The following is a 54,438-nucleotide window of genomic DNA, read 5'->3' on the forward strand; positions in this document are numbered from 1 at the left end:
TCAAAACCACGACCATTAAGGGCTGATCCAGCCTGGTTCGTCGTGCGCCCTCCCCGGCCAGACGAGCCGGGCAAGTCGGTCTGGTCTGGACCTGTTTATCTACTTGAAAGGGCGTTTGAAATGAGCAAGTTGGTTGGTTTGGTCGGCTGGCGCGGCATGGTCGGCTCGGTGTTGATGGATCGCATGGTCGAGGAAAAAGACTTCGACCTGATCGAGCCGCTGTTCTTCTCCACCTCCAACGCCGGCGGCAAAGCCCCCGCGATGGCCAAGAACGAGACCACGCTGCAGGACGCGCACGACATCGCCGCCCTTCAGCGCTGCGACATCATCATCACGGCCCAGGGCGGTGACTACACCTCCGAGGTGTTCCCCAAGCTGCGCGCCGCCGGCTGGAACGGCCACTGGATCGATGCTGCCTCCACCCTGCGCATGGAACAAGACGCCGTCATCATCCTGGACCCGGTCAACATGCCGGTGATCAAGGACGCCTTGGCCAAGGGTGGCAAGAACTGGGTCGGCGGCAACTGCACCGTGAGCTGCATGCTCATGGGCGTGGGCGCACTCTACAAGGCAGGTCTCGTCGAATGGATGAGCACCCAGACCTACCAGGCCGCTTCGGGCGGTGGCGCCCAACACATGCGCGAACTGCTAACGCAGTACGGCACGCTGAACGCCGAAGTCAAAGCACTGCTGGACGACCCCAAGAGCGCCATCCTTGAGATCGACCGCAAGGTGATCGCCAAGCAGCGCGCGCTGACCGGCGCCGAGACCGCCAACTTTGGCGTGCCGTTGGGCGGCTCGTTGATCCCCTGGATCGACAAGGACCTGGGCAACGGCATGTCCAAGGAAGAGTGGAAAGGCATGGCCGAAACCAACAAGATCCTCGGTATGGGCGAAGGCTTCGGCTCGGCCGCCATTCCGGTGGACGGCTTCTGCGTGCGAGTGGGCGCCATGCGCTGCCACAGCCAGGCCCTGACCTTCAAGCTGAAGAAAGACGTTCCGGTCGCCGACATCGAGGCCATGATCGCCGCCGACAACCCCTGGGCCAAAGTGGTGCCCAACACCCGCGAAGCGACCGTCAAGGACCTGACGCCCGTGGCGGTGACCGGCACCATGACCATCCCGGTCGGTCGCATCCGCAAGCTGGCGATGGGACCGGAATACGTGGGGGCCTTCACCATCGGCGACCAACTGCTGTGGGGCGCCGCCGAGCCGCTGCGCCGCATGCTGCGCATTCTGCTCGACGCCAAATAACTCTTAAGTGTTGCTTTTCAAAAAAGCCGGCCTTGGGCCGGCTTTGTCGTTGTGAAGCCGCAACGCGAAGGTGCCCGACAGGTCAACCAACGGCCGGCCTTGAAACTCAAGCGGATTCTCAGCTTGTCACCGTAATGCGTTGATGTTAAGGTCAATTCTAGGTTTTTTACGTTGAGGTACATGTGCCCTATCCCACCTGCCAAACCCCTATTTTCAGGACGGTGACCGCTCCTTGCACCTCCGGTCCGCGTGGACCAGCGAAGTTGCACGCGGTTGCGGCCGCGGCTTTGCTGTGCGTCACCTTTCTGTATCACGGCGAGGCAGAAGCCTTGGCCTTGGGTCGCATTGCCATTCAGTCGTCCTTGGGGGAGCCCTTGCGTGCCGAGGTCGAAGTCCTCGAAATCACACCCGAAGAAGCGGCCAGCCTGCGCGTCAACCTGGGCTCCATCGATGCCTTCCGCGCCGCGGGCATGGACTACAACGCCGCACTCAACGGCATTCAGGTCAACCTGCAAAAGCGTGCCGATGGTCGCTCCTTCTTAAGCTTGGTGGGCTCAAGGCCAGTCAACGAACCCTTTGTGGACATGGTGCTGGAGGCCAACTGGGCGTCGGGCAGGATGATCCGGGACTACACCTTGCTGCTGGATCCACCCAAGCTGCAGCAGAGTGCGCCCGCACCGCTGGCTGCTGGTGTGGCTGCCCAGCCGGCGACGGCTGCCCCTGCCGCCGCAAAGGCGGCAGCACCAGCGGCCGGTGTGGTCTCCGTGGCCCCGCCAGCGGCCAGCACCACGCCGAAAGCCCCGACCCGCACCACGCCAGACAAACCCGTCGCAGCCCCTGCGCCGGAAGCTTCGGCAGACACCTCATCCAAGCAGGTTCGCATTCAGGCTGGGGACACCGCTGGGCGCATTGCCGCAGCGAACCGCCCTGCCAATGCGTCGCTGGACCAGATGCTCGTGGCCATGTTGCGCGCCAACCCGAACGCCTTCATCGGTGGCAACATCAACCGCATCAAGGCGGGAGCCATCCTGGATCTGCCGGCAGAGACCGCTGCCAATGAGGTATCGACCACCGAAGCGCGTCGCATTGTGTCGGCCCAAAGCCGCGATTTCAATGAGTTCCGCCGCCGTCTCGCCGGCGCCGTGCCAGCTGCTGCGGTGGCTGCCGCCGACCGCCAGGCCACGGGCCGCGTCCAGGCCGAGGTTGAGGACAAGAAGCCCGCGCCCGCGACCCAGGACAAGCTCACCTTGTCAAAGGGTGCTGTGGCGGCTCAAGGTGCCAAAGAAGACCAGATTGCCAAGGAACGGCAAGCGAAAGAGTCGTCCACCCGCGTGGCAGAACTCTCCCGGAACATCGACGAGTTGGCCAAATTGGGCCCGTCGGCACCGGCCGGCGGTGCCAGCAGCGGCCCAGCAAAGCCCGCTGCAGCCTCCAGTCCTGCACCACAAGTTCCGGCGGTGGTCGCCACGCCGGCTCCCGCCACAACGCCGGTGCCAGCGCCTGCGGCAGAACCGGTGGCGCCTGCAGCGGATCCAGCGCCAGCTCCAGTGGTGGCAGCACCCGCACCAGCGCCCAAACCTCTCGTGGTGGCGCCTGTAGCCCCTGCGGAAGAACCTTCCTTTCTCGACCAATTGCTGGGCAACCCCATGGTGTTGCCCGGCGCCGGCGCCTTGCTGGCTTTGCTGGGCGGGCTGGCGTTCTACCGCATGCGACAGAAAAAGAAGGGGGCGGGTGTCGACAGCTCCTTCCTTGAAAGCCGGTTGCAACCTGACTCGTTCTTTGGGTCCAGTGGAGGTCAACGCATCGACACCAATGAGGCCGCGGCCTCTGGCTCTTCCATGGTGTACTCGCCGAGCCAGCTCGACGCGGCAGGCGATGTGGATCCGGTGGCAGAAGCCGACGTCTACCTTGCCTACGGACGGGATCTTCAGGCCGAAGAGATCCTCAAAGAAGCGATGCGCAGCACACCCACGCGTGTGGCCATCCACAACAAGCTCCTGGAAATTTACGCCAAACGCCGTGACGCAAGAGCCTTTGAAGTCGTTGCGACCGAAGCATACGGACTGACCCAGGGTCAGGGTCCCGAATGGGAGCATGCTTGCGAACTGGGCAAGGTGCTGGACCCGAACAACGGCCTGTACCAGCCTGGTGGCAGTCCGGCCGTCAAGCCCGGAGCGGCTGCGGCTGTGTCGATGGGGCTCAACACCATGCCTTTTGGCAACAGCACACTGTCTCAGAACACGAGACCTGGCGATGCCTCTGGTGGCGATCTCGATCTGGATCTGGACGTCACACTGGAGGAAGCGTCTCGACCCGCGCCCCTGTCCGCCACATCCGATCTGCGGGATTCGCAGGTGTCGGGCATGGACGACCTCTCTCAGACCGATGCATTGACATCTTCGCCCGTGTCGACCACCGAGGCGTCCAACTCCCGGTCGATGGACTTCGACTTGGACTTTCCCTCGGAACCCATTCCACTCACGGCACCTTCCTTCACGACAGCACAGACCACAGACGGGCTGCCGACGTTCGATGACAGCGAGGTGTTGCCCGAGTTTGGCTTGGCCGCCCCCGCGGACCTGAGTTCGCCGACGAAAGCTGCGACCACGACAGCACCTGAACTGATGTCGTTCGATCTGAGCGAACTCAGCCTGGACCTGAACTCCAAATCACCTCAGGAAGCCACATCGGGTGGTGAGTTCGGTGCAGAAAGTCCGCTGGAAACCAAACTGTCTCTGGCCGAAGAGTTCCGTGCCATCGGTGATCTGGAGGGGGCGCGGTCGTTGGCCGAAGAAGTGTTGGCGGATGCCTCTGGCACCCTCAAAACCAAAGCCAAAAGTTTCCTGGCGGACTTGGCCTGACCAGGCTTCTGGATCGCTGGCCACATCACTTGTCATCGCCCCAGATCGCCAGCCCTTCGGGCGCCCAGCGCCTCGCGTTGGGCGTGAGCTACCACGGCGGCGCATATGAAGGCTGGCAAAGCCAGCTCAGCGGCCTGACTGTTCAAGACAGGCTGGAGCAGGCGCTGGCCCAGTTCACAGCGCAAGGCCCGATTCAAACGCTGTGCGCGGGCCGGACCGATTCGGGCGTTCATGGCCTGATGCAAGTGGTGCACTTCGACAGCCCGATTGAGCGTCCGGACAACGCCTGGGTCCGTGGCACCAACCGGTTTCTGCCTCCCGATATTTCGGTGCAGTGGGCACGGCAAGTGCCGGCAAGCTTCCACGCTAGAGCCAGCGCCTTGTCCAGGCGCTATGCCTACGTGCTGCTGGAGTCCCCGGTGCGCCCCAGTGTCGATGCCGGACGTGTGGGCTGGGTGTTTCGCCCGCTGAACCAGGACGCCATGCAACAGGCGGCTCAGGTACTGCAAGGCGAACACGATTTCACTTCGTTTCGGGCGTCCTCCTGTCAGGCCCACAGCCCTGTCAAACGCATGTCACGCATCGTCATTTCCAAGCGTGGGGCCTATTGGCGTTTCGAGTTCGAAGCCTCGGCCTTTCTGCACCACATGATCCGCAACATCATGGGCTGCCTGGTCGCCATCGGCAGTGGCAAGTACCCAGCGACATGGATGACCGAGGTGCTCGCCGCCAAAAGCCGCGATGCCGCAGCGCCCACGTTTTCGCCCGATGGCCTGTATTTCCTGGGCCCGGTCTACGATGAGGCTTTTGGCCTGCCCACCCGCACCCCCGCCTTTGACTGGTTGCCTTAGCTTTCTCCCCCCGCGCCGCCTGCGGTGTCACCCGCCAGGAGCGACACGGGCGACCCGACAAAGCCGGTTCCGTGGTGTCATTGAACGAGTCACTTCTGTCCATGCCCCCCTTTCGAACACGCATCAAGATTTGTGGACTGACCCGAGAGGCCGACGTGGACGCGGCCGTGCGGGCTGGTGCGGATGCCATTGGCTTCGTGCTTTTCCCGCAGAGCCCGCGCTTCGTGTCGCCAGAGCGCGCGGGTGAACTGGCACTCCGCCTGCCGCCCTTCGTCACACCGGTGCTGCTGTTTGTGAACGCCAGCCCGGCGTTCATTGCGCAAGGCACCGAGGCTGTGCCCAACGCCCTGCTGCAGTTCCACGGCGACGAAACACCCACCGACTGTTTGGCCGCGGGGCGCCCTTTCGTGCGCGCGGCGCGCATACCCACCGGCCCTGCCGGGGCAGGCTTTGATCTCCTAAAATACGCCCAAGACTTTGCCGCCGCCCAAGCTGTGTTGCTCGACGCCCATGTCGAGGGTTTTGGCGGCGGGGGTCAATCCTTCGACTGGAACGCTTTCCCTTGGTCACATCCGCTTCTAAACGCCAGCTCTCGCCTCGTTTTGTCTGGTGGACTCACGCCTGCAAACGTGACCGATGGCATCAGCCGCGTACGGCCTTGGGCCGTTGACGTGAGTTCCGGCGTCGAGGTGTCGAAAGGCATCAAGGACGCCGACAAGATCCACGCATTCGTCGCCGCCGTGCGCGCGGCCGACCTCCAGTTATCTGCCTGAGTGGTGGCCTGTTCCAGGGCCGCCCGGGCCCTTGAACCGAGACACCCCCATGGACACCTACCAGCAACCCGACGCCCGCGGCCATTTCGGCATCTACGGTGGCAGTTTCGTGAGCGAGACACTCACCCACGCCATCAACGAACTGAAGGCCGCGTACGCGAAGTACCAGCACGACCCCGAGTTCCTCGCTGAATTCCAGAGCGAACTCGCGCACTTCGTCGGCCGCCCTTCACCGGTCTACCACGCTGCACGCATGAGCCGCGAGCAAGGCGGTGCGCAGATCTTCCTCAAGCGCGAAGACTTGAACCACACCGGCGCGCACAAGGTCAACAACACCATCGGCCAGGCCATGCTCGCCAAGCGCATGGGCAAACCTCGAGTGATCGCCGAGACCGGCGCCGGCCAACACGGCGTGGCAACGGCCACCATTTGCGCCCGCTACGGTCTGGAATGCGTGGTCTACATGGGCAGCGAGGACGTGAAACGCCAAAGCCCCAACGTCTACCGGATGAAGCTGCTGGGCGCGACCGTGGTGCCGGTGGAGAGCGGCAGCAAGACGTTGAAGGACGCACTCAACGAAGCCATGCGCGACTGGGTCGCCAACGTGGACAACACCTTCTACATCATCGGCACCGTGGCCGGCCCGCACCCCTACCCGATGATGGTGCGGGACTTCCAGAGCGTGATCGGCAACGAGTGCCTGGTGCAGATGCCCGAGATGCTCAAGGCCGCGGGCTGCACCGGCGAACAGCCCGATGCCGTGGTCGCCTGCGTGGGCGGTGGCAGCAACGCCATGGGCATCTTCTACCCCTACATCGACCATGCCACGACGCGCCTGATCGGCGTGGAAGCGGCGGGTGAAGGCCTGGAAAGCGGCAAACACTCGGCCTCGTTGCAAAAAGGCAGCCCGGGCGTGCTGCACGGCAACCGCACCTACGTGCTGCAGGACGACAACGGCCAGGTCACCGAAACGCACAGCGTGAGCGCCGGTCTGGACTACCCCGGTGTCGGCCCCGAGCACGCGTTCCTGAAGGACATCGGCCGCGCCGAATACGTCGGCATCACTGACCAGGAAGCACTGGACGCCTTCCACTACCTGTGCCGCACCGAAGGCATCATTCCCGCGCTCGAATCCAGCCACGCCGTGGCCTACGCCATGAAGCTGGCCAAGACCATGCGTAAGGACCAGTCGATCCTGGTCAACCTCTCAGGCCGGGGTGACAAGGACATTGGCACCGTGGCCGACCTGTCGAACGCCGATTTCTATTGCCGACCGAGCTGCCGCGGGCAGTCGGTCAAAGGCGGCATGGAGACCGCCACCATCAAGGTGACCAAATGAGCCGCATTGAAAAAACCTTCATCGACCTCCAGGCGCAAGGCCGCAAGGCCCTGATTCCCTTCGTCACCGCCGGCTTCCCCTACGCTGACATCACGCCCGACCTCATGCACGGCATGGTGGAATCTGGCGCCGACGTGATCGAGCTGGGCGTGCCGTTCTCCGACCCGTCGGCCGATGGCCCGGTGATCCAGAAGGCCGGTGACCGGGCGCTGGCGCTGGGCATCGGCCTGGCGCAGGTCATCGCCATGGTGAAGACCTTCCGCGAGCGCAACGCCAACACGCCGGTGGTGCTGATGGGTTACGCCAACCCGATCGAGCGCTACGACCAGAAGCACGGCACGGGCAGCTTCGTTCGCGACGCCTCGGCGGCGGGTGTGGACGGCGTGCTGGTGGTGGACTACCCACCCGAAGAGTGCGAAGAGTTCGCCGCCGCGCTGCGTGCCGCCCACATGGACCTGATCTTCCTGCTGGCCCCCACCTCCACCGACGAGCGCATGGCCCAGGTGGCGCGGGTGGCCAGCGGCTACGTGTACTACGTGTCGCTGAAGGGCGTGACCGGCGCGGGCACGCTGGACGTCGGTCAGGTCGAGGCCATGCTGCCACGCATCCGCGCACACGTGAACGTGCCGGTCGGTGTGGGCTTCGGCATCCGCGATGCAGAGACCGCCAAGGCCATCGGCAAGGCGGCCGATGCGGTGGTGATCGGCAGCAAGATCATCCAGCTGATCGAGAACGAGCCGCACGAAAAGGTGGTGACGGTCGCGGCCCATTTCCTGCGCACCATCCGAAAAGCACTCGACGCATAATCCTGCTTCTTCGCCGGCCCACCGAGGCCCGGCCCCTCCTAGGAGACCCGCATGTCCTGGCTCGAAAAACTGCTACCGCCCAAGATCACCCACACCGACCCGACCGAGCGGCGCAGCGTGCCCGAGGGCCTGTGGATCAAGTGCCCCAGTTGTGAAGCGGTGCTCTACAAGACCGATCTGGAAAAGAACCAGAACGTCTGCCCGCACTGCAGCCACCACCACCGCATCGGCGCGCGTGCACGCCTCAACGCATTCCTCGATGCAGAAGGCCGTTACGAGCTCGCGCAAGAGGTGCTGCCGGTCGACGCCCTGAAATTCAAGGACAGCCGCAAGTACCCCGAGCGCCTCAAGGAAGCGCTGGAGAACACCGGTGAGACCGACGCGCTGATCGTCATGGGCGGGGCCGTGCAAGGCATGAGCCTCGTGGTCGCCTGTTTCGAGTTCGACTTCATGGGCGGCTCCATGGGCTCGGTGGTTGGCGAACGCTTCGTGCGCGGTGTCGAAGAGGCCATCGCGCAGAAAGTGCCCTTCCTGTGCTTCACCGCCACCGGTGGCGCTCGCATGCAGGAAGGCCTGCTCTCGCTCATGCAGATGGCCAAGACCAATGCGTCCTTGACCCGCCTGGCCAAGAAGGGGCTGCCTTACATCAGCGTGCTGACCGACCCCACCATGGGTGGCGTGTCGGCGGGCTTCGCCTTCGTGGGCGACGTGGTGATCGCCGAGCCCAAGGCGCTGATCGGTTTCGCCGGCCCGCGCGTGATCGAGAACACCGTGCGCGTGAAGCTGCCCGAAGGCTTCCAGCGTGCCGAATTCCTGATCACCAAGGGTGCGGTGGACTTCATCTGCGACCGGCGCGAGCTGCGCAACACCGTGGCCAGCACACTGGCGATGCTGCAGCGCCAGAGCGCTGACGCGGTGGTGGCCGATTGAGCGATGTTCCGTCGGCGCCACTGACGCTGACCCAGTTGCCCCTGTTCCCGCTCCAGACCGTCCTGTTCCCCGGCGGCTGGATGCCGTTGCGCATCTTCGAGGTGCGTTACCTGGACATGATCAGCCGCTGCCACAAGGCCGGCGCGCCCTTTGGCGTGGTGTGCCTGCACGAAGGCAGTGAAGTGCGCCGCATCGACCCCGATGCACCGCCTGGTGGCGACGGCTTCGCCCATGAGGCCTTCTTCCCCGCTGGCACCCTGGCCCGCATCGAGCAGCTGGAACGGCCACAGCCGGGGTTGATGGTGATCCACTGCCGGGGTCTGCAGCGCTTTCACGTGACCGCCAGCCACCAGTTGCCGCACGGCCTGTGGGTGGGCGACGTGGTGCTGGACGAAGCTGAGCCGGTGGTGCCGGTGCCGGCCGATCTGGCGAGCACCCGTGACGCGCTGCAGCGCCTGCTGCACAACCTGCAGGAGCGCGAGCCCGAGGGCATGAACGAACTGCCCCTGCAACCGCCCTACCAGTGGGACGACAGTGGCTGGGTCGCCAACCGTTGGGCCGAGTTCTTGCCCGCGCCAGCCGAACTCAAGCACCGGCTGATGACGCTTGACAACCCGCTGCTGAGGCTCGAGCTGATCTCGGATCTGCTCGACAAGCTGGGTGTCGAGCGGTAGGTCTCCTGGCGCTCCGGGGCTTCCGCTGCGGCGCGACGGTTGCCCCCTTTGAGGAGCAAGACACCGCAGGTGCGGGTCAGGGAATCAATTCCAGCGCCCGCATGTAGCGCTCGCTGACCATCAGCGTGTCCCAGTCCATCCCCGCAGCGCTCGGCAGCAGCGCCAGACGGCGCTCCTCGCTGGCGGGATGGGGCTGCCAGCGCCCTTCGATCACGGCTTTGGAGAGGTCTTCGATGGCGGCGTCGATCGGCGCACCGCCTTCCACCACCGACTGGTTGCACAACACCACCATGTCGCCCCCAGCGTTGAGCGCCGCCAGCGCGGCCTCGGCGAAGCTCACGTCGCGCCCGTCGATGTGGCGCGCTGCCTCCATGCTCAGGTCGTCGCTGAAGATGGCGCCGGTGAAGCCCAGCTGGTGGCGCAACACGTCCTGCAACCAGCGCTTCGAGAAACCGGCGGGTTGCGGGTCCACCTTGGGGTAGATCACGTGCGCCGGCATCACCGCCAGCAGACTGCTGGAGAGCCAGCCGTAAGGCGCCGCGTCGTCGGCAAGAATGGCCTTGAGGCTGCGCCGGTCCACCGGGATCGCCAGGTGCGAGTCGGCCTTCACAAAACCGTGGCCGGGGAAGTGTTTGCCGCAGTTGCCCATGCCGCTTTGCTGCAGACCAAGCATCAACGCCTGCGCCAGCAGCGTCACCACGCGCGGATCGCGCGCGATGGCACGGTCCCCGATCACCGAGCTGTCGCCGTGGTCCAGATCGAGCACCGGGGTGAAGCTCAGGTCCACGCCACAGGCGCGCAGCTCGGCACCCAGCACATACCCGGTGGCGACGGCGGCATTGGTGGCGCGAAGGGCCGGAGCCCCCTCCACCTCACCCTTGCGGGGAGCCTGCATCCACAAGGCTCCCAGCGCGGCCATCGGCGGCAGATGGGTGAAACCATCCGTTCGAAAGCGCTGCACGCGACCGCCCTCGTGGTCCACCGAGATCAGCAGATCGGCCCGCACGGCCTTGATCTGGCGGCACAGGCGGGTCAGCTGGGCACGGTCTTGCCAGTTGCGGGCAAACAGGATCACACCACCCACCAGCGGATGTGCGAGGCGTCGGCGTTCGTCGGTGGTGAGGCTGTGGCCGGCGACGTCGATGATGAGGGGAGCGTGAGCAAACATAGGTCGTGAATCTGTCAGGTGTCTTCGCCGGGCCGCCCCGAGGCAAAGCGGGCGTCCGCTGGGGGGCCCGATGTCTCCACCACCACGAAGCTGGCGGCGTAGTCGGTTTCGTCGGTCACGGTCACATGAGCCCGCAAGCCCTGTGCCTCGAACCAGGTCTTGAGATCGCCGTGCAACACAATGAGTGGTTGGCCGCTGGGCAGGTTGGTGATCTCGCAGCTTCGCCAGGTCATGGGCATGCGCATGCCCATCCCGATGGCCTTGGAGAACGCTTCCTTGGCCGAAAAACGGGTGGCCAGGTAACGCAGACCGCGCTGTGTCCAGCGAGCGCTGCGGGTTTGCCAGACGGCGAATTCGGCATCGGTCAGCACCTTGCGCACAAAGCGCTCGCCCTGGCGCTGCCAGGTCGCCTCCACACGGCGGATGTCGCAGATGTCGGTGCCAATGCCGTAGATCATGTTGCGGTTCAGGCGAATGCGTCGGTCATGCAGCGGTTGTAGTCGGCGATGGTGGCGGCGTAGCCCAGCTCCAGCGCGTCGGCGATCAGCGCGTGACCAATCGACACCTCGCTCACACCCGGCACGGTGCGCAGGAACGCGGTGAGGTTGTCGCGGTTCAGGTCGTGTCCGGCGTTCACGCCCAGGCCCGTGTCCAGCGCTGCCTGCGCCGCGGCGCGAAAGCGTTCGAGCTGCGCCGCGCGCTGCGGTGTGAACCATGCGGCGGCATAGGGCTCGGTGTAGAGCTCCACGCGGTCGGCGCCCACGGCCCTGGCCCCGGCCATCTGGTCGGCCTCGGCATCCATGAACAGGCTCACGCGCACACCCAGCGCGTGGGCCTCGTCAATCAGCGGGCGCAGGCGCTCGGCATCCTGCGGAAAGCTCCATCCGTGGTCGCTGGTGAACTGGCCTTCGCTGTCAGGCACCAGGGTCAGCTGGTGCAGCGGCAGACCACGCGACTTGACCTCTCGGGCCACGTCCATCAGGTTGTGAAACGGGTTGCCCTCGATGTTGTATTCGCGGTCGGGCCAGGCTTGAAGCAGCTCGGCCAGGTCGAGCACGTCGTGGCGGCGGATGTGGCGCTCATCGGGCCGCGGGTGCACGGTGATGCCGCGCGCCCCGGCCTGCAGGCACAGCGTGGCCGCGCGCGTGACGGACGGGATGCCCAGGTGCCGCGTGTTGCGCACCAACGCCACCTTGTTGAGGTTGACGGACAACGCGGTGCGGTGGGATCGGGAAGGGGCCGTGGTCATGACAACGCCTGGAAGTGGGTTGGGCTGGGTTCGGGTGCCACACGCGGGCGGCTCATGGCCTGCATGTCCAGCATCAACTGGCGTGTCTTGAACACCCGAACGCCGCTATGGTAGTGCAGCAGCTGGCGCAACTGCGGCTGCAGGGCCTGCTGGCAGCCCGCGCAGGCGCGCAATGTGGCGATGAAGGGATCGGCCTCGTCCATGGCCGTCTGCAGCGACCTCCACTGCTCGCCCGACAGCACATGGACGTCGTCACCATGGGCCGCGCGCAGGCCGCCTTCTGGGCTCAGCACATAGGGTTGCTCATCCTGCAAGACGGCCAGCGTATTGCCTTCGGTCGACAGGTCGGGCAGCAAGCCGATGTCGCGCAACAACAGCAATTCGAACGCCCGCAGGATCAGCTGCTGGGCATCGGCCCGCTCGGCCAGCAGCTGCACAGCCAGCGCGTAGTGGTCGTACAGGCTGGCGTGCGGATCGTCCCGCGCGAGCAAGCGCATCAGCAGCTCGTTGAGGTAGCTGCCCGACAGCAGCGCCTCGCCGGTGGGCATGACATGGCCCCCTTGCCACTGCGCGGCCTTAAGCGTGCGCACCTCGGTATCTCCGCCCCAGCTCAGGTGCAGCGGCTGCAACGGCAGCAACACGGGGCGGAACTGGGAGGTGGGCTTCTTCACCCCTTTGGCCACCAGCGCAATGCGGCCATGGTGGCGGGCAAACACCTCCAGGATCAGGCTGGACTCGCTCCAGTCGTAGCGGTGCAGGACGAATGCGGGCTCTTCAGAAAACCGGCGCGTGGCCATGGTTGGCTCAGGGGCGCTTCACTCGTAGCCAAACGAGCGCACGCGCGCATCATCGTCGGCCCAGCCCGAGCGCACCTTCACCCACAGCTCCAGGAACACCTTGCAGTCCCAGAGCTTTTCCAGCTCCTGCCGCGCTTCGGTGCCGATGCGTTTGAGCTTCTCGCCCTTGTCGCCGATCACCATGCCCTTGTGGCCCTCGCGCTCGACCACGATGGTGGCCGCGATGCGCTTGAGCTGGCCCTCTTGCTCGAACTTGTCGATGATCACGGTCGAGGTGTAGGGCAGCTCGTCACCGGTCAGGCGAAAGAGCTTTTCACGCACCATCTCGCTCGCCATGAAGCGCTCGCTGCGGTCGGTGAGCTCTTCCGGATCGTGCATCCAGGGTTGCAGCGGCAGGTATTTTTCGCAGATGCCAAACAGGCGTTGAACATCGCGGGAGTTCTTGGCCGACATCGGCACGAACTCGGCGAACGCGTGCCGCGCCTGCATCGATGCCAGCCAGGGCGCCAGGTCACCACGGCGGTGCACCAAGTCAAACTTGTTGGCCAGCAACACAGCGGGCACGTTCGCCGGCAACAGGTCCAGCACCTTGGCATCGGCCTGATTGAACTGTCCTGCCTCGACCACAAAAAGGATCAGATCGACGTCGTTCACCGCCCCCAGCACGGTTTTGTTCAGCGAGCGATTGAGCGCGTTGCCATGGCGGGTCTGGAAACCGGGCGTGTCCACAAACACGAACTGACTGGCGCCCTGGGTGCGGTAGCCGGTGATACGGTGGCGCGTGGTCTGCGCCTTGCGCGAGGTGATGCTGATCTTCTGGCCGACCAGGGCATTCAGCAGGGTCGACTTGCCCACGTTGGGTTTGCCGACGATGGCGACAAAACCGCAACGTTGCTGCGTCAGGTCCACAGGTTCAGGCGCGGCATCTTCAACAGCGTCATCCGCGTCGGTACCGGTTTCAGGTGCCGCATCGCCTTTGCCCAAGGCACGCGCCAGCATCGCATCCAGCTCGGCATTGGCGGTGGGCAGGGTCTCGGTGGGCAGATTTTTTTTGGAGCGGGGCATGGGTTCGGGACATCGGGGCGAAGAAGACAGCGGTTCAGGCTGCAGAAGGGGTGGCACCGCCATGGGCGGCACCAGCGGTGAGATGCTGCAGCATGGCGGCGGCGGCAGCTTGCTCACCCGCCCGGCGCGAGGCACCGATACCGCGTTCGCTGTGGCCCGTCTCGGTCACGGTGCATTCCACATCAAAGGTCTGCTTGTGCGCTTCACCGAGCGTGGCCACCACGCGGTAAACCGGCAGCTTCATTTTGCGCGCCTGCAGCCACTCCTGCAATTCGGTCTTTGGGTCTTTGCCCATGGCGCTCATCTGGGCATTGAGTTCGAGACCACTGTACAGACGTCGCACCAGAGCGTCGGCGAGGTCGAAACCGGCGTCCAGGTACACGGCGCCGATCACCGCTTCCAGCGCATCGGCCAGGATCGACGGTCGCTTGTGCCCCCCCGAACGCTTCTCACCGTCGCCCAGGCGCAGACAGCCCGCCAGACCCAGGACAGACGCGATCTGGAACAGGGTGTCCTGTTTGACCAGATTGGCGCGCACGCGCGACAGATCGCCCTCGGGCAGCTGGCTGAGTTTTTCGAACAAGAGGCCCGAGACGGCCAGATTCAGCACCGAATCACCCAGAAACTCCAGGCGCTCATAGTGGTCGGACGAAAAACTGCGGTGCGTCAGCGCACGCTCCAGCAATCGCGGATTGGCAAATTCGTGCCCCAGGCGCTTCTGCAGCGCCAACAACTCCGGGCTCAAAGGCCGCAGCACCGCATGCGCAATGCCATCAACGTCGAATGTCTCACTCCGATGAACCCGCGTATTTCATCACCAGGTAAGCCGGTCCCATCAGGGGCATCTCACGGGTGTAATTGAAGGAGACCACCACCCGGTCGCCCTGCTTGCCCACTTCCAGGTCCTTGCCCGAGATGCTCGTGATGTCGTCGATCTGTGCGGCCTTGTCGAACAAAGTACGGACTTCGGCCACGGTGGTTCCGGTGGACGCTTTCTGGACCGCCTTTTGCACCGCCAGGAATTCGATGTAGGTGGGCACCATGCGAGCCAGCGTCACCCCCGCAAAGGCGAGCAAGATGCCCACGATCAGCAAACCAAAAAACGTCATGCCGCGTTGCTTTTGCTTCAATTTCATGCCGTCATCCTCCAGAAGTTGCCACGTTCAATCAAACGAACCAATGCGTCCCAGGTCGCCAAAGTTCATCCAGACAAAAAACGCCTTGCCCACGATGTTGGCCTCAGGCACAAAGCCCCAGAAGCGTGAATCGAGTGAATTGTCCCGATTGTCGCCCATCATGAAATAGTGGCCCTGTGGAACTTTGCACACCACGCCGTCCGCCGGATACCGGCATTGGTCACGGAACGGGAAGTCCGCGATGGGCGACACAAACGACGACCGCATGTCATCGTTCAGGGTGTTGTAGCGTCGGTTTTCCAATTGCTCACCAAACTGCTTGGTGTAGCGCATCTGCTCGCCGTCGAAGAAATCGGGCTGGTTGCTGCGCTGCACCGGCTGCCCGTTGATGGTAAGGCGCTTGTTGAGGTAGGCGACCTCGTCCCCCGGCACACCGATCACTCGCTTGATGTAGTCCAGGCTGGGCTGTGGTGGATAGCGGAACACCATCACATCGCCGCGTTGGGGCTCGTTGTTGGCCAGCACCTTGTTGTTGAACACCGGCAACCGCACGCCATAGTGAAACTTGTTCACCAGGATCAGGTCGCCCACCCGCAAGGTGGGAATCATGGAACCGGACGGGATCTTGAACGGCTCAAACAGGAAGCTGCGCAGCACGAACACCGCCAGAATCACCGGAAACAGGCCCGCCGTCCAGTCCAGCCACCAAGGCTGCATCAGCAGCTTCTGGCGGGCAGAGGCGATGTCCTGCGCTCCGGCTTGCGCAAAGCCTTGTTGCGCCAAGGCCGCAGAGCGTTCGTTTTGCGCCTCCAGCAGCTGCTGGGCATCGCGACGTCGCCGTGGCAGGAAGAAAAATCGTTCGGCCAGCCAGTACAGCCCGGTGATGGCCGTGGCCACCATCAACAGCAACGCGAAGTTGCCTTCAACCACGCCAAAGAAGAATGCAGCGGCGTACGCGGCAAACGCCGCCAGGACCACGGCGGTGATCGCGCTCATCGTGGATTGCATCAGTCATCCACCTGCAAGATGGCAAGAAAGGCCTCTTGGGGCACTTCAACCGAACCGATCTGTTTCATGCGCTTCTTGCCCGCTTTCTGTTTTTCAAGGAGTTTGCGTTTGCGGCTGATGTCGCCGCCGTAGCATTTTGCCAGCACGTTCTTGCGCAGCGCCTTGATGGTCTCGCGTGCGATCACGTTGCCACCGATGGCGGCCTGGATCGCCACGTCGAACATCTGGCGGCTGATGATCTCGCGCATCTTGGCGACCACGGCACGGCCCCGGTATTGCGATTGCGAGCGGTGCACGATGATGGACAGGGCATCGACCTTCTCACCGTTGAGCAGGATGTCCACCTTCACCACATCGGCCGCGCGGTACTCCTTGAACTCGTAGTCCATGGAGGCGTAACCACGGCTCACCGATTTGAGCTTGTCGAAAAAATCGAGCACGATTTCGCCCAGCGGCATGTCGTAGGTCAGCATGACCTGCTTGCCGTGGTAGGCCATGTTGAGCTGCAGGCCGCGCTTCTGGTTCGCCAGGGTCATGACCGCGCCCACGTATTCCTGCGGCATGTACAGATGTACGGTGACGATGGGCTCGCGGATCTCTTCCAGCCGACCTTGATCGGGCATCTTGGACGGGTTCTCCACCATGATGACTTCGCCGTCGGGCTTGGCCACCTGATACACAACACTCGGCGCGGTCGTGATGAGGTCCTGATCGAACTCGCGCTCCAGCCGTTCCTGCACGATCTCCATGTGCAGCAGGCCCAGGAAGCCGCAGCGGAAGCCAAAGCCCAGCGCTTGCGACACCTCCGGCTCGTATTGCAGCGAAGCGTCGTTGAGCTTGAGCTTTTCCAGCGCGTCGCGCAGAGAGTCGTACTGGTTGGCTTCGGTCGGGTACAGGCCGGCAAACACCTGGGGCTGTACTTCCTTGAAGCCAGGCAAGGCTTCTGTGGCCGGGCCCGCGTTGTTGGGCAGCTTCTTTTCCAGGGTGATGGTGTCGCCCACCTTGGCCGCCTGCAGTTCCTTGATGCCCGCAATAACGTAGCCCACCTCGCCGGCTTGCAGCGACTCGCGGGGCTCGTTGCCCGGCGTGAACACGCCCATGCTGTCGGCGTTGTAGACCGTGTTGGTCGCCATCATCTTGAAGCGCTCGCCCTTGAGCAGGTGCCCGTCGACCACGCGCACCAGCATCACCACGCCCACATAGGCGTCGTACCAGCTGTCCACGATCATGGCGCGCAGTGGCGCGTCGGGGTTGCCCTTGGGGTGGGGAATGCGCGCGACCACCGCCTCAAGGATGTCTTCGACGCCCATGCCGGTCTTGGCCGAGCAGGGAATGGCGTCGGTGGCATCGATGCCGATCACATCCTCAATCTCGCTCTTCGCGTTCTCGGGATCGGCGTTGGGTAGATCCATCTTGTTGAGCACGGGAACCACCTCCACACCGAGCTCGAGCGCGGTGTAGCAGTTGGCCACGGTCTGGGCTTCAACGCCCTGGCTGGCATCCACCACCAGCAGCGCGCCTTCGCACGCCGATAGCGAGCGCGACACCTCGTAGGAGAAGTCAACGTGGCCAGGCGTGTCGATCAGATTGAGGTTGTAGACCTGCCCATCACGCGCTTTGTACTTGAGTGCAGCGGTCTGGGCCTTGATGGTGATGCCGCGCTCCTTCTCGATGTCCATCGAGTCGAGCACCTGCTCGCTCATCTCGCGATCGGAGAGGCCGCCACAGAGGGAAATGATGCGATCGGCGAGCGTGGACTTGCCATGGTCGATGTGCGCGATGATCGAAAAATTGCGGATGTGATTCATCAGGAGAGCGGCTCAAACACTGGGGAAAACCGCGGTTCCGAGCAGGAACGAGCGGCCATAAAAAAGGGCGCGTCAGCTGCTGACGCGCCCGTAACCAACAATCAATGGCAACTGCGATAGTTGGGGTTTCATTGTAGGCAAAAAGCCCGGGATGCACACCCTGGAACCACTCGCAGCCACTTGTTGCAATGCAGCAACGCACAACTTGTCCACAGAAAATCCACAAGAAAACCGGGCACCGTGTGAACCAGCTGTGGACGGATACGCGGTGGTCGGATCGGCTCCCACATGGTGAACCGAGAAGGGCGTTCGCCACCGCAATACCATCCAAAACCCAAAGATTTTATCCAATTCGGTCAACAGCCCCAAGAGTGCTGTGAGCGTTCACCAACTTTTCGGGTTAAAAGACTGTGGCAACGGCGCCACCGAGGGGCTGTGGGAATACGATCGCTGCAAAAAAACAACCATCAATCCCAATCCAGACAAGGGGTTATTCGCGCTTGCTGGGGTGGTTTCGAGCTTTGTCGAACGCTCAGCGTGGAGGACGTATCACCGCGTACTGGGCCCAGTCTCCACGACGAAACAGCACATTGATCGGCTTCGATTTGTCCAGACGGGCGAGCACCGCCTCAAGCTCCTTGACGCTCCCGACCTCGGTGTTGGCCACCGCGACGATCACATCGCCCTCTCGAAGGCCCGCGCGCGCAGAAGCGCCCTCGGCGGTTTCCACTCTCACACCACCTTTGACATTGATCTCCTTCTTCTGAGTGGCACTGAGATCGGCCAGCGTCAAACCCAACGAAGGCACAGCGCCAGACGCCGCCGGAGGCTTCTCAGGAGCGGTCGGTTTGCGCTCGGCACGCTCAGGCTCCAGCTCCACCACGGTGATGGACAGCTCTCGCTGACTGCCGCGCCGGAACACCGTTACCGAGCTTTTGCTGCCGGGACGCGTGTTGCCCACCAGACGAGGCAGGTCCACCGACTTTTCGATGTCACGGCCATCGAATTTGAGAATGATGTCGCCCGGCTCCAGACCCGCCTTCGCCGCGGGCGAGTTGGGCTCCACCCCTCGCACAAACGCGCCCTTGGGCTGACCCAGACCGAGCGACTCGGCGACCTCTTTGCTCACTTGGTCGATCTGCACACCGATGCGCCCCCGCGTCACGCGCCCGCTGGAGCGCAACTGGTCGGACACGCGCACGGCCTCATCGATCGGAATCGCGAAGGAAATGCCCTGGAATCCACCCGATCGGGAATAGATCTGGCTGTTGATGCCCACCACCTCCCCGCGCATGTTGATCAAAGGCCCACCCGAGTTGCCCGGGTTGATGGCCACATCGGTCTGGATGAAAGGCAGAAAGTCACCGGTGTCGCGCTTCTTGGCGCTCACAATGCCGGCTGTCACGGTGTTCTCCAGCCCGAACGGGGAACCGATGGCCATGACCCACTCGCCCACCTTCAGGCGACTCACGTCACCGATCCTGACCGCACTCAGTCCACTGGCCTCGATCTTCACCACGGCCACGTCGGTGCGCTTGTCCGCACCGACCACACGCGCCTTGAACTCGCGCTTGTCGGGCAGGGTGACCACCAGTTCGTCGGCTCCATCCACCACATGGGCGTTCGTCATGATCAGACCATCGGTGCTGAGGATGAAACCCGACCCCACGCCCCGCGGTTGGGCCTCTTCATTGGGATTGCGTTCCTGGCGCGGCCCACGCGGCGTGACCCCCGGCGGCACCGGAATGCCGAAGCGTTTGAAGAACTCCAGCATCTGCTCATCGGCATTGCCAGCGCCTGCTTCGGCGCTGGATCGCTCCAGTGTCCGGATGTTCACCACAGAGGGTCCCACCTGCTCCACCAGTTCGGTGAAGTCGGGCAACCCGCGTACCGCCTGGGCCATGGCAGGCACAGGCAACATCGACAACGTGCCAGCGCAAGTCCCTATGAAAACCGACGTCAGAAAAGCCTGTACGGCGCGGCGGTGTCGCAAGGGTGCACGGTTCATGTTCATCCTTTTCAAAGACCAGGGTTCAAGCAAAGGTCCCACGCCCCCCCGCACTGAGACCAAACGATTTCGGGCGCCTCAGCGGGTGCGCTCAAGCGACATCGCAAACCGCTTCAAGGTCGCAGGAGGCACTTCACCCAGTGCGGTCAACCAGTGAGCGCCGATGCGGCGGGTGATGGAGTGTGTGGCGCCCGTCACGGCAATTTTCTCAATACCGTGGCGCTGGGCGTCAAACGGCTCGACAAACAGCGACACCGACGCCAGACCGTCCGAAAACACCCATTGCATGGGCGCGGCCCCTGGCACGGGTGACCCACCGATTTCGCGGGTGTGGCAGCTCATGGACTGAAACCCGGGCACGGTGTCCTTGAGTCGCCAGCCCTCGGCCTCCGGTGTGGTCTTCTTCAAGACCAGCTTGTGCACGTCGTACCCTTTGGTGTCACCCATGAGCCGTTTGAGCTTGTCCATCCGAACGGGGGCATCCAGCTGCAACTCGGTGAACGCCACCTGCTCCAGCACCGTGTCTTGCTCTCCCACGGTCTGCAACTTCACAACAAGGCCTGTCTTCTTTTCGGCCCAGATTCGGTAGCCAAAGCGCATGTTGTCGCGCGGCAGGATATCCACCACGTCAGCCAGATGACCTGCCACACGTTCCGGGCTGTTTTCTCGGACGCTGTAGAACTCCGGGATCGAATTGCTGGGCGTGCGAAGCAGCTCGGGAAACACACCGAGCGATTCACGTTTGTCGACCCACGCGGTTTTGGTCTCAGGCACGAAGGTGATGACATCGCTGTTGTGCCGAATGGTCGAGCGCGGTGCTCCCGTCAGGGTGTCCACGCGTTCCATTTGCTGCGTTCCATCACAGATGTGCCACACGCGCGAGGCCGACATGGTCGAGCCCGTGGAGACCACAAGCGTCCCGGTGTAGGCACGTTGCCTTGAGGCCTCATGCATGCGGGTGAGCCATTCGGTGACGCTGCGCGAGGGAGCCACGGCGCTGGTTTGCGCCTGCACCGGCTGCCACATGCCGAGCGCCAGCACGCCCACAGCCGACCACCGTCGCCAGCCAATCCCTCCTCCGAGGGAGCCCCAAGACAGCACCATGGTCATGGCGGCTTCAGCGTTGAGGCGCGGCATCGTAGGTGGCATTCCGCAAGAACCCCGCGGGCATCTGCAGCGCGGACATGCCGCCGTACTGGCGATGCTCGGCCAGCAACTCTTCCAGCCGAACGTCCCGCAGCACCTGCCCCTGGGCCGTCTGCACGACCACCGCATCGGCCTGAGGCTGAGCCGGAGTTCCAGAGGTCAACGCCAGCTGTGATCCGGCGCTGGCGGGCTGCACAGTGCCTCCGATCAGCGTCCAACTCACGGCCACCACTGCGGCCAACGAAGCCACAGCCGCGACCAGCTTCCAACGGAAGACACTGTCGTTTGCAGCCGCCCCCCGGACAAGAGGCAACGACGTCAACAATGGCGCTTGGGCTTGGGCAACCGGTTCCGCGCGAAGTCGCTCACAAACCGCTGCCACGAAATCTGGCGCGGGTCGCGCAGACACGGCACCGCCTGATGAACCGCGCAACACATCGCCGATCAGGTGGTAGGCCTGCCAGTTGGCGCGCGCGTCCGCTTCATCTGCGTAGTCCGTCAGCAACGCATCCACCTCGGAGGGCGAAAGTTCGTTGTCGACAAAGGCGGACATCACCGAACGCCGAGTCTGGGCCGAACCTGTGGAAGGGCCCTCCGGTTGATGATGATGGTGTGCTGCGTTCATGGAAGCGTTCCGGTGCGGTGATCTGATGAGCAAAGTTCGCCAAGGCATTGGCTACCACCGCTTGCCCGACTGGTGGTCCAGCATGGGCTTGATCCGGCTCGAAATGGCTTCGCGTGCCCGGAAAATCCGGGAACGCACCGTGCCGATCGGGCAGTCCAGCGTCTGTGCAATTTCTTCATAGCTCAAACCCTCAATTTCTCGCAAAGTGATCGCCATGCGCAACTCTTCGGGCAACCCGTCCATGACAGCGTTCACGGCTTCGGCGATTTCCTTGCTGGCCAACACCGCCTCGGGTGTTTCGGTATCGGCCACGTTGCTGTTTAGTTCGCGCTCGAACCCAGAAGTTTCATCGTCATCGGCCGATTTCATCTGCGACTGAAACACCAGTGGATCGCGCTTGAGCTCCATCAACTGCTTCTTGGCCGTGTTCACCGCGATGCGGTAAAGCCAGGTGTAGAACTGCGCGTCACCACGAAACTGGGCCAGCGCGCGGTAGGCACGGATGAAGGTCTCCTGAGCGATGTCCTGCACCAGGTCGCTGTCACGCACCATGCGCCCGATCAGGCGCTCAACCCGTCGCTGGTACTTGACCACCAGCATCTCAAAGGCCTTTTGCTCACCCGCCAGCGTGCGCTGCACCAGCATGACATCGCTGTCCGGAGGCGGAGGGGCTGTGTGGTCGTCGGGAGTGGTCATGCAGCAGAAGGTTGGGCCGCGGGAATATACCCCAAGCACCGGACGGCGCAGGGGTCACCCATGGGCCACCACCGCGCGACGAAGGTCGTCCCAGCGTTGTGGGTCGCTTGCCCGCGCCACCCAGACCCAGGTTCGGGCACCGTCCGGGTTGTGCAATCGGAGCAGCATCCACCGCTGCAAATCCTGCACCGACTCCACCCGGAGCAAGACCACGCCATCCTGGTAGGCCGTGCTGTGCCACAACCAGGCCCCTTCACGCGCCAAGAGGTCATCGACAGGTGCCGCCACCGCGTTCCACTGCAAACACCCAACGGGCGAATGGCGCCAGCTCACAACGGCGACAGTGCCCCACAGCAGCCAGAACAACATGCCGACAGCGATGCTCCAGGACGACCCCATGCGCGCACCCCAGGCCATCACCAAGAGGCCCATACAGCCCGAAGCAATCAGCAGAGCGGCATAAAAAGAACAACGCCCCACCGGGTACATGACCGATGGGGCGCTGCGCATGCTCTGCGAAGAACGGGCTGGAAATCGATGCGCTTCGGATCAGATGCGCTTGAAAACCAAGGTGCCGTTAGTGCCGCCAAACCCGAAGTTGTTCTTGATGGCCACATCGATCTTCATGTCTCGCGCAGTGTTGGCGCAATAGTCCAGGTCGCACTCGGGGTCCTGGTTGAAGATGTTGATGGTGGGAGGACTCTTCTGTTCGTGCAGGGCCATCACCGTGAAAACACTCTCGATGCCGCCCGCTCCCCCGAGCAGGTGCCCGGTCATGGACTTGGTCGAGTTCACCACCGTTTTCTTGGCGTGATCACCCAACGCGGCCTTGATGGCGTTGGTCTCATTCAAATCACCCAGCGGCGTGGACGTGCCATGCGCATTCAGGTAGTTGATCTGATCGGCGTTGATGCCGGCATTTTTCAAGGCCTGCACCATCGAACGCCTGGGACCATCTTCATTGGGCGCGGTCATGTGGTACGCATCTGCGCTCATGCCAAAACCCACCAGCTCAGCATAGATCTTGGCGCCACGCGCTTTGGCATGTTCGTACTCTTCGAGCACCACGACGCCAGCGCCTTCCCCCAGCACAAAACCATCCCTGTCCTTGTCCCAGGGTCGGGACGCGGTCTTGGGATCATCATTGCGCGTGGACAACGCTCGTGCGGCAGCAAAACCACCCAGTCCGAGAGGCGACACGGTGGACTCAGAACCGCCAGCCACCATCACGTCGGCATCGCCGTACTCGATCATGCGGGCCGACAGGCCAATGGCATGCAAGCCCGTGGTGCATGCAGTGACCACGGCAATGTTGGGACCTTTGAAGCCAAACTTGATCGACACATGACCTGAAATCATGTTGATGATCGACGCTGGCACAAAAAACGGTGAGATGCGCCGCGGACCACGGCTGACGAGCTCCGCATGCGTGGCTTCGATCAAAGGCAAGCCGCCAATCCCAGAGCCAATGTTGCACCCAATGCGGGTCGCTTGTTCATCCCCCAGGGCATCGCCTGTGGGCAGCCCAGAGTCAGCAACAGCCTGAACCGCCGCAGCAATACCAAAATGAATAAAGGTGTCCATCGCACGCGCCTCTTTCGAGGTCATGTACGACTCCACATTGAACCCTTTGACCTCACCACCGAAATGACAATTGAAGCCTGAGGCGTCAAACTTGGTGATGAGATCAATGCCGGACTTGCCGGCGAGAAGGTTGGCCCAAGCTTCAGCCACCGTGTTGCCCACGGGGCTGATACAACCCAGGCCGGTCACGACAACGCGACGACGGCTCATGGACGGATCAGGCCTTCTGGTGCGTCATCGCGTAATCGATGGCGTTTTTGACAGTGGTGATCTTCTCGGCATCTTCGTCCGGGATCTCGATGCCGAACTCGTCTTCCAGCGCCATCACCAGTTCCACCGTGTCGAGGGAGTCTGCGCCCAGGTCGGCCACGAAGGCCTTCTCAGGGGTGACCTGACCTTCTTCCACGCCGAGTTGTTCGGCAATGATTTTTTTTACACGTGCTTCGATATCGCTCATAAGTCCCTCTGAGGGTGGTTGGATGACAAGACCATCATTTTAGCCGGGCTAGAAAGGTGCCTCTAGGCGGCCCGCCGGACGGCTCATCGGCGGAGGAAATGCAAGGAAGCTCAGGACATGAACATGCCGCCGTTGACATGCAGTTCCTGACCGGTGACGTAGGCCGCCTGGGGGCTGGCCAGGTAGGACACGGCATGGGCAATGTCTGCCGGCTTGCCGAGGTGCCCGAGCGGAATCTGGCCCAGCAAGGCTTTCTGCTGCTCTTCCGGCAGGGCGGCGGTCATGTCGGTTTCGATGAAGCCGGGCGCCACGCAGTTCACCGTGATGTTGCGGCTGCCCAGCTCTCGCGCCAAGGCGCGCGTCATGCCCGCCACCCCGGCCTTCGCAGCAGCATAGTTGGCCTGCCCAGCGTTGCCGGAGGCCCCCACCACGCTCGTGATGCTGATGATGCGCCCATAGCGCTGCTTCATCATGGGGCGGATGACCGCGCGGCTCAGGCGAAACACCGCCTTGAGGTTGGTGTCGAGCACCGCATCCCAATCGTCATCCTTCAGCCGCATGGCCAGCATGTCGCGGGTGATGCCGGCGTTGTTCACCAACACCTGAAGGCCACCATGGGCCTTGGTGATCTCATCAATCAGGGCGTCGACCGCGCCCACGTCATTGACATTCAGCGTGGCGCCTTGGGAACCCGCTGCAACACCAGGCACAGATGCCAGCACCGAACTGATTTTGGCGGCACCCTCAGCGGTCGTGGCGGTGCCAATCACGATCAGACCGCGCGCGGCCAGTTCCAGGGCGATGGCCGCGCCAATCCCGCGCGAAGCACCTGTCACCAGGGCCACTTGCCCCGCAAATTTGATTTCAGACATCGTCGTCTCCTCGATCAGGTCAGCAAGGTTTTCACATCGGCCAGCGTGGCCGGATCGAACAAGGCGACACCGCTCATGTCGGCGTCAATGCGCCTGACCATGCCAGCGAGCACCTTGCCAGGCCCACATTCAACCAGGGTGGACACGCCCCGCGCCTTCATGGCACTCACACACTCCACCCAACGAACTGGGCCAAACGCCTGCCGATACAGGGCATCCCGTATGCGCAACGCATCGGTTTCCACCGCCACGTCGATGTTGTTGAGCACCGGAATCTGCGGCGTGGCAAAAGCCGTGTCGGCCAGCCGCAGCTTGAGCTTTTCGGCGGCGGGCTTCATGAGGCTCGAATGAAAGGGTGCCGACACCGGCAGCGGCAATGCGCGCTTAGCACCGTTGGCCTTGAGCACTTCGCAAGCTTTTTCAACGGCCAACTTGCTGCCAGCGATGACCGTCTGCATCGGGTCGTTGAAGTTAACGGCCTCAACCACCTCCATGCTCCCGGCTCCCATCGCCGCCTGCACTTCTGCGCAGCCTGCGATCACCTGGGCAGAGGACATGCCGAGAATCGCGGCCATGGCCCCGATCCCTACCGGCACCGCCTCTTGCATGGCTGCGGCGCGGAAACGCACCAGCGGTGCAGCCTGGGCGAGCGTCAACACACCCGAGGCGACCAAGGCTGAATATTCACCCAAAGAATGACCGGCAACGACGGCTGGCAGCGCACCACCCTCTGAACGCCACATACGCCATGCCGCCACGCCCGCGACCAACATCACGGGCTGGGTGTTCGTGGTCAGGGCCAGTGCCTCCTTGGGGCCCTCCTTGATCAGGCGGCCCACATCCTCACCGAGCGCATCGGACGCCTCCCGCAGGGTTTCAACGACCTCGGGGTGGTCGGCCCAGGCGTCGAGCATGCCAACGGCCTGGGAGCCCTGGCCAGGAAAAACAAATGCAAATGAAGTCATGGTCGGTAGAAACGAAGAATCCGTCGGGAGGGCTCTGCAGCGAGCGACTTTGCTCAGAAGTCCAGCAAGACCGAGCCCCAGGTGAACCCGCCGCCCACACCTTCGAGCATCAGGGTGTCACCTTTTTGCACCTGCCCCAGACGCACCGCGTGATCAAGGGCCAGAGGAATGGACGCGGCAGACGTGTTGCCGTGCTGATCGACCGTGACCACCACTTTGTCCATCGGCAACTTGAGCTTTCGGGCGGTGCTGGCCATGATGCGGATGTTCGCCTGGTGCGGAATCAGCCAGTCAATGTCAGCCTCCGTCCTGCCCGCCTTGGCAAGCACAGCCCGCGCGGTGTCCTCAAGCACACCAACCGCCAGCTTGAACACCGCCTGGCCGTCCATTTTGAGCAACGGATCGCCCAGGATGTGGCCACCGGAGACATGACCCGGCACACACAGGATGCCGGCGTGCTTTCCGTCGGCATGGATGTCGGTGGCCAAAATCCCGGGCGTGTCGCTGGCCTCCACCACCACCGCACCAGATCCGTCGCCGAACAACACACACGTGGTGCGATCGTTGAAGTCGAGCAGCCGAGAGAACACTTCTGAACCGACCACCAGCGCTTTGTTGGCACTGCCGGTGCGGATCAGCGCGTCGGCCACGGTCAGGGCATAGATGAAGCCGCTGCACACCGCTTGCACATCAAACACCGGGCAGCCAACAATGCCCAGCTTGTGCTGGAGGATGGCTGCGGTCGAAGGAAAGACCATGTCAGGCGTCGACGTGGCCACGATGATCAGGTCGATGTCTTGCGCTGAAACACCGGCCGCGTCCATCGCTTTGCGGCACGCTTCGGCCGCCAAGTCACTGGCGAACACACCGTCAGACACGAAATGACGTGCCCGAATGCCAGTGCGCTCTACGATCCATTCGTCGCTGGTTTCAACGCCCGCCGCGGCCAACCGAACCACCATGTCGGCGTTGGTCAGTCGCAAGGGGGGAAGGCAACTGCCTGTGCCGGAAATACGGGCAAAACGTGTCATGCGAAAGGGAGGGGTAACTGGGCGCTACAGCGTCGGAATGCTCTTGAGGTCGCTGGGGATGCCCTCCGGAGCGATGAGCGGTGCCGCATGGGCAATGCGCTCCTTCACCTTGTCGAGCAGCTGATTCTGGGCCGCATCATAAGCCCGGGCCAGCGCCTGCTCAAAAGCGAACGCGTCTGCCGAGCCGTGGCTTTTGAACACCAAACCACGCAACCCCAGCAGGGCCGCACCGTTGTAACGACGGTAGTCCATGCGCTTTTTAAATGCAGATATCACTGGATAAGCAAACAAGGCACCGATTTTCGTGAAAATACTGCGAGAAAACTCAGCCTTGATGAAACTGCCGATCATCGTCGCCAAGCCTTCGCTGGTCTTCAGTGCCACGTTGCCAACAAACCCATCGCAGACCACGATGTCGGTCGTGCCTTTGAAAATGTCATTGCCTTCGACATTGCCAAAAAAATTGAGATCACCGGTATTGGCCGCATTTCGAAGCAGAACACCTGCTTTTTTGATCACCTCGCTGCCTTTGATGAGCTCTTCGCCCACATTGAGCAACCCGACCGTAGGTTCCTCACGGCCAGTGATGGCCACGACCAGCGCAGAGCCCATGACCGCGAACTGAAGCAGGTGTTCGGCGGTGCAGTCCACGTTGGCGCCGAGATCAAGCACGGTGGTGGCGCCACCCAGCGCATTGGGCATCTGACTGGCAATGGCTGGCCGGTCGATGCCATCGATTGTCTTCAGCAGATAACGGGATATTGCCATCAGGGCGCCGGTGTTGCCAGCAGACACCACAGCCTGGGCAGCCCCATTTTTCACCTGCTGAATCGCCACTCGCATGGAAGAGTCTTTTTTCTTGCGCATGGCCACCTCCACAGGGTCGTCCATGGCAACGACTTCACTGGCCGCGACGACGCGGCAGCGAACGTTGTTGAGCACTTGCGGCCAAGGGCGGAAAGCCTCCGGCTGACCCACTAGCAAGAGTTGCGCCTGAGGATGACTGCTCAAAAAGGCCGCACAGGCCGGCAAAGTGGTTGCCGGACCGACATCCCCCCCCATGCAATCCACTGCGACGGTGATCATGTCAACATCCCGATATCGGCACGCAGGGCGCACCAAAAATGAAAAAAGCCCGCATGGATCATGCGGGCCTGTACCTGACCTGCGGCCCTAGAGCCTGACGCGAGAACGCGGCAGTGCCCTGACCAGCAGGCAATTCAGGCTTCTGACTTGTTTTTCAGCACCTGGCGACCACGGTAGAAGCCATTGGGACTGATGTGGTGGCGCAGGTGAATTTCGCCAGTGGTCGGCTCCACGGCGATGCCCGGCACGTTCAGCGCATTGTGCGAACGGTGCATGCCGCGCTTGGAAGGGGACTTTTTGTTTTGCTGGACGGCCATGGTGGGCTCCTGAATTCGGTGGTGGTGACGGGTGCGCTTGCAGCCTGAATGGACATCGCCATCAGGCCCAGCCAACTGGAAGCCAGCGCAAAGCCTAGGATTATAGCCCGAAGGTGGCGCCCCTGCCAAACTCAGACTGCCCGCTCATTTCCGGAGTCGGGCCAGTGCCGCAAATGGGTGGGGGGGGGTAGAGGGCTCTTCTGGTGAAGTGGCCGAATCATCCACAACCGCGGGCAAGGGCGCCGGACAGGTTTCATGCATGGGCACCAAGGGCAAAGCCATCAACAGTTCATCTTCCAGCAAGTCCAGCAAGTCGGGTCTCGGCTCCAAGGCCAGCACGTCCTCTTCGCTTTCGTCGTCTTCGGCCTCTGCCATGGTCTCGTCAGCCACGAATCTGAACCAGCGATCCACATCCAGCCGGGTGATCACCGGCGCCAGGCAACGCTGACAACTCAACGGAACATCGGCACTCGCTTGCAAATGCATCCACACACCAGGAACTCCTCCGTTGCCCGGGCGCATCTCTCCACGTGCCTGCCATGCAATCATGGTTTCACCTCCATGATCCGGAACACGCTCAGCCAACAGGCGTTTCAAAGAGCTGAGGGGCAGGTCCGCCTGAAGCGCGGCGCCCGCTTCGGCAAACGCGCGAACATCAAGCCTGCGCGGGTTCCAAGTCTTGCCGGAATTCGTTTTCATTCCGGCAGTGTAAAAGAACCGTCCGTCGAACCAAGGGACAATATCCCCATGCCAGACGTTCCCGCCACCACACCCGACACCATCCAGCGACCACTTGTCCTAGGATCCACCTCCCGCTACCGCAGGGAATTGCTCGACCGACTGCGCGTGCCCTTCGAGACCGCCAGCCCGCGCGTGGATGAAACCCCGGCACCCGGCGAAGCGCCACAGGCGCTCGCCCTGCGACTGGCTTTGGCCAAGGCACGCGATGTGGCGCAACGGTACCCAGAGGCCATCGTGATCGGCAGCGACCAGGTGGCTGACCTCGACGGTATGGCGCTGGGCAAACCCGGGACACACGAACGCGCGGTCGCCCAGTTGCGCTGCATGCGCGGCCAGACTGTGATTTTTCAGACAGCAGTCGCCGTGGTGTGCCTGGCGAGCGGCTTTGAACAGGTCGATCTCGCGCCGGTCCGGGTGGTGTTTCGGACATTGACGGACGCCGAGATCGAACGCTATCTGCTGGCCGAACAACCCTACGACTGCGCAGGGAGCGCCAAGAGCGAAGGCCTGGGCATCGCGCTGCTGGAGCGCATCGACAACGACGATCCCAGCGCCTTGGTGGGTCTGCCACTCATCCGCACCTGTCAGATGCTGCGCGCGGCAGGAGTGCACATCCTGTGACACCCCTCTCCGTTGTGCCCGGCGCGCTCTATCTGGTGCCCACACCGCTGGACTTTGGCTGTCTGACGGATGGTGAAGTGTCCGCACCCATCGCCCAGTGCCTGCCGGGAAACACGCTGGCGATTGCCGCCCAGCTCACGCACTGGATCAGTGAAAACGCGAAAAGCACCCGGGCCTTCCTCAAGCGCGTGGAGGCACTGAACGGCTTGGCCGCGCCGCTTCAAGCACAACACATTGCCGAACTGCCGCGACAGGCCCATAAAAAGGGAGACCACGCTCCGGCCACCTCCAGCGACGCCGAGGCACGAACCCTGTTGGCCCCCGCGCTGATGGGGCATGACATGGGCCTGGTGTGCGAAGCTGGCATGCCCGCGATCGCCGACCCAGGCAGTTCCATCGTGCGTGCTGCCCACGCCATGAATCTGGAGGTGCGGCCGCTCGCGGGCCCCATGTCGCTGATGCTGGCCTTGGCCGCCAGCGGGCTCAACGGACAGGATTTCGCTTTCGTGGGCTACGTGCCCCAGGACCCGGCACTGCGCAGCAAGCGGCTGCGTGAACTGGAGGCCGTGGCGCTCAAAACGGGGCAGACGCAGATCCTGATTGAAACGCCTTACCGCAACGCCGCCCTGCTCCAGGCCCTGCTGCAGACCCTGCACCCGCACACCCGCCTGGCGGTGAGTTGCGGGCTGAGTCTGCCTCAACAAAGCACGCGCAGCGCACTGCTCAGCGAATGGAAAAACCGCGGGCTCGGTGCACAGCTCCCCCTGAACCTGCCAGCGGTTTTCCTGATCGGGCGCTGAAGGCCTCTGGGCGCGGATCAGCCCAGTGCGGCCCGCATGTGCGCACGAACCGCGTCGCTCAGCTCGGGATTGGCCAAGGCCAGGTCGATGGTGGCCTGCAGGAAGCCCTCTTTGCTGCCGCAGTCGTAGCGCGTGCCTTCGTAGCGGTAGGCATACACCTTTTCGGTACCGATCAGGGCGGCAATGCCATCGGTCAGCTGGATCTCGCCACCCGCGCCGCGAGGCTGGCGGCGGATGCTCTCGAACACCGCCGGTGTGAGGATGTAGCGGCCCGCCACCGCCAGGGTCGACGGTGCCGCCTCAGGCACAGGCTTCTCCACCATACCGAAGACTTCGGCGACCGTGTCGATGACACCATGCACATCCACCACACCATAGCGTCGGGTGTCCTCGTGCGGGACATCCTGCACAGCGAGCACGGTGCCGGGGCTCTTTTCATAGGCAGCCACCATTTGCTGGAGCACAGAATGCCCCCCAGCCTTGCCCACCATCAGGTCATCGGCCAACAAAACCGCAAACGGGTCATTGCCCACCACCCGCTCAGCGCACAAAACGGCATGACCCAAGCCCAGCGGGCGCGGCTGGCGGATGAACACGCAGTCCATGTCGTCGGGCTTGATGTCGTGCACGATCTGGAGCAGCTCGGTCTTGTTGCCACGCTCGAGTTCGTATTCGAGCTCGAAAGCTGCATCAAAATGATCTCCGATGGCACGCTTGTGACGGCCCGTGATGAAGATCATTTCCCGGATACCGGCCGCGTAGGCTTCGTCGACCGCGTACTGGATCAGCGGCTTGTCGACCACCGGCAGCATCTCCTTGGGAATGGCCTTGGTGGCGGGCAGGAAACGCGTGCCCAAACCACCCACGGGAAAAACGGCTTTTTGAATTTTCATTGATTAACCCTGTTGTTACTTGAATTGCAGCGGCTATTTAAGTTGCAGACCGGCCGCTCGGGCGGCCCTGAAAGCGCCCTCACCCATGCTCACACCCAGTTCACGAGCAAGGCGCATGCCCACATTTTCCCGCTGGGTGTAGTCCACGATGTCTTCCGCCTTGACAATTTCACGGGCCACATGGTCAAGGCTGCCCAAACCGTCGGCCAGGCCCTGAGTCACCGCCTGCTGGCCGCTCCAGACGAGCCCACTGAAGGTGTCCGGGGTTTCCTTGAGGCGCTCCCCGCGCCCTTTCTTCACCACCTGGATGAACTGTGTGTGGATTTCGCTCAACATGGATTGCATGTGGGCGTTCTGGGTGGCGTCCTGGGGGCTGAACGGATCGAGCATGCCCTTGTTGGTGCCCGCGGTCATCAAACGCCGCTCCACACCCAGTTTGTCCATCAGGCCGGTGAATCCAAAGCCATCCATCAGCACACCAATGCTGCCCACCAGGCTGGCTTTGTCGACGTAGATTTCATCGGCCGAGGCAGCGATGTAGTAAGCGGCCGACGCGCAGGTCTCTTCCACCACCGCATAAACCTTTTTATTGTGCAACGCCTTGAGGCGTGTGATCTCGTCGTTGATGATGCCAGCCTGTACCGGACTGCCGCCAGGTGAGTCAATCAGCAGCACGATCGCCTGGGCACCGCTGTCTTCAAAGGCCGAACGCAAAGAACTCACGACGTTCTCTGCGCTCGCTTCGGCACCCGACGCGATCTCTCCCTTGATGTCAATCACCGCCGTGTGCGGTGTGCTCACGGCGCTGCCCATACTCGCCTGACTGAACCACAGCCACACAAAAAAGGCGATCAGCGCGAGCCACAGCAACCGAGAAAACAGCTTCCAGCGACGGACCGACTGCTGCTCCCGGAGCGTGGCGAACACCAGTTTTTCAATGGTCTCGCGCTCCCACCCGGTATTTCCACGTGGCCCAACAGGAGAATGGGGAGAGAGGTTCAAAGGGTCGTCGTTCATGTGTGCACTGTTCAAAAAACCAGGGGCTGGAAGGGGTATTGTGCCTGCCAGAACACCACGCCATCGCGCTCGACCAGTGGCACCGTGACCAGTCCTCCGCGACAGGGGCCACCACTGCAGGCCCCACTGGCAGGTTCGTACATCGCGCCGTGGGTGGCGCACAGCAACCATTGCCCGCTGTCGTCAAGAAAGCGGTTGGGTTGCCAATCCATCTCCATGGCCACGTGCGCGCATCGGTTCAGGTAGGCATGGACTTGCCCCCGAAAACGGATCGCAAAAGCGCGACAACTTTGCCCGGCGTACACCACATCAAATGGCACCGCGACACCCCCGTTCACAAGGTCACGGCCATTGCACAAGGCCTGCAGGGCATCACCCTCGGTTGGGTTCATGGTGTGGCGTCAAGCGTGTTGGTCCAGCCAGTCGTGCAGTTCGCGAACCGAATGCGCAACGAAACGCGGCGCGAGCGGCGCGAAGCCCCCTGGCTCGTGCGCGCCATAGCTGACACCGACACTCACACACCCCGCGTTGAGCGCCATCTGCAGGTCGTGGGTGGTGTCCCCGATCATCAAGGTGCGCCCGGGGTCCACGCCAAACTCGCGCATCAACTCTTGCAGCATCAATGGACTGGGCTTGCCAGCGGTCTCGTCAGCGGTGCGAGAACCGTCGAACAACCCCTGCAACTCCACGGCGTGGAGCGCCTCGTCCAACCCGCGACGGCTCTTGCCCGTCGCCACGGCCAGCCAGTGATGGCGCGACTTGAGTCCCGACAACATCGGCAGCACGCCATCGAACAGGCTGATGTCGTTCTGGTGGGCCAGATAGTGATGCCGATAACGCTCGCCCAGCACCGGGTATTGGTCGGCGGGCACATCGGGTGCGGCGTGCGCCAGCGCCTGCATCAACCCAAGCCCGATCACATAACTCGCCGCCTCATGGGTGGGCACCGTACCACCGACATCCCGAACCGCCGCCTGAATGCAGCGCACGATGATGGCGGTGGAATCAAACAGGGTGCCATCCCAGTCGAAGGCAATGAGGTCGAATTGGCGCGGGCGCATGGGTTGTGGTGTGAAAAGATGTTCAGATTATCGGCGGCGCGCCCAACAAAAAAGGCACCCGCAGGTGCCTTTTTCCAGTCGTTGGAGGGACTCAGATGCGGAAACTCTCGATGTCCTTGCCCGCCGCCAACGCCGCGCGCACCCACTCGGGCTTGCGACCGGGGCCACCTGCCCAGAGTTCGCCATTCGGACCCTTGTACTTCGCGGCCGCCTTGGATTTGGTCTTGGCCGGCTTCTTGGTGCCCGCCGCACCGCCCAGGTCGGCCACGGTGATGCCGTATTGCTTCATTTTCGCCTTGATGTCGGCGATGGCGGTCGACAATTCATCCTTGCGCGCCTGTTCGGCCTGCGTCATCAACGCTTGCGCTTGGGCCATCAGTTCGGTATACGTTGCCATTGTTTGTCCTTTATAAGCTCGGTTGACTTCCAACGATTGAGCGCCCTGTCGAGGCTCGGGCCGAATTCTAATACCAAATTCAGCTGCCCGCCCAAGTTTGCAACTCTGGTGGCAATTCAGAATGTAACTCCAGTGATTCGCCAGAAATCGGATGCGTCAGCCGCAATCGCCAAGCATGCAAGAACATGCGTTTGAGCCCTGCCCTGCCCAATAACCTGTTCAGTTCAAAGTCACCGTATTTGTCGTCACCGGCAATCGGATACCCTGAATGCGAAAGATGTACTCGGATCTGGTGCGTTCGCCCGGTTTTAATGGTGACTTCCAGCAACGTAAAGCCCAATGAACAGGCCCCCGATAACCCAACTGGCGCATCCAGTTGCTTGACCACCTTCACCAAGGTCACCGACTTCATCCCCTCCGGATCGTCCTTGCTGGTGACCCGAACGCGGCGCTCGCCGTCGGGCAACAGGTATTTGTGCAAGGGCTGATCCAGTACCTTGAGTTTGGCGGGCCAGACACCTTTGACCAGCGCGAGATAGGTCTTGCCGGTTTCCCGTTCACGGAATTGGTCCTGCAACGCCTTGAGCGCGCTCTTCTTTTTGGCAATCAGGAGAATGCCGCTGGTTTCGCGGTCGAGCCGGTGCACCAATTCGAGCAAGCGGGCCTGCGGTCGGGCCTGGCGCATTTGCTCGATCACGCCGAAACTGACGCCGCTGCCACCATGCACGGCCACCCCAGCGGGTTTGTCGATAGCGAGAAACGCCTCATCTTCATACACCACCGGAAATTCGCGCGCCGGCGCCGGGTGCGCAGCCTTTTCTTCCGCCCGCTCCGACAGGCGAATCGGCGGAATGCGCAATACATCACCGGCAACCACACGATCATCCGCCCCCACACGACCTTTGTTTCGCCGCACCTCGCCCGAGCGGATGATGCGGTAAATGTGGGTTTTGGGCACCCCCTTGAGGACCCGGATGAGGAAGTTGTCCAGCCGCTGGCCGGCCGACTCTTCATCGACCGTGAGGAACTGGACCGCCGCTGCGGACGAAATGGTGGGCTTGGAATTCAAGGAAAAACCGCTGGAAATACCGGCCACACCGACCGGGGGAGCGCACTATAATGCGCTGCACCAGTCGTGTGCTGTAAGTGATTGATTTCCTTGAGTTTAAGGCAGTCACCGTAAGCAGACTCCCCGAGCATCGGATGCCAGGGACCCGGCTGGAACAAGTTGCCACCCGCTGCACCCAAGTCTGGCTGCCGCTCCCGACGCCTTCTTTGATGAGGCTGGAGCCGCACCTCGACCAGGTGGACGCATCGGGCGAAACCATCAGAAAACTGCGAACCCGAATACGGAATAACCCAATCGCCCAGCCAAGCTCCCCCTAGCGCCATTGACGCACAGGAGCCTGCTGGGTGAGGATGAAGTGAAGCCAGAGACCTCACCGGCGCGATCCATGTCCCAGACAGCCATCAAGCCCTCCCTGCTCACCCAAGTCCACGCGCCTACGCCCTGACCCGGCGGTTCGACGCGGCACACCCAGCGTGCCCCGCCTCGAACAACCCCACACACCCGGCCCGCGCCGGGTGGGCACCGGGTCGGTGGCTCTCCGGCAATTCCTCCCCTCGTTCGCGCTTTTCCGCTGGTTCACGGCAGGTCGGTGCCTGGATTCGTCCTGGCACCATGTCAGTGTCAGACCGAAGGAAACGCATCATGAAACGCATGCTGATCAACGCCACGCAGGCCGAAGAGCGCCGCCTGGCGATCGTGGACGGGCAGAAACTGCTCGACTACGAAATCGAAATCGAAGGGCGCGAACAGCGCAAGGGCAACATCTACAAGGCCGTCGTCACCCGCGTCGAGCCCTCGCTGGAAGCCTGCTTCGTCGACTACGGTGAGGAACGCCACGGCTTCCTGCCGTTCAAGGAAATCTCGCGCCAGTATTTCGCCGCCGGTGTGCCGGTCAACCAGGCCCGCATCAACGACGTGATCCGCGAAGGCCAGGAACTGCTGGTCCAGGTCGAGAAGGAAGAACGCGGCAACAAGGGCGCGGCCCTCACCACCTTCGTGAGCCTGGCCGGCCGCTACGTGGTGCTGATGCCCAACAACCCGCGCGGCGGTGGCGTGAGCCGCCGCATCGAAGGCGAAGACCGTCAGGAACTCAAGCAGGCGCTGGACCAGCTCGAATACCCCAACGGCATGAGCATCATCGCGCGCACCGCCGGCATCGGCCGCGACGCGCCCGAGCTGCAGTGGGACCTGAACTACCTGCTCAAGCTGTGGAACGCGATCGACGGCGCGGCGCAGGGCGGCAAAGGCGCCTACCTGATCTACCAGGAATCGAGCCTGGTGATCCGCGCGATCCGCGACTACTTCAACAGCGACATCGGCGAGATCCTGATCGACACCGACGACATCTACGAACAGGCTCACCAGTTCATGAGCCACGTGATGCCGGAACACGGCCACCGCGTCAAGCGCTACCGCGACGACGCACCGCTGTTCAGCCGCTTCCAGATCGAACACCAGATTGAAACCGCCTACAGCCGCACGGTGAACCTGCCTTCCGGCGGCGCCATCGTGATCGACCAGACCGAAGCGCTGGTGGCGGTGGACGTGAACTCGGCGCGCGCCATCAAGGGCGGCGACATCGAAGAAACCGCCACCCGCACCAACCTGGAAGCCGCCGACGAGGTGGCGCGCCAGGCCCGCCTGCGCGACCTCGGCGGCCTGATCGTGATCGACTTCATCGACATGGAAGAGTCGAAGAACCGCCGCGAAGTGGAAAACCGCCTGCGCGATGCACTGCGCCAGGACCGCGCCCGCGTGCAGTTCGGTGCGATCAGCAAGTTCGGCCTGCTCGAAATGAGCCGCCAGCGCCTGAAACCGATGCTGAGCGAAGGCTCGTCCATCCCCTGCCCGCGCTGCGGTGGGTCCGGCCACATCCGCGACACCGAAAGCTCGGCGCTGCAGATCCTGCGCATCATCCAGGAAGAGTCGCTCAAGGACAGCACGGCCGCCGTGCTGGTGCAGGTGCCGGTCGAGGTGGCCAGCTTCCTGCTGAACGAGAAGCGCACCGAGATCACCAAGATCGAACTCAAGCAGCGCATCAACGTGCTGCTGGTGCCCAACAAGTCGCTGGACACGCCGAACTACAAGCTCGAACGCCTCAAGCACGACGACCCGCGCCTGGACAACCTGGACGCCAGCTACAAACTGGCCGACGAAGCGGACGACGCCACCGGCTTCACCCGCCGCAGCCAGGAGCGCACCAACAAGCAGGAACCGGTGATCAAGGGCGTGCTGCCCGATGGTCCGGCGCCTGTGGCCGCGCCCAAGCCGGAAGCACCGGTCGCTGCCGCTCAGGCACCCGTCGCCGTCGCGCCTGCGCCTGCAGCAGTGCCCGCCGCGAAGGCCGCTCCGGCCGAACGGGGATTCTTCGGCTGGCTCAAGAACCTGTTTGCTGGCAGCGATGCGGCGGCTCCGGTGGTGACGCCTGCCGCGGCAGTGCCCGCACCGGCCCCCGCAGCGGACGCCAGCACCCGCGACGCACGCGGAGAGCAGCGTCGCGACGGTCGCGGTGCCCGCGGAGGCCGTTCCTCCGATGGCCGGGGCCCGCGTGAAGGTCGAGGAGAAGGACGCGAAGGCCGTGAAGGACGCGAAGGCGGCCGTGGCCCACGCGGCGAGGGACGCAACGGTGAAGTGCGTGGCGAAGGCCGCAATGGCGAGCGCCGCAACGACAAACCGTTGGGCGAAGCCCGTGTCGACGGCCGCGGCGAGGGTCAGGGTCGCCCGGAAGGTCAGAACCGCGGTGAAGGCCGCAACGGCAACCGTCGCGACAACCGCCGCGAGGCACCCGCTGTGGATGCGCCAGCACTGGGCGTGTCTGCTCCGGTGGCCGAGACCAGCGAAGCGGGCGAAGGCCAGCGTCGCGAACGCCGGGGCCGTGGGGGCGACAACCGCCGCCGCCCATCCGAGGTCGAAGGCAACGAGATCGCCGCGGTCCATGACGCGGCCAACATCCCATCGCCCGAAGTGCAGGACAACCCGTCCGAGGCGGTGGCTGTCGAAGGGGATGCCGACAACGCCCAACGCGCACCTCGCGAGCGCCGCAGCCGTGATCGTTACGGCCGTGACCGCCGCGAACGTGCTCCACGCGAAGGGGACGCTGCAGAAGGCACCACCGCCGAGACACCTGTCGAAGCCCCGGCGTTTGTGGCTCCGGTGGCCGAGGCAGACACCGACCGGCCGACGCGCAGCTACTTCAGCCAGCCGGCCGCAGCTGAACCGGTGCCACCGGCACCTGTGATGACCGAAACCGCTTCTGCAGCGCCGGTGGCGGTTGAGGCACCGCGCGCCGCTGCCCCAGTGATCGCCGAGGCGCCAAAGCCGGTCGCCGTTCGCGCGCCCATTGAGGCCGCCCCCGCAGCACCCGCTTCCGCCGCCGCAGGCTTGCCCAAAGTGACGCCGTACACGCTGTCGATGGACGACCTCCACCAGGTGGCGCAGACCAGCGGTCTGGAGTGGGTCAACTCCAACGCCAGCAAGGTGGCCGAGGCGCAAGCCGCGATCGCGGCCGAACCCAAGCCCATCCATGTGCCGCGCGAACCCAAGCCGGTGGTGGTGGCCGACGAAGGGGCCTTGGTGCTGGTGGAGACCCGCAAAGACCTGAGCACCGTGACCCTGCCCTTCGAAGGCCGGTGATGCCCAGAACCTGCCGCTGAACAGGTGGCAGACGACAAAAAGCCGACCCGAGGGTCGGCTTTTTGTTTTGTGCTCAGAAGGGGCTTGTTGACCCAGACCCAGGGGTCCGTCAGTCCGCCAGCAGTGCCGCCTTTTTCCAGGCCGCCTGCGCCGACGCTTCGTCGCCCCGTTCTTCAGCCAGCGTCGCCAGGGAGCACCAGGTGCGCCGCAACAGCGCTGGCTCGCGCAGGCTGTGGCTGGCTTGTCCGAGCAGCTGGGCGGCCTTGCCCCAGAGCTGGCGCTGCACACAGGCCTGGCCGGTCAGGTATTGGAGGTAGGCGTTGTTCGGCCATTGGCGTTGACTCTGCTCCAGGCGCGCGAGCCATGCGGCATCCAGTTGGGGCAGCCCCGGCTCCAGTGCCTGCACCAGTTGACGCTGCTGGTTGGCGTCCAGGGCTGAAAAGCCTTGCCACACGGGCGCCAGCCAGGCACCGGACATCCCCACCGCCTGCTGGGAGGACACCTCGCTGGCATCGGTCGCGGCGATGCGGTTGGCGCGCTCGGCGGCCGCGAGCGCCAGCTCGGGCATGGCGCGCTCTGTGGCATCCAGGCGCTCCCACACGGCCTTCAGCTGGGACAGGTCGTGCGCCTCGCGCAGCGCGTCCAGCGCCAACCCGCGCACGATGCTCCGTGAAGCATCCGGAGAGAAGGCCCGGTGTTTGGCCAGCAAGCGCGCCGTTTCCAGCGCTTCGCTGGTGTCGCCGCCGAGCCGGGCCACGCGCAGCTTGAGGCGCAGCGCTTGGATGCGGCGCCCCGCACCTTGCGGCAGTTCGGCCAGGTGATCGCGCGCGGCCTGGACGTCGCGGTCCTCCACAGCCCAGCGCGCTGCACGCAGCAAGGCGCCTTCACGCGCTTCCGGCGAGATTTTCGCCAGCCTGGGGTGGAGTGCGGCCTGCAGGTGCTCGTCGCGCGCGCTGCGGTTTTGCAGCGACTGGGCCGCCTCGGCCACCAACAGGTGGGCCAGCAGCTGCAGCTGCTGGCGACGCGGCCACTGGGCCGAGGGCTGGGCGTTGAGCTGCTCCAGCGCAGCCAGGCCGGCGGCCCGGGCACGCACAAACCGGCCGGCCAGCAGCTGGGCCAGCGCGTCCATCACGGCGCCCACGACAGCGCGCTCCACCTGCTGGTTGCGCCAGCGCTGGGCCTGCAGGGGCAGCTCCTTGAGCACGGCGATGGCGCGCATGGCCAGGTACAGCAGCACAAAACCACCGATCAGGCAAAACACCACGAAGTTGAACGACACGTCGAACCGGTACGGTGGCCAGAACAGGGTGACCATGGCCTGGTTGTGTCCCACGAGCAGGGCCAGCGCGACGGCCAGCGCGGCCAGACCCAGCAGCCAGAACACGCTGCGCATGGCGCCGACCTGACGGTGTTGGTGGTTCATCAGCGCCCCCCGGCAGCCACCGCGAGCGCCGCCAGGCTCTCTTCAGGCTGAGGCAGGGCCACCACCACCAGTTCGGCGCGCAACTGCTTCACCGCCGACTGCGCAGCGGCGACCTCGGGCGCGGTGGTGTCGAAGTAACGCACCAGCGCCGCGTCAATGCCCCTGAGGTCGTCCTGCACCGAGTCCATCTGCCGGGCCAGCAGGCCGAGCCGTGCATTGAGCAGCCGCAGCTTGATGTTTTCCCTCAGAAAAAACGCCTGCTCGGGCGCCAGCAACGCGGCTTCAGGCCGGTCGATGCGGCTCACCCTCACCAGTTCGCGGCCGCTGCGGGTGACGTCTTCCCACACCTGTCGCCAGAACGACGTCCATCGCTGCGCCACGCGGTCCCAACCCGTCAGCACCGGCTCCACCGGTTCGATGGGCGCCGGCGCGTGGACCACCGGCTTGGGCGGGGCGCTGCCGGCGGGCGCCGGGGCCACCTGTCTCGGAGCCGTGACCTTGCTCACCACGGCACGCGGCCCCACATCGTTGGGGACCGGCCACTGGTCCACGCGCCGGGCCAGCTCGTCGAGACGCAGCACCAGCGAGGGCACATCGGCCACGGTCGTGCCCCGGATGCGCTGCACATCGCGCGCAATCGCACGCTGCACGGGATTCAAACGCGGCTGGGCGGCGCGGGCGATGCGGGCGTCGGCCGCCTGCAAAGCGGCCAGCAAGGGCTGCACACTGCCCGTGAGCTGCGTTTGCTGTTGCCCCAGACGGAGCGCAGACTCGATGTCCTGCACCAGGTTGTCGTCGCGGGACCGCGAGAGCGCCAGCATCAGTTCTTCGAGCTGGCTGCGCTGCAGACTCACCTCGGACAGCTTCACCTCGGCCACCGCCAGGCGCGCCTGCAGCTCCTGCACCTGGGCCTCGGCCTGCTTCGCCAGGGCCCGGGTCTCGGTGGCCTGCGTGTCGGTGTCCTGGCTGCGGCGTGCGAGTTCTTTCTGGGTATCGCCCAGCTTTTGCCACGACAGGCCGGCCATCATCAGCGCCAGCACCGCCAAGGCCATTGCGAAGGCCGTCAACCATGGACCTGCCCGGCGCGCGGGCGCCGCGGTCGGGGCGGGTGTGGTCACAGGCGGTGCGGAGGGGGTTTCGGGGGTGTCGGTGCTCATGAATGACTCCAAGCCGATTCTAGGGTGCCCAGCACGTCCGACAGCGCGGGGCGACTGCCGATGACATGGACAAAACCCGCTGCACGAGCCGAAGCCGCAATGCGTTCGTGGGTGCAGAGCGCGGCCGCGCGGGACCAGTCTGCCTGGGGCAACCCCTCGCACAGGTGGGCCAGCGCCTCCGAACTGCTGAAGAGCCAGAGTGTGCCAGCCGCGGTGCCCGCTTCGGCCTCGGCGCGCAGCCTGGGCGTCCAGTGGGGGGCATGGCGCTCGTAGGCCACACAGGCGTCCACCGTGGCACCCTGGGCCTGGCAGCGCTGGATCAACCAGTCCCGCCCGCTGCCGGCAGGCCCGTTGTGCGCGTCCAGGGTGGCCGCGACCGACGCCCCACGCACCACCAGCACACGGCCACCTGAACACACCTGAGAGGCCACCACTGGCCAGAGATGTTCGGAATCGAACTGCGCGGCATCGGCCGGCGGGCTGTCAATGCAGGAGGGGCTCACGCCATGTTGCTTCAGCGCCTCGGCCAGCACGCGGGCGGTGCCCGGCCCCGGCGCCCAGAATCGGGTGCCCGGCTCGGGCGTGGGCGACACCGGCACGGCCTGGGCAAAAAAGTGGTGCACCGCGGCCGGGCTGACGAACATCAACGCGTTCCAGTCGAGCCAGCGGGCACGCGCCTGTTGCAGCGCGTCGAGGGTGTGTCGGTCTCGGGGTTCGGCGATGTCGATCAGTGGCAAGGCCTGCACCGGCCAGCCTCGCGCCCGCAGGGCGTCCACCCAGGCCTCGGCTTCGGCCGCGGGCCGCGTGACGAACACCCAGGACCAGCGCCGTGAAGCCGGTCGCGGGTCGGACGGCGCCTTCAAGGCCTCAAGCCCCCGGCGGCTGGGCACCCGCCGCGCGCAAGGCTTCCGCCACGCGCCGGCCCAGGGCTTCGGCCTGCGCCAGGTCGCCGACCGTCGCTTGCTGGCCCACGCGCACGATGGGGGAACGTCCTTCGGGATCGCCCCAGGCCGCGTCCAGGCGCAGGCTCTGCGGATCGTGGGCGTCCCACTGTGCGTAGGCCGCCAGGGGCATGGAGCAGCTGCCCCCCATGGCACGCGACACCGTGCGCTCGGCGGCCACGCGCAGCCAGGTCGGCATGTGGACCAGGGGCGCCAGCGCGTCCACCAGATCGGTGCGCCCCGCGCGCACCTCGATGCCCAGAGCGCCCTGACCGGCCGCGGGCAAGGATTGCACCGGTTCAAAAATGGTTCGAATCCGCTGGGACAGCCCCAGGCGCTTGAGCCCGGCCGCCGCCAGCACGATGGCCTGGTACTGACCCGCATCGAGCTTGCGCAAACGCGTGTCGAGGTTGCCGCGCAGGGGTTCGATGCGCACGTCCTGCCGACCCAGGGCGTCCAGGGCTTCGCGCAACAGCACCAGGCGACGCAGGCTGGAGGTACCGACCACCGCGCTGGGCGGCAACTCGGCCAGCGACGCACACACCGGCGACACCCACGCATCGCGCGGGTCTTCGCGCTCCATCACGCAAGCCAGCGCAAAACCCTCGGGCAGGTCCATGGGAACGTCCTTGAGCGAGTGCACGGCGATGTCGGCACGGCCCTCTTCCAGCGCCACCTCCAGCTCTTTCACGAACAGGCCCTTGCCACCCACCTTGGACAGGCTGCGGTCCAGGATCTGGTCGCCCTGCGTCGTCATTCCCAGCAATTCGACGCGATGGCCCAAAGTTTGCAAGAGGGCTTTCACGTGTTCCGCCTGCCACAGCGCGAGACGGCTTTCGCGGGTCGCGATGGTGATGGACAGCGCAGGAGATGGGTTTGAAATGGACACAGCGAAGAACCAAAAAAAGATCAATCTCCAGACCCGGATCTGGAGCGTTTTCGTACCCGCTTGGTAACGGGACAAGCAGCTTTGAATGCTAGCATGGCCCCTGCCCAAAATTTCAGCAACCACCCTGCCCACGAGCCAGCCATGAGCCGAACGACTGCCCGCCCCGCCCTTCCCTCCACCGTTCGTTCTGGCAGCACCCGCGCCAAATCCAGCGTCGACAAGGACCAGCCTCTGATCGACGACATCCGCCTGCTCGGCCGTGTGCTGGGCGACGTGATCCGCGAGCAGGAAGGGGAAGACGCCTTCGACCTGATCGAGCAGATCCGCAAGCTCTCGGTGGCCTTCCGCCGCCACGCCGACCAGGACGCCGACAAGGCGCTGAAAAAGCTGCTCAAGGGCCTGTCGGGCCAGCAAACGGTGAGCGTGATCCGCGCCTTCACCTACTTCAGCCACCTGGCCAACCTGGCCGAGGACCGCCACCACATCCGCCGCCGCGCCGTGCACGAGCGCGCTGGTGAGCTGCAGGAAGGCAGCCTGGCGCGCACGCTGCAGCGCCTGCACAAGGCCGGCATCGCACCGGGCGCGATCGTCGACACGCTGGCGCTCAGCCACATCTCACCCGTGCTCACGGCCCACCCCACCGAGGTACAGCGCAAGAGCATCCTGGACGCCGAGCGCGCCATCGCACGGTTGCTCGGCGAACGCGACGAACAGGAGCGCCTGCCGCGCGAGCGCGACGACATCGAGGCGCAGATCCGCGCACGCGTCACCCAGCTCTGGCAAACACGCCTGCTGCGCTTCACCAAGCTCACCGTGGCCGACGAGATCGAGAACGCGCTGAGCTACTACGAGGCCACCTTCCTCACGCAGATCCCGCGCCTCTACAGCGAGCTGGAAGCCGGCCTGGGCGATGGCGGCGCGGCGGCCGCGATCGCACCCTTCCTGCGCATGGGCCAGTGGATCGGCGGCGACCGCGACGGCAACCCCAACGTGACCGCTCAGACACTGGAACTGGCTTTGCACAGCCAGGCCGACATGGTGCTGCGCCACCACCTGACGCAGTTGCACCACCTGGGGGCCGAGCTCTCGGTGTCGGCCATGCTGGCGAGCGTGAGTCCCGACATGAAGGCCCTGGCCGAACGTTCGCCCGACCAGAACGCCCACCGGCAAGATGAACCCTACCGCCGCGCCCTGACCGGCATGTACGCCCGCCTGGCCGCCACACTGACCGCACTGACGGGCGGAGAAGCCGCCCGCCACGCCGTGGCGCCGCAAGACGCCTACACCAGCGCCGTCGAACTGCTGGCCGACCTGCGCACCATCGAGTCCTCGCTGGTGGCCCACCACGGCGCGGCGCTCACCCGCTCACGCCTGCGCCCGCTGATCCGCGCGGTGCAGGTGTTCGGCTTTCACCTCGCCACCATCGACCTGCGCCAGAGCTCGGACAAACACGAAGAAGTGGTGGCCGAGCTGCTGGCCACCGCGCGCATCGAAGCCGACTACAGCGCGCTGGATGAAGCGGCCAAGCGCGCTGTGCTGCTGCGCCAGCTGAACGACGCGCGGCCGCTGCGCGTACCCGGCGCGGCCTATTCGGCCCACACGCAGGGTGAGCTCGCGATCTTCGACAACGCACGCACCGGCCGTGAGCGCTTCGGCGCCCAGGCAATCCGCCACGCCATCATCAGCCACACCGAAACGGTGAGCGACCTGCTGGAAGTGCTGCTGCTGCAGAAAGAAGCCGGGCTGGTGCGCGGCCTGCTGGCCGAAGACGCGGTGGCCGACCTGATCGTGGTGCCGCTTTTTGAAACGATTGAAGACCTGCGCAACGCCGCGCCCATCATGCGCGACTACTACGCCCTGCCCGGCGTGCGGGCCATGGTGCACCGGGGCACGGCCGATGGCTACAGCGAGCAGGACATCATGCTCGGCTACTCCGACAGCAACAAGGACGGCGGCATCTTCACCAGCAACTGGGAGCTGTACCGCGCCGAGATTGCGCTGGTCGAGCTGTTCGATTCGCTCAACCAGGACCATGACAAGACCATCCAGCTCAGGATGTTCCACGGCCGGGGCGGCACCGTCGGCCGTGGTGGCGGCCCGAGCTACCAGGCCATCCTGGCACAACCCCCGGGCACGGTGCGCGGCCAGATCCGCCTGACCGAGCAGGGTGAGGTGATCGGCTCCAAATACGCCAACCCCGAGATCGGTCGCCGCAACCTGGAAACACTGGTCGCCGCCACGCTCGAAGCCACCTTGCTGCAGCCCACGCGCGAAGCGCCCAAGGCCTTCATGGAAGCCGCGGCCGAGCTGTCGGCGGCCAGCATGTCGGCCTACCGCGCGCTGGTGTACGACACCCCGCGCTTTGCCGAGTATTTTTTCGCCTCCACCCCGATCCGCGAAATCGCCGAACTCAACATCGGTTCGCGTCCGGCCTCCCGCAAAGCCACCCAGAAGATCGAAGACCTGCGCGCCATCCCCTGGGGCTTCAGCTGGGGCCAGTGCCGCCTCACGCTGCCGGGCTGGTACGGCTTCGGCTCGGCGGTGCACACCTTCCTGCACAAGGACGGACCCAAAGGCGTGGCCAAACAGAAGGTCTTGCTGCAGAAGATGGTCAACCAGTGGCCGTTCTTCAGCACCCTGCTCTCCAACATGGACATGGTGATGGCCAAGAGCGACCTCGCCCTGGCCACGCGCTATGCCGAGCTGGTCGACGACAAGAAGCTGCGCAGCAAGGTGTTCACCGCCATCGAGGCCGAATGGCACCGCACGGCCGACGCCCTGTCGCTGATCACGGGCGAGAAAAAGCGGCTGGTGGACAACGCGTCGCTGCAACGCTCCATGCGCCACCGATTTCCCTACATCGACCCGCTGCACCACCTGCAGGTCGAGCTGGTGCGGCGTTACCGCGCGGGCGAGAACCAGGCCGATCGCGACGAAAAGGTGCGTCGCGGCATCCACATCTCGATCAACGGGATTGCGGCGGGGCTGCGCAATACAGGCTGACCCCCCGCGCCGCCTGCGGCGTCACCCCCCACCTGCGGCCGGGCGAAGCCCGTTCCGCGGTGTTCTGGGTGGGGGTCACTTCTTTGATTGCGGGTTTTGCATCTCGGATCGGTGCATTGACCGCGTCAAACCTAGAATGCGCCTGTGACCCACATCCTCAACGCCGATCTCCACTGCCACTCCGTCGTCTCCGACGGCACTCTCACCCCTGAGGCCCTGGCGCAACGCGCCAAGGCCAATGGTGTCGAGCTGTGGGCGCTCACCGACCACGACGAAATCGGCGGCCAGGATCGCGCCATGGCCGCCGCACGGGACGCTGGCCTGCCCTACCTGACCGGGGTGGAGGTGTCGGTCACCTTTGCCAACGTCACGGTGCACATCATCGGCCTGGGTTTTGACCACACCCAACCGGCGCTGGTCGCGGGCCTGAAGCAGACGCGTGGCGGGCGCGAGGAGCGGGCGCGCGACATGGGCGCCGATCTGGCCAAGGTGGGCATCCCCGGGGCCTACGAGGGCGCCATGAAGTACGTCGGCAACCCGGAGCTGATCTCGCGTTCGCATTTCGCGCGCTACATCGTCGAAGCCGGTTTCTGCACCGACACCAACGCGGTGTTCCGCAAGTACTTGGCCGAAGGCAAACCCGGTTTTGTGCCCCACCGCTGGGCCAGCCTGGGTGATGCCGTGGGCTGGATCACGGGCGCGGGCGGTGTCGCCGTCGTGGCCCACCCGGGGCGCTACAAATTCACCGCCAACGAAGAGTTCGCGCTGTTCACCGAGTTCAAGGCGCACGGCGGCCAGGGCGTCGAGGTGGTCACGGGCGCGCACAGCCAGGCCGACTACGTGAAGTACGCGGAGTTCTGCCGCGAGTTTGACCTGCTGGCGTCCCGCGGCAGCGACTTCCACAGCCCGGACGAGAGCCACACCGACCTGGGCCTGCTGCCCAGCCTGCCCGGCGGCGTCCGGCCCGTGTGGGAACTGCTCGAAGCCCGCACCCATTGATGGACACGCGGCCCGAGGGCCAGGCTGCCCGCGTCACGCTGGGCATCACATTTCTGGTCACCGCGATGGCCTGCTTTGCGGTGCTGGACACGGCCGTCAAGTACGTGGGTGCGTTCATCTCCATCCTGGTGGCGGTGTGGTTCCGCTACCTGTTCCAGGCGGTGGCGGTGTCCGCCGTCATGCTGCCATTGCGCGGTCGCGACCTGCTCCGGACCCGCCACCCCCGTTTCCAGGTGCTGCGCGGCCTGCTCCTGCTGACGGTGAGCGTGCTGTCGTTCTTCAGCGTGCAGGTCATGCCGGTGGGAGAGTTCACCGCGTTCGTGATGACCACACCGCTGGTCGTCACCCTGTTCGCCGCCCTGTTCCTGAAAGAAAAGGTGTCGCCGCTGCGCTGGACCCTGGTCTGCGGTGGTTTTCTGGGGGCCTTGCTGGTGGTGCAACCGGGCAGCGCCACGATCGGCTGGGCCAGCCTGCTCCCGCTGCTGATGGTGGTCACCTACGCCTGGTTCCAGATCCTCACCAGCCAGATGGCCCGCACCGAAGACCCGATGACCCTGCACTTCTACACCGGGTGGGTGGGCGCCCTGGTGAGCACCACCGCGCTGCCCCTGGTCTGGCAGACCGTGCCCGACGTGAAGACCCTGGCGCTGCTCAGTCTGGTGGGACTGATGGGCACGGTGGGCCACTTCCTGCTGATCCTGGCTTTTGCGCGCGCTCCCGCGTCCACGCTCACCCCCTACCTCTACGCCCAGATCGCCTTCGCGATGTTCTGCGGCTGGCTGGTCTTCGACCACGTCCCGGGTGGGCTGGAGCTGACCGGTGTCGCCTTGATCGTGGTCTGCGGTCTGTCGGCGAGCCGGCTCACCGCACGGGAAAACCAGCGCCTGCTGACGCCACCCGAGGGCTGAGGTGTGGCCTCCGCGCTCCGCCGCGGCGCGGGGAGGGTTGACCTGCGGTCCTGCGGCAGGCCTTTCGCCAGCGCACAATCACGCCATGTCTCAGTATTTCGAAGTCCATCCCGACAACCCGCAACCGCGCCTGCTCAAGCAGGCGGTGCAGCTGCTGGAGCGCGGCGGCGTGCTCGCGGTGCCCACCGACTCCAGCTACGCGCTGGTGTGCCACCTCGACGACAAGGCCGCCGCCGACCGCCTGCGCCGCATGCGCCAGGTCGACGACAAACACCACCTCACCCTGCTCTGCCGCGACCTGAGTGAGCTCGCCAGCTACGCCAAGGTGGACAACCGCCAGTACCGGTTGCTGAAGCTGGCCACGCCCGGGCCTTACACCTTCATCCTCGAAGCCAGCAAGGAAGTGCCGCGCCGGGTGAGCCACCCCTCGCGCAAGACCATCGGCCTGCGCGTGCCGGACCACATCACCCTGCTCGCGCTGCTGGAGCTGCACAACGCGCCGCTGCTCGCCACCACCCTCATCGCGCCGGGCGAGAGCGACCCGCTCAACGAAGCCGGCGAGATCCGCGACCGGTTCGAACACGACCTGGCCGGCGTGATCGATGCTGGCGCCTGCGCCCTCGAGGCCACGACCGTGATCGACCTCACCCCCATGGGCACCGGCGGCGAACCTGTGGTCGTGCGCCAGGGGCGGGGCGCGCTGGAGCCGCTGGGTCTTTGAGGCCAGACAGGCACGGCCTGCCCGGGAGCGGGCAGTCTGGGACAATATGGCGATGGACTTCGCCGACATCGTACAAACCGTTGCGCTCTACGCGCTGCCCGTGCTCTTTGCCATCACCTTGCACGAAGCGGCCCATGGCTATGCGGCATTGCATTTTGGTGACAACACCGCCCAGCAGCTGGGCCGCATCTCGCTCAACCCCATCCGGCACATCGACCCGCTCGGCACGATCGCGATGCCGTTGCTGCTGTACTTCGCCACCTCGGGCGCATTTCTGTTTGGCTACGCCAAACCGGTACCGGTCAATTTCGGCCGCCTGCGCAACCCCAAGCGCGACATGATCTGGGTCGCGCTCGCCGGGCCGGGGGCCAACCTGTTCCAGGCGATCCTGTGGACCCTGCTTCTCTATGTCTGGGCCGCCATCGGCCTGGAGGAACCCTTCTTTGTGGGCATGGCGCGGGCCGGGGTGGTGGTGAACCTGGTGATGTTTGCCTTCAACCTGTTTCCGCTGCCACCGCTCGATGGTGGGCGCATCCTCGTGGGCCTGCTGCCCTGGAAGCAGGCCATGCTCGTGTCGCGCGTCGAGCCCTACGGATTCTTCATCGTCATGGCACTGGTCATCACCGGCGTGGTCGGCAGTCTCTGGATGTACCCCCTGATGGGTGTCACCCAAAGCGCGATCGAGCTGCTGCTGACCCCGCTGCGCGCCCTGCTGTTCTGAGCCCCCCATGAAAAACCAACGCGTCCTCACCGGCATCACCACCTCCGGCACCCCCCACCTCGGCAACTACGTGGGTTCGGTCCGTCCTTCTGTGCGCATGAGCCTGCAACCGGGTGTGCAGAGTTTCTATTTCCTGGCCGACTACCACGCCCTCATCAAGGGCAGCGAACCGGCGCGCGTGCAGCGCTCCACACTGGAGATTGCCGCCACCTGGCTGGCCTGTGGCCTGGACCCGGAGAAGGTCACCTTCTACCGCCAGTCCGACATCCCCGAGATTCCCGAGCTGACCTGGTTTCTGACCTGTGTCACGGGCAAGGGCCTGCTCAACCGCGCCCACGCCTACAAGGCGTCGGTCGACAAAAACCACGCGGCGGGCGAAGAGCCCGACGCGGGCGTGACCGCCGGCCTCTTCATGTACCCGGTGTTGATGGCGGCCGACATCCTGATGTTCAATGCCCACCAGGTGCCGGTCGGCCGCGACCAGATCCAGCACATCGAGATGGCGCGCGACATCGCGTCCAGCTTCAACCACCTCTACGGCGAGCACTTCACGCTGCCCGAGGCAGTGACCGAAGACCACGTGGCCCTGCTGCCCGGGCTGGACGGTCGCAAGATGAGCAAGAGCTACGACAACACCATCCCGCTGTTTGCCCCGCGGGAGCAGTTGAAGAAGCTGATCATGGGCATCCTGACCGACTCGCGTGCGCCCGGTGAACCCAAGGACACGGAGGGCTCAGCCCTGTTCCAGCTGTACCAGGCCTTCGCCAGCGCCGAAGAAACCGCTGCGCTGGCCCAGGCCTACGCCGACGGCATTGCATGGGGTGACGCCAAGCAGGTGCTGTTCGAGCGCCTGGACCACGAAATCACGCCGTTGCGCGAGGTCTACGACCGGCTGATCCAGAACCCGGCCGAGATTGAAAAGACCTTGAAAGCCGGCGCCGAAAAGGCCCGCGCGGTGGCCACGCCGTTCACCGGCCGGTTGCGCCATGCCGTGGGCCTGCGCCCTCTGGACAGCGCGGTGGCTGGTCCAGCGGCCAAAGCGGCCAAGGCCGCAGCCCCCGGATTCAAACAGTACCGGGAGAAAGACGGGCAGTTCTATTTCAAGCTGGTCGACGCTCAGGGCAGCTTGTTGTTGCAGAGCATCGGGTTTGCCTCTCCGCGCGATGCGGCGCAAGCCATCGCATTGCTCCAGCAGCAGGGCCCGGCCGCCTTGGCCGGCCTGCAGGACCGCCTCAGCCACCAAGGCAATCATGCCGATCTGGACGCTGCGTTGCGGCATTTTTCAGAAGGCGCCCCCTGATTTATCGCCAGAATTGCATTCTAGGGACAATTGACAGGGTACCCCGGTGCACCTCAGGTGCGACAATCTCCGCAGAAGCCCTGAGTTCCCATGTTGGGAACCCCGGAACGCGAAAACTAAAAACAAGGTCTGCATTCCGGTGCAAATCGCTATCGCCAAACCCCCCTGTTGTCGATATGCTAGTAACCCGGAACACCTACTTTCACAGCACCCGCCATGAGTATATTTGTCATTGACGACCATCCGCTGATGCGCGAGGCAGTCGTCATGCTGCTGCGCCGCCTTCGCACCTCCACCCAGGTGATCGAACTGGAGCGGCTGGCGACCGTCAGCCGTGCCATTGCCGAACACGGTGAGCCGGAACTGGTGTGCCTGGACCTGAAACTGCCCGACACCCACGGGGTGTCCGGCGTGCGCGAAGTGCGACAAATGCTGCCCGACACGTCCCTGATCGTGCTGTCGGCCTCGCCCGCATCCGACTATGAAGACCTGGCCCGTGAAGCCGGCGCCGACGCCTACGTTGAAAAATCGGCCGGTGCCGCACAGATCGGCAAGGTGTTGCGTGAGTTCCTGGCCGACGAGCCCGAAGACGAAAACGCGCCGACCATTCCGGAAAAACTGTCCAAACGCCAGAAGCAGCTGCTGGTGATGCTCGACCGGGGCCTGTCCAACCGCGACATCGCCGAAGAGTTGCAGATCAGCGAACACACGGTCAAGGTGCACCTTTGGCGCCTGTTCCGCCGACTCAATGTGAAGAGCCGCTCACAGGCCAGCCACCTCGCCCGCACCGCAGGCCTGCTCGACCTCTGATCCGCTGACAGCGCGGGCCGGGCGGCCGCCTTCACGGCGGTGCACGGCTCAGGTCGCCACGTCCGGCACCAGGTGTTTCTGGGTGTACGCCGGCAACATCACCCGAAACACACTGCCCCGGTTGGCCACGGACGACAGCGCGAGCTGGTAGCCCATCATCGTGGTCAGCTTGGACACGATGGTCAGCCCCAGGCCCAGGCTGTCTTCGGTGCCCTGGTGCTGTGACACCCGGAAAAACTCCTGGAAGATGGCCTGCTGGTGTTCGCGCGCAATGCCCACGCCGGTGTCCCAGACCTCAAACACCAACATGTCGTCGCGGTGACGCAGCCCGAGCAGCACCCCCCCGTGGGTCGTGTGGCGCAGCGCGTTGGACAGCAGGTTGCCCAGGATGCGGCGCATCACCACCGGATCGGCCCAGATGGTGGTCGGCCGGGTGTGCGTCCTGAGCTTGAGCGATTTGCCCGACGCCACCGGCTCAAACTGCAGCGCCAGGTCGGCGAACAGCTGCTCCACATCCACATGTTGCAGGCGCACCTTGTAGTTGCCTGCATCGATGCGCGTCAGGTCGAACAGCGAGTCAAACAGCTCGTTGATCGCCCGGGTGGACTGCAGGATGCGCGGCGAGATGTCGCGCGCCATCTCCGGCTCGGTGGCGAGCCAGTCGGCGTACAGGCTCAGGGCGTGCACCGGCTGGCGCAGATCGTGCGCTGCCGACGCCAGAAAACGGTTCTTGGTGGCCACTGCGCGCAGTGAAGCACGGGTCTGCTGGGTCAGCGAATCGATCAACTCCTCGTTGGAGAACTGCAGCTCGAAACCGGCGCGGTACACCTGATGCAGGCGTTTGCCCGCCATCATCAGCAGCCACCAGAACACCATCAGAAGGACCAACGCCCCGCCCGCCATGCGAAGGGTCTCGCTGGTGTAACCATGGACGAAGGTGTTGAACAGCACACCAAACACCACCGACAGCACGAGGCTGTGGGCGTACCGCCGGAAAATCGGCTGGTAGGCACTGACCGCCACCAGGGCCAGCAGGCCCTGCCCCAGCACCACCACGCCGCAGACAAACTGGGTCCCCATGTCCGAGCGCCCATAACTCAGGGCCACGACGGCCCCCCAGAGCACGGCGACCGCGATCCAGGTCCATTGGTAACGGCTCACGAAAGCGAGGCGGTGAGGGCCTTCGCTGCTGTCGTAACGCAGGCGGTAGATGCCCAGCATCCGGTAGCGCAACACCAGGATGGTGGCCATCAGCCCCACCCAGCCCGCCAGGGCCATGACGGGCACCTGCCCGAAGTACATCAGCAACACCAGCACCGGCACCGCCAAGGCCGCCGCGGCCAGCGAAGACAACACGTCGTCCATCAACACGCCAATGAGCTGCGAATTCACCCACTGGTCGCGCACCTCCACGGTGGCAGGCACGTGCTGGTAGGTGGCGGGCTGGGTATCGACGAGCATGGGTGGGCGAAATGGGGGCCTGAAGTGTTGCAGCGCTTCCAGCGCTTCGAACGTGAAAAAACCCCTGAAGCTGCTGCTAGAATCGAGGGCTTCGACGCGGAGAGATGGCAGAGTGGTCGAATGCACCGGATTCGAAATCCGGCGTACTGTTTATACAGTACCGAGGGTTCGAATCCCTCTTTCTCCGCCAAGGTCATTCCTTCTTCAACGCCCACCGCCCGTGGGCGTTGTCGTTTCTGGCGATGGCTCAGCCCAGCAGCGCCGCCAGCCCGCCCTCGGCTTCGAAGCGCCGGTTGCGGTAGCTCAGCCGGGTGGGCCCCTGCCAGACGGCCTCCCGCACCGGATGCGACGGATCCCCGGGATAACAGATCACCCGCTCGCCATCCAGGTCAAACGGCTCGGGCTCGATCAGCACCGGCGCGCGGCTGCGCGCGACCGCCATCACGTGCCCGACGTCGGCCAGCCGGACCAGCTGAACCAGGCTCATGATCTGCGGTGGCGCGAGATCGATCTCGCCAGCCCAATAGCGCTCCAGCCCGGCGCGCGGCGATGTCCACACCGCTTCGGTGGCTTCGTGGTCATCGTGAACGGCATCCTGACCCGCCGGCGCGGGCGCCACGAAAAAGCGGGTGTCGAACCGCTTGTTGGTGACCGAGGGCTGGCGCGGCGTCACCCAGCGCGACCAAGGCACCAGTTGGGTCGGCACGAGGCGCAGGCCGCATTCTTCGCGCGTCTCGCGCAGCGCCGCGACATGCAGGCCCACCGCCACGACGGGGGCCAGACCGGGTTCGCCAAGCGCCTCGCCATAGGCCTCGGGCGCGCGGTCGAGCCAGTCGGGCAGCGCGGCGCAATCGGTCGCGTCGAGCTTGCCGCCGGGAAACACGTGCACGCCACCGAGCACGCCGGAATTGCCGTGCCGGCGCACCAGCAGAACCTCCAGCCCCTGCGCGCCGTCGCGCAGCACCATCACAGTCGCCGCATCGACGGGCGGTGTCAGGACAAGGTCGGAATTGAGGAAAATGGCCATGCCGCGATTGTGCCGGCACGACGCCGACGCGTCAGGCCACCGGTCACCTTCATGACCAAGATGCCCCAATCTCCCGCCCTCGCCGACACACCCATGAACGACCGCCTCCCCTGCCCTCGGCCGCACCGGCCGACCTCGGCCTGTGCCCGGAGCGGACACAGCGCCTGATGCGGGTGCTGCAGGCCGAGGTGGACCGCGGTCGCCTACCGGGGGCGGTGGTGCTGCTCGTGGACTGAGCCCGGTGCAGCTCAGGCGGGGGTCTTCGCCGGCCGTTGCCAGCGGAAAAACATCGGGTAGACCTTCTCCACCACCGGGCCGTTGAAGTCCCAGGCCAGGCACT

At 64.4% G+C, this 54,438-nt stretch carries 52 protein-coding genes and 1 tRNA gene; 19 read left to right on the forward strand and 34 right to left on the reverse strand.

The window, feature by feature from the left end; genetic code table 11:
• The first annotated feature begins 120 nt into the window (after window positions 1–120).
• The 8 genes from asd (at window position 121) to IV088_RS15580 (ending at window position 9,488) form a co-directional block, all read left to right on the forward strand.
• Window positions 121–1,254 (forward strand): aspartate-semialdehyde dehydrogenase, encoded by a 1,134-nt coding sequence (gene asd, locus IV088_RS15545; RefSeq protein WP_291103852.1) that lies wholly within the window; start codon window positions 121–123, stop codon window positions 1,252–1,254.
• Window positions 1,255–1,436: 182 nt separating this feature from the next.
• Complete coding sequence (locus tag IV088_RS15550; protein ID WP_291103855.1) at window positions 1,437–4,115, forward strand: FimV/HubP family polar landmark protein; 2,679 nt, start codon at window positions 1,437–1,439, stop codon at window positions 4,113–4,115.
• Window positions 4,116–4,144: 29 nt separating this feature from the next.
• Entirely contained in the window at window positions 4,145–4,966 is an 822-nt protein-coding gene (gene truA / locus IV088_RS15555) for a tRNA pseudouridine(38-40) synthase TruA (RefSeq protein WP_291103858.1), read from the forward strand.
• A gap of 95 nt (window positions 4,967–5,061) precedes the next feature.
• Window positions 5,062–5,739 (forward strand): phosphoribosylanthranilate isomerase, encoded by a 678-nt coding sequence (locus IV088_RS15560; protein WP_291103974.1) that lies wholly within the window; start codon window positions 5,062–5,064, stop codon window positions 5,737–5,739.
• A 49-nt stretch (window positions 5,740–5,788) separates the two neighbouring features.
• Window positions 5,789–7,078 carry a tryptophan synthase subunit beta gene (gene trpB / locus IV088_RS15565; protein ID WP_291103861.1) on the forward strand — a complete coding sequence of 430 codons (1,290 nt, stop codon included), beginning with the start codon at window positions 5,789–5,791 and terminating at the stop codon, window positions 7,076–7,078.
• Window positions 7,075–7,884, forward strand: coding sequence for a tryptophan synthase subunit alpha (gene trpA, locus IV088_RS15570; protein ID WP_291103863.1), 810 nt, complete (start codon window positions 7,075–7,077; stop codon window positions 7,882–7,884). The genes trpB and trpA overlap by 4 nt, the downstream gene beginning before the upstream one ends.
• A 51-nt stretch (window positions 7,885–7,935) precedes the next feature.
• A complete protein-coding gene (gene accD / locus IV088_RS15575) occupies window positions 7,936–8,814 on the forward strand; it encodes an acetyl-CoA carboxylase, carboxyltransferase subunit beta (protein WP_236964323.1) in 879 nt (292 codons plus the stop codon).
• Window positions 8,811–9,488, forward strand: a complete 678-nt coding sequence (locus IV088_RS15580; protein WP_291103866.1) for an LON peptidase substrate-binding domain-containing protein — start codon at window positions 8,811–8,813, stop codon at window positions 9,486–9,488. The genes accD and IV088_RS15580 overlap by 4 nt, the downstream gene beginning before the upstream one ends.
• A gap of 76 nt (window positions 9,489–9,564) precedes the next feature.
• On the opposite strand, the gene nagZ is transcribed toward IV088_RS15580, so the two are convergent.
• The 22 genes from nagZ to IV088_RS15690 form a co-directional block, all read right to left on the reverse strand.
• Window positions 9,565–10,656, reverse strand: a complete 1,092-nt coding sequence (gene nagZ, locus IV088_RS15585; protein WP_291103869.1) for a beta-N-acetylhexosaminidase — start codon at window positions 10,654–10,656, stop codon at window positions 9,565–9,567.
• Between the two features lie 14 nt (window positions 10,657–10,670).
• Window positions 10,671–11,114 (reverse strand): holo-ACP synthase, encoded by a 444-nt coding sequence (gene acpS / locus IV088_RS15590; RefSeq protein ID WP_291103872.1) that lies wholly within the window; start codon window positions 11,112–11,114, stop codon window positions 10,671–10,673.
• An 8-nt stretch (window positions 11,115–11,122) separates the two neighbouring features.
• A complete protein-coding gene (locus IV088_RS15595; RefSeq protein ID WP_291103875.1) occupies window positions 11,123–11,905 on the reverse strand; it encodes a pyridoxine 5'-phosphate synthase in 783 nt (260 codons plus the stop codon).
• The gene (recO, locus tag IV088_RS15600) at window positions 11,902–12,702 is read right to left on the reverse strand and encodes a DNA repair protein RecO (protein WP_291103878.1); all 801 of its coding nucleotides are present in this window, start codon (window positions 12,700–12,702) and stop codon (window positions 11,902–11,904) included. The genes IV088_RS15595 and recO overlap by 4 nt, the downstream gene beginning before the upstream one ends.
• Before the next feature lie 18 nt (window positions 12,703–12,720).
• Window positions 12,721–13,767 (reverse strand): GTPase Era, encoded by a 1,047-nt coding sequence (gene era / locus IV088_RS15605; RefSeq protein WP_291103881.1) that lies wholly within the window; start codon window positions 13,765–13,767, stop codon window positions 12,721–12,723.
• Window positions 13,768–13,801: 34 nt separating this feature from the next.
• The gene (gene rnc / locus IV088_RS15610; RefSeq protein WP_291103884.1) at window positions 13,802–14,512 is read right to left on the reverse strand and encodes a ribonuclease III; all 711 of its coding nucleotides are present in this window, start codon (window positions 14,510–14,512) and stop codon (window positions 13,802–13,804) included.
• A 43-nt stretch (window positions 14,513–14,555) separates the two neighbouring features.
• On the reverse strand, window positions 14,556–14,903 hold the full coding sequence (locus IV088_RS15615; RefSeq protein ID WP_291103887.1) for a DUF4845 domain-containing protein: 348 nt from the start codon (window positions 14,901–14,903) through the stop codon (window positions 14,556–14,558).
• Between the two features lie 27 nt (window positions 14,904–14,930).
• On the reverse strand, window positions 14,931–15,899 hold the full coding sequence (lepB, locus tag IV088_RS15620; RefSeq protein ID WP_291103977.1) for a signal peptidase I: 969 nt from the start codon (window positions 15,897–15,899) through the stop codon (window positions 14,931–14,933).
• Window positions 15,900–15,910: 11 nt separating this feature from the next.
• A complete protein-coding gene (gene lepA / locus IV088_RS15625) occupies window positions 15,911–17,719 on the reverse strand; it encodes a translation elongation factor 4 (RefSeq protein WP_291103890.1) in 1,809 nt (602 codons plus the stop codon).
• A 532-nt stretch (window positions 17,720–18,251) separates the two neighbouring features.
• Entirely contained in the window at window positions 18,252–19,640 is a 1,389-nt protein-coding gene (locus IV088_RS15630; RefSeq protein ID WP_291103892.1) for a DegQ family serine endoprotease, read from the reverse strand.
• A 165-nt stretch (window positions 19,641–19,805) separates the two neighbouring features.
• A complete protein-coding gene (locus tag IV088_RS15635) occupies window positions 19,806–20,864 on the reverse strand; it encodes a MucB/RseB C-terminal domain-containing protein (RefSeq protein ID WP_291103895.1) in 1,059 nt (352 codons plus the stop codon).
• Window positions 20,845–21,426, reverse strand: coding sequence for a sigma-E factor negative regulatory protein (locus IV088_RS15640; RefSeq protein ID WP_291103898.1), 582 nt, complete (start codon window positions 21,424–21,426; stop codon window positions 20,845–20,847). The genes IV088_RS15635 and IV088_RS15640 overlap by 20 nt, the downstream gene beginning before the upstream one ends.
• 123 nt (window positions 21,427–21,549) lie before the next feature.
• Complete coding sequence (gene rpoE / locus IV088_RS15645) at window positions 21,550–22,194, reverse strand: RNA polymerase sigma factor RpoE (RefSeq protein ID WP_291103901.1); 645 nt, start codon at window positions 22,192–22,194, stop codon at window positions 21,550–21,552.
• Between the two features lie 54 nt (window positions 22,195–22,248).
• Window positions 22,249–22,683, reverse strand: coding sequence for a hypothetical protein (locus IV088_RS15650; protein ID WP_291103904.1), 435 nt, complete (start codon window positions 22,681–22,683; stop codon window positions 22,249–22,251).
• A gap of 60 nt (window positions 22,684–22,743) precedes the next feature.
• Window positions 22,744–23,988, reverse strand: coding sequence for a beta-ketoacyl-ACP synthase II (gene fabF / locus IV088_RS15655; protein WP_291103907.1), 1,245 nt, complete (start codon window positions 23,986–23,988; stop codon window positions 22,744–22,746).
• 7 nt (window positions 23,989–23,995) lie between these two features.
• Window positions 23,996–24,235, reverse strand: coding sequence for an acyl carrier protein (gene acpP, locus IV088_RS15660; protein ID WP_236964308.1), 240 nt, complete (start codon window positions 24,233–24,235; stop codon window positions 23,996–23,998).
• 110 nt (window positions 24,236–24,345) lie between these two features.
• A complete protein-coding gene (gene fabG, locus IV088_RS15665) occupies window positions 24,346–25,107 on the reverse strand; it encodes a 3-oxoacyl-ACP reductase FabG (RefSeq protein ID WP_291103911.1) in 762 nt (253 codons plus the stop codon).
• A gap of 14 nt (window positions 25,108–25,121) precedes the next feature.
• On the reverse strand, window positions 25,122–26,072 hold the full coding sequence (fabD, locus tag IV088_RS15670; protein WP_291103913.1) for an ACP S-malonyltransferase: 951 nt from the start codon (window positions 26,070–26,072) through the stop codon (window positions 25,122–25,124).
• 53 nt (window positions 26,073–26,125) lie between these two features.
• Window positions 26,126–27,103, reverse strand: a complete 978-nt coding sequence (locus IV088_RS15675) for a beta-ketoacyl-ACP synthase III (RefSeq protein ID WP_291103915.1) — start codon at window positions 27,101–27,103, stop codon at window positions 26,126–26,128.
• 24 nt (window positions 27,104–27,127) lie between these two features.
• Window positions 27,128–28,189: a phosphate acyltransferase PlsX gene (gene plsX / locus IV088_RS15680; protein WP_291103917.1), complete on the reverse strand. Its 1,062-nt coding sequence runs from the start codon at window positions 28,187–28,189 to the stop codon at window positions 27,128–27,130.
• Window positions 28,190–28,323: 134 nt separating this feature from the next.
• Window positions 28,324–28,506: a 50S ribosomal protein L32 gene (gene rpmF, locus IV088_RS15685; protein ID WP_019575026.1), complete on the reverse strand. Its 183-nt coding sequence runs from the start codon at window positions 28,504–28,506 to the stop codon at window positions 28,324–28,326.
• Between the two features lie 144 nt (window positions 28,507–28,650).
• On the reverse strand, window positions 28,651–29,205 hold the full coding sequence (locus IV088_RS15690) for a YceD family protein (protein ID WP_291103919.1): 555 nt from the start codon (window positions 29,203–29,205) through the stop codon (window positions 28,651–28,653).
• A 48-nt stretch (window positions 29,206–29,253) separates the two neighbouring features.
• On the opposite strand from IV088_RS15690, the gene IV088_RS15695 reads away from it, so the two are divergent.
• A complete protein-coding gene (locus IV088_RS15695; RefSeq protein ID WP_291103921.1) occupies window positions 29,254–29,868 on the forward strand; it encodes a Maf family nucleotide pyrophosphatase in 615 nt (204 codons plus the stop codon).
• Window positions 29,865–30,668, forward strand: a complete 804-nt coding sequence (locus IV088_RS15700) for an SAM-dependent methyltransferase (protein WP_291103922.1) — start codon at window positions 29,865–29,867, stop codon at window positions 30,666–30,668. The genes IV088_RS15695 and IV088_RS15700 overlap by 4 nt, the downstream gene beginning before the upstream one ends.
• 17 nt (window positions 30,669–30,685) lie before the next feature.
• Here IV088_RS15700 and galU read toward each other — a convergent pair whose 3' ends face one another.
• From galU to IV088_RS15730, 6 genes are all read right to left on the reverse strand, one after another.
• Complete coding sequence (gene galU, locus IV088_RS15705; RefSeq protein ID WP_291103924.1) at window positions 30,686–31,561, reverse strand: UTP--glucose-1-phosphate uridylyltransferase GalU; 876 nt, start codon at window positions 31,559–31,561, stop codon at window positions 30,686–30,688.
• A gap of 33 nt (window positions 31,562–31,594) precedes the next feature.
• Window positions 31,595–32,578 carry a S49 family peptidase gene (locus tag IV088_RS15710; RefSeq protein WP_291103926.1) on the reverse strand — a complete coding sequence of 328 codons (984 nt, stop codon included), beginning with the start codon at window positions 32,576–32,578 and terminating at the stop codon, window positions 31,595–31,597.
• 11 nt (window positions 32,579–32,589) lie between these two features.
• Window positions 32,590–32,970, reverse strand: coding sequence for a Rieske 2Fe-2S domain-containing protein (locus IV088_RS15715; RefSeq protein WP_291103928.1), 381 nt, complete (start codon window positions 32,968–32,970; stop codon window positions 32,590–32,592).
• 9 nt (window positions 32,971–32,979) lie between these two features.
• Entirely contained in the window at window positions 32,980–33,639 is a 660-nt protein-coding gene (locus IV088_RS15720; protein WP_291103930.1) for an HAD-IA family hydrolase, read from the reverse strand.
• A 91-nt stretch (window positions 33,640–33,730) separates the two neighbouring features.
• A complete protein-coding gene (locus IV088_RS15725) occupies window positions 33,731–34,036 on the reverse strand; it encodes an H-NS histone family protein (protein WP_236964297.1) in 306 nt (101 codons plus the stop codon).
• A gap of 79 nt (window positions 34,037–34,115) precedes the next feature.
• Window positions 34,116–35,105 (reverse strand): RluA family pseudouridine synthase, encoded by a 990-nt coding sequence (locus tag IV088_RS15730; RefSeq protein ID WP_291103934.1) that lies wholly within the window; start codon window positions 35,103–35,105, stop codon window positions 34,116–34,118.
• 642 nt (window positions 35,106–35,747) lie between these two features.
• On the opposite strand from IV088_RS15730, the gene IV088_RS15735 reads away from it, so the two are divergent.
• Entirely contained in the window at window positions 35,748–38,738 is a 2,991-nt protein-coding gene (locus IV088_RS15735; protein WP_291103937.1) for an Rne/Rng family ribonuclease, read from the forward strand.
• Window positions 38,739–38,847: 109 nt separating this feature from the next.
• On the opposite strand, the gene IV088_RS15740 is transcribed toward IV088_RS15735, so the two are convergent.
• The 4 genes from IV088_RS15740 to hemC are packed head-to-tail and all read right to left on the reverse strand — an operon-like array spanning window position 38,848 to window position 43,148.
• Window positions 38,848–40,131, reverse strand: coding sequence for a heme biosynthesis HemY N-terminal domain-containing protein (locus IV088_RS15740; protein WP_291103980.1), 1,284 nt, complete (start codon window positions 40,129–40,131; stop codon window positions 38,848–38,850).
• A gap of 29 nt (window positions 40,132–40,160) precedes the next feature.
• Window positions 40,161–41,318, reverse strand: coding sequence for a uroporphyrinogen-III C-methyltransferase (locus tag IV088_RS15745; protein ID WP_291103940.1), 1,158 nt, complete (start codon window positions 41,316–41,318; stop codon window positions 40,161–40,163).
• Window positions 41,315–42,181 (reverse strand): uroporphyrinogen-III synthase, encoded by an 867-nt coding sequence (locus IV088_RS15750; RefSeq protein ID WP_291103943.1) that lies wholly within the window; start codon window positions 42,179–42,181, stop codon window positions 41,315–41,317. The genes IV088_RS15745 and IV088_RS15750 overlap by 4 nt, the downstream gene beginning before the upstream one ends.
• A gap of 4 nt (window positions 42,182–42,185) precedes the next feature.
• Window positions 42,186–43,148 (reverse strand): hydroxymethylbilane synthase, encoded by a 963-nt coding sequence (gene hemC / locus IV088_RS15755; protein ID WP_291103946.1) that lies wholly within the window; start codon window positions 43,146–43,148, stop codon window positions 42,186–42,188.
• Window positions 43,149–43,289: 141 nt separating this feature from the next.
• Between hemC and ppc the strand changes: the two genes are divergently transcribed.
• From ppc to IV088_RS15790, 7 genes are all read left to right on the forward strand, one after another.
• Window positions 43,290–46,151: a phosphoenolpyruvate carboxylase gene (ppc, locus tag IV088_RS15760; protein ID WP_291103949.1), complete on the forward strand. Its 2,862-nt coding sequence runs from the start codon at window positions 43,290–43,292 to the stop codon at window positions 46,149–46,151.
• A 144-nt stretch (window positions 46,152–46,295) separates the two neighbouring features.
• Window positions 46,296–47,150: a 3',5'-nucleoside bisphosphate phosphatase gene (locus tag IV088_RS15765; RefSeq protein WP_291103952.1), complete on the forward strand. Its 855-nt coding sequence runs from the start codon at window positions 46,296–46,298 to the stop codon at window positions 47,148–47,150.
• Window positions 47,150–48,058, forward strand: a complete 909-nt coding sequence (locus tag IV088_RS15770; RefSeq protein ID WP_291103955.1) for a DMT family transporter — start codon at window positions 47,150–47,152, stop codon at window positions 48,056–48,058. Before IV088_RS15765 ends, IV088_RS15770 begins: the two co-directional genes overlap by 1 nt.
• Before the next feature lie 85 nt (window positions 48,059–48,143).
• Window positions 48,144–48,779: an L-threonylcarbamoyladenylate synthase gene (locus IV088_RS15775; protein ID WP_291103958.1), complete on the forward strand. Its 636-nt coding sequence runs from the start codon at window positions 48,144–48,146 to the stop codon at window positions 48,777–48,779.
• 52 nt (window positions 48,780–48,831) lie between these two features.
• Window positions 48,832–49,500 carry a site-2 protease family protein gene (locus IV088_RS15780; protein ID WP_291103961.1) on the forward strand — a complete coding sequence of 223 codons (669 nt, stop codon included), beginning with the start codon at window positions 48,832–48,834 and terminating at the stop codon, window positions 49,498–49,500.
• 7 nt (window positions 49,501–49,507) lie between these two features.
• Entirely contained in the window at window positions 49,508–50,800 is a 1,293-nt protein-coding gene (locus IV088_RS15785) for a tryptophan--tRNA ligase (RefSeq protein ID WP_291103964.1), read from the forward strand.
• Window positions 50,801–51,016: 216 nt separating this feature from the next.
• Window positions 51,017–51,610, forward strand: coding sequence for a response regulator transcription factor (locus IV088_RS15790; RefSeq protein WP_236964286.1), 594 nt, complete (start codon window positions 51,017–51,019; stop codon window positions 51,608–51,610).
• Window positions 51,611–51,658: 48 nt separating this feature from the next.
• Here IV088_RS15790 and IV088_RS15795 read toward each other — a convergent pair whose 3' ends face one another.
• Window positions 51,659–53,071: a HAMP domain-containing sensor histidine kinase gene (locus IV088_RS15795; protein WP_291103968.1), complete on the reverse strand. Its 1,413-nt coding sequence runs from the start codon at window positions 53,069–53,071 to the stop codon at window positions 51,659–51,661.
• Window positions 53,072–53,169: 98 nt separating this feature from the next.
• Here IV088_RS15795 and IV088_RS15800 point away from each other — a divergent pair.
• Window positions 53,170–53,261 (forward strand) — tRNA-Ser (locus tag IV088_RS15800).
• Between the two features lie 57 nt (window positions 53,262–53,318).
• On the opposite strand, the gene IV088_RS15805 is transcribed toward IV088_RS15800, so the two are convergent.
• Window positions 53,319–54,098, reverse strand: coding sequence for an NUDIX domain-containing protein (locus tag IV088_RS15805; protein WP_291103971.1), 780 nt, complete (start codon window positions 54,096–54,098; stop codon window positions 53,319–53,321).
• Window positions 54,099–54,438 lie beyond the last annotated feature (340 nt).

The organism is Hydrogenophaga sp. (assembly GCF_018780075.1).
In the GTDB taxonomy this organism is placed as follows: Bacteria; Pseudomonadota; Gammaproteobacteria; order Burkholderiales; family Burkholderiaceae_C; genus Hydrogenophaga.

Coding starts and splice junctions, on each gene's coding strand:
- recO (WP_291103878.1), bottom strand. CDS start 12,702: ATGGCCACGCGCCGGTTTTCTGAAGAGCCCGCATTCGTCCTGCACCGC.
- acpP (WP_236964308.1), bottom strand. CDS start 24,235: ATGAGCGATATCGAAGCACGTGTAAAAAAAATCATTGCCGAACAACTC.
- IV088_RS15735 (WP_291103937.1), top strand. CDS start 35,748: ATGAAACGCATGCTGATCAACGCCACGCAGGCCGAAGAGCGCCGCCTG.
- plsX (WP_291103917.1), bottom strand. CDS start 28,189: ATGATCACCGTCGCAGTGGATTGCATGGGGGGGGATGTCGGTCCGGCA.
- IV088_RS15790 (WP_236964286.1), top strand. CDS start 51,017: ATGAGTATATTTGTCATTGACGACCATCCGCTGATGCGCGAGGCAGTC.
- asd (WP_291103852.1), top strand. CDS start 121: ATGAGCAAGTTGGTTGGTTTGGTCGGCTGGCGCGGCATGGTCGGCTCG.
- IV088_RS15715 (WP_291103928.1), bottom strand. CDS start 32,970: ATGAACCCAACCGAGGGTGATGCCCTGCAGGCCTTGTGCAATGGCCGT.
- IV088_RS15710 (WP_291103926.1), bottom strand. CDS start 32,578: ATGAACGACGACCCTTTGAACCTCTCTCCCCATTCTCCTGTTGGGCCA.
- accD (WP_236964323.1), top strand. CDS start 7,936: ATGTCCTGGCTCGAAAAACTGCTACCGCCCAAGATCACCCACACCGAC.
- trpB (WP_291103861.1), top strand. CDS start 5,789: ATGGACACCTACCAGCAACCCGACGCCCGCGGCCATTTCGGCATCTAC.
- IV088_RS15795 (WP_291103968.1), bottom strand. CDS start 53,071: ATGCTCGTCGATACCCAGCCCGCCACCTACCAGCACGTGCCTGCCACC.
- fabG (WP_291103911.1), bottom strand. CDS start 25,107: ATGTCTGAAATCAAATTTGCGGGGCAAGTGGCCCTGGTGACAGGTGCT.
- IV088_RS15780 (WP_291103961.1), top strand. CDS start 48,832: ATGGACTTCGCCGACATCGTACAAACCGTTGCGCTCTACGCGCTGCCC.
- IV088_RS15725 (WP_236964297.1), bottom strand. CDS start 34,036: ATGGCAACGTATACCGAACTGATGGCCCAAGCGCAAGCGTTGATGACG.
- IV088_RS15720 (WP_291103930.1), bottom strand. CDS start 33,639: ATGCGCCCGCGCCAATTCGACCTCATTGCCTTCGACTGGGATGGCACC.
- IV088_RS15595 (WP_291103875.1), bottom strand. CDS start 11,905: ATGACCACGGCCCCTTCCCGATCCCACCGCACCGCGTTGTCCGTCAAC.
- rpmF (WP_019575026.1), bottom strand. CDS start 28,506: ATGGCCGTCCAGCAAAACAAAAAGTCCCCTTCCAAGCGCGGCATGCAC.
- IV088_RS15805 (WP_291103971.1), bottom strand. CDS start 54,098: ATGGCCATTTTCCTCAATTCCGACCTTGTCCTGACACCGCCCGTCGAT.
- IV088_RS15775 (WP_291103958.1), top strand. CDS start 48,144: ATGTCTCAGTATTTCGAAGTCCATCCCGACAACCCGCAACCGCGCCTG.
- IV088_RS15630 (WP_291103892.1), bottom strand. CDS start 19,640: ATGTTGCCTGTGCCTGCCATGGCCCAGGCGGTACGCGGGTTGCCCGAC.
- IV088_RS15640 (WP_291103898.1), bottom strand. CDS start 21,426: ATGTCCGCCTTTGTCGACAACGAACTTTCGCCCTCCGAGGTGGATGCG.
- IV088_RS15675 (WP_291103915.1), bottom strand. CDS start 27,103: ATGACACGTTTTGCCCGTATTTCCGGCACAGGCAGTTGCCTTCCCCCC.
- IV088_RS15785 (WP_291103964.1), top strand. CDS start 49,508: ATGAAAAACCAACGCGTCCTCACCGGCATCACCACCTCCGGCACCCCC.
- lepA (WP_291103890.1), bottom strand. CDS start 17,719: ATGAATCACATCCGCAATTTTTCGATCATCGCGCACATCGACCATGGC.
- ppc (WP_291103949.1), top strand. CDS start 43,290: ATGAGCCGAACGACTGCCCGCCCCGCCCTTCCCTCCACCGTTCGTTCT.
- nagZ (WP_291103869.1), bottom strand. CDS start 10,656: ATGTTTGCTCACGCTCCCCTCATCATCGACGTCGCCGGCCACAGCCTC.
- trpA (WP_291103863.1), top strand. CDS start 7,075: ATGAGCCGCATTGAAAAAACCTTCATCGACCTCCAGGCGCAAGGCCGC.
- IV088_RS15740 (WP_291103980.1), bottom strand. CDS start 40,131: ATGCGCAGCGTGTTCTGGCTGCTGGGTCTGGCCGCGCTGGCCGTCGCG.
- rpoE (WP_291103901.1), bottom strand. CDS start 22,194: ATGACCACTCCCGACGACCACACAGCCCCTCCGCCTCCGGACAGCGAT.
- era (WP_291103881.1), bottom strand. CDS start 13,767: ATGCCCCGCTCCAAAAAAAATCTGCCCACCGAGACCCTGCCCACCGCC.
- IV088_RS15745 (WP_291103940.1), bottom strand. CDS start 41,318: ATGAGCACCGACACCCCCGAAACCCCCTCCGCACCGCCTGTGACCACA.
- IV088_RS15770 (WP_291103955.1), top strand. CDS start 47,150: ATGGACACGCGGCCCGAGGGCCAGGCTGCCCGCGTCACGCTGGGCATC.
- IV088_RS15690 (WP_291103919.1), bottom strand. CDS start 29,205: ATGAAAACGAATTCCGGCAAGACTTGGAACCCGCGCAGGCTTGATGTT.
- acpS (WP_291103872.1), bottom strand. CDS start 11,114: ATGATCTACGGCATTGGCACCGACATCTGCGACATCCGCCGTGTGGAG.
- IV088_RS15695 (WP_291103921.1), top strand. CDS start 29,254: ATGCCAGACGTTCCCGCCACCACACCCGACACCATCCAGCGACCACTT.
- IV088_RS15650 (WP_291103904.1), bottom strand. CDS start 22,683: ATGTACCCGGTGGGGCGTTGTTCTTTTTATGCCGCTCTGCTGATTGCT.
- IV088_RS15615 (WP_291103887.1), bottom strand. CDS start 14,903: ATGAAATTGAAGCAAAAGCAACGCGGCATGACGTTTTTTGGTTTGCTG.
- fabF (WP_291103907.1), bottom strand. CDS start 23,988: ATGAGCCGTCGTCGCGTTGTCGTGACCGGCCTGGGTTGTATCAGCCCC.
- fabD (WP_291103913.1), bottom strand. CDS start 26,072: ATGACTTCATTTGCATTTGTTTTTCCTGGCCAGGGCTCCCAGGCCGTT.
- IV088_RS15635 (WP_291103895.1), bottom strand. CDS start 20,864: ATGCCGCGCCTCAACGCTGAAGCCGCCATGACCATGGTGCTGTCTTGG.
- lepB (WP_291103977.1), bottom strand. CDS start 15,899: ATGAGCGCGATCACCGCCGTGGTCCTGGCGGCGTTTGCCGCGTACGCC.
- galU (WP_291103924.1), bottom strand. CDS start 31,561: ATGAAAATTCAAAAAGCCGTTTTTCCCGTGGGTGGTTTGGGCACGCGT.